This window comes from Psychrobacter pygoscelis (assembly GCF_004335015.1).
Classification (GTDB): Bacteria; Pseudomonadota; Gammaproteobacteria; order Pseudomonadales; family Moraxellaceae; genus Psychrobacter; species Psychrobacter pygoscelis.
This window is the reverse complement of record NZ_RQRU01000004.1, coordinates 57,672-115,342: the sequence shown is the minus strand read 5'-3', so window position 1 is coordinate 115,342 and position 57,671 is coordinate 57,672. Positions and strand designations below refer to the sequence as shown.

Below are 57,671 nucleotides of genomic sequence, written 5' to 3'. Positions count from 1 at the left end.
GTAGGGCATTAACAATGGTAAAATAAGCCAGTTCTTAATTATCTTTGATGCGCGTCATTACCCTTGAGGTATCTTATGGCCAGTATATTTCTTTTGATTCCGCTTAGCTTAATGCTATTTGTCATTGCTATCTGGGCAATTCGTTATGCTGTCAAATCCAATCAGTTTGAGGATTTGGACAATGCAGCGCAGCGTATAATCTTAGAGGATAGGCAAGAGCGTCGCCAAGTGATACGAGGAAGCACTGAAGCCAGCTCGAAGCGTGCTTCATCCCCTGAGCCAAAGCCAGAGACAAAGCTAAAAGATAAGACGCAGCCGTAACGTCATCATACTAGAGCTTCTACTATGTTTACAGCACTTAAGTCGACGTAACCGACGTTCTGTTAGTTTATATAAACGTAAGATCGTATTTAATTTACTTAGCTAAATTGGCCTGCTTCCAAGGAGCCGTACCTCATGACTTTTGCATTATTAACAGCCGCTTTATTAATGGGCTTTTTGGGTTCACCACATTGTTTAGGCATGTGTGGTGGTCTAGTCGCAGCCTTTGGTCTCTCGATGACGGATGTCAGTCCTGCTAAGCGCCGCGCCTTAATAGCCACTTACCACCTTGGTCGACTGACAAGCTATGCCTTACTTGGTCTCATTGCTGGCTCTATTGGGACTGCACTGCTCGCCCCTTTTATGACCAGTAATAATCTGCCACGCATTTTATTAGGGCTGGTGTTAGTATTTATCGGTGTTACCATGCTAGGAGCACCTTTTTTAAATAAGCTTGAGCGTGTAGGCATGCGCTTTTGGCAATGGCTCGCGCCACTTCGCAAAAAAGTATTCCCTCTGACCACCTTTCCACGTGCTCTAATGGCAGGTTTATTGTGGGGCTTTTTACCTTGTGGTTTGGTGTACGGGGCATTAATGATGGCGGTCGTCGGCCATAGCGTCACGACTGGTGCCTTACTGATGTTTGCCTTTGGTCTTGGCACTGTTCCTATGCTAGTGGCCACTCATGAGACTGTCAGCTGGATCCGTAATCATATCGGTCGATTGCGTTTGCGGCAGCTCAATGGTGCCGTCATGATGATATCAGGATTAGCAGTTATTGCTGTACCTATCATGATGAATACCATGCATGGTGGTCATAGCGGTCATGGTCATCACATGATGCCCTCCGATATGTCAGAGTCAGCAGAGATGAGTCATCATAGTATGGACCACTCTGGACACAGCCACTCTATGCCAGATGGACATATGGATCATAGTCAACATGACATGTCTCACATGTCACATGATGATCATCACTCACCTTAAAGAGATGACAAGCAAAGTCTAAATTATGCTTTGCCCCCTTCCTAAAATAAAAAAGCTTACCAGTTTTTTGGTAAGCTTTTTTTATGGGTTACAATGCCTTCGCTTAAGCTACCATTGAACCAAATCAAACTTGGTCCCTAAATGCTGCTCAAGTGCTGGAAGGTTGAAAGCATCATCCTCACTAACAAAGCTAATACTTATTCCTGTCTGACCAGCACGTCCTGTTCGACCAATTCGGTGCACATAATCATCTGGCTGGTCCGGCAAAGTATAATTGACGACATGGCTGACCTCATCGACATGAATACCACGACCAGCGACATCAGTAGCGACCAGTATTGTTGCCTTACCGTCTTTGAATTTTTGTAGATAGCGCTCACGTTTTTGTTGGACCACATCTCCAGATAGCATGACGACGGGATATCGCGAACGAAGCTTGTCATACAGGCGTTTAACTTGATCTTTTCGATTGGCAAATATAATAAGCTTCTCAACGTTATCGGCTTCTATAATCTGCTCCAAGGCCGTCAGCTTTTGCGCTTCTTCTAACAGGTAGAATCGCTGCTCAACCAGATCACTGGTCTTGTGTTCCGGTTCAATCTCGACAAACACCGGCTCATGCAACCAACGATAAGCAAGATTCATCACGTCCTGATTAAAGGTCGCCGAAAATAATAAGCTCTGGCGATCCGTATTAGGTGGCATGCGGCTAATTAGCCTTTTGATATCTGGGATGAACCCCATATCGAGCATTCTATCGGCTTCATCAAGTACCAAGACCTCTAGCCGATCTAAATAGACTAGATTACGATGAATTAGGTCAATAAGCCGTCCTGGCGTCGCAATCAATATATCAATATAACCGCGCTCTAGCTCATGCTGCTGGGACTCATAGTTCACCCCACCCATAACACAAGCACTATGAAGATCGGTATGTCTTATAAGCTCAGCACAGTCACTGAATATTTGCTGAGCCAGCTCACGCGTCGGCGCCATAATAAGAGCACGCGGCTCACCCAAAAATCGCTCTTCATCCTCAGTAAAAGGACGCTTCAATAAAGCTTCAATGATAGTGAGCAAAAAAGTCGCCGTCTTACCAGTACCCGTTTGCGCTTGACCAATTGCGTCTTGACCCGCCAAAGTATGCGGCAAGATCTGCGCCTGAATCGGGGTAAGTTCAGTAAACCCTAACTCATCGACACTTCTTTGCACAGGTTCGGATAATGAGAGCTGGGAAAAAGATACAAAATCACTCAATGATACTTCCTTTTAGAGGGGGACAAATAGACAGGATACCACGACCTAGAATTACAACATAGAATAATGCTAAATAATAGGCTGTTTAGCATTTGCCAGTAATCTCTCACAGACTCTTAAACGTATCCGTTTATTATGATTTATTACGATGATTTCTTAATCAGTCTATAAGGATTTAAATCAGCAAGATCTCGTCAATCAAATAAAATTATAGAAAAATTTTGATAAAAACCGGTCTCACCTTTAAGGCTTAAAGCTAATTTAGAATAAGCCTTAAAAGACTGTAAATGTAAAAGAACCCTCCAACCTCGCCATCAAATAATCTTATTTGAAGGGTAAATCATAGGGTTCTTTTAACTCGTCCATTGCAGACATGAGTTAGGCAGTAAATCGAGACGTAATGGTTCGTAAAAGTAGCAGAGAGCTAACTCCCTAACATACTCTAACTCTAAAAACCCTACTAATTCTGACCAGCACTAGTCATTCAAACAGTGTAAACAACAGCCACATTATTGAAGTCGTATATTATCAGCACCTAACTGCTATTAGGTGCTACGAAAAAAACTAGTATTTTATGACCATTAGCTATGAGTGCTCGCAATGATGAATTGCTCGCATTCATAGCCGAGTTATTATTAGACCTTAAAATCTAGTACTCATCAAAACCAGTTATTGCTGGCTAATAGTAGAGATAGTAGAAGACTACCCTTCTACTTTCGTCACTTCTTCAGCTTGAAGACCTTTTTGACCTTCAACCACATTAAACTCCACTTTTTCGCCATCTTTTAATGAGCGGTAGCCATCGCCTTGAATAGCACGGAAATGAACGAATATATCTTCGCCACTTTCACGCTGAATAAAGCCAAAGCCTTTAGAGTCATTAAACCACTTTACAATACCTTGTTCACGAGCTGACATAATCTTACTTCCTAAAAAAAATTACTTAAGTAGTGTCAATTTTAAGCTGCCAACATACGGTGATGGTAAGGCAGGTGACACTAAGGGTGAAATATGATAACTAAACTATCATCTATATTTGTACCACAATAGAGAACTAAATTCTATAAGTGTGTTAAAAATCCTAGTGGCTGACCAGTCCATGATCTGAGTTGGTCTGACAAAGCTAGCACCTTGCATCATAAAATTTGTTATACGCAGTTAATTGACCGTGATTTTTTTGCAATCTCAGCACGTATCTTTATAGTTATTCTCAAACATTAACTTTTAATCAGACCTCTTGCAGAAGTAACAAAGGCTTTTAACATAACGGGTATACTCATAACTCACTAAGAACCATGCCAAGCACAGGCAAGCCACTTAAACACAGTGTAGACCCAGTGCCCTTAGCTTAGAGGAATCAGACACTATTAGCGCTGAGCCATTGGCGTGAATACCGGACGCTCTACCATACAGGGATTGACTCTGGCATTCACAAATCTTCTGCTAGCCGAATTATTGGTAAAGTAGACGATATACTCAAAGCTCAAGTTATTGTGCACCGGCAAACAGGGCGAATACTTGATATTCAGACTTGTCGCAGCGCTGCTCACAACTTTAAGCTGTAGCAAGTCACTTGCCCTAATTGCTTGTCTGAAACCACCAAAGTTTTAGCCGATAGTGGTTATCAGGGAGTTGCTAATTTACATGACTATACTTTTACACCATTCAAGATGCCTCATATAGTAGTCAGTTATTAGAAACTTGCAAACCAGCCAAAAAAACTCATACCAGCTGCATGGCGCTGACGATTTAATTTATAATATAACCGGTCAATACACCTATAGTAGTATCACTATAAGGTTAACGATGTACTCAACTTGCTAACTCAACCTTGCTTCCCTATCGAGATAGATTATGGTCAATCCTTCATCGGCGAAAGAGCCAAATAACGATAACCAAAAACCCAACTCAAATCACAGTATCGCAGCATCTTCTCAATCTTCTTTATCGCGTAAGATCTTATTGGTTAATGGCCCCAATCTAAATTTATTGGGCAAACGTGAACCTGAAATATATGGCTGCACTACACTTTATGATATTGAACAAGCATTAATCAGACACGCCAGAGAGCATCAAGTAACCTTAATTGCGTTACAATCTAACCATGAAGGTGAGTTGATTGAAGCCATTCAACAGCATGGTCTTTTAGCCGAGCAGAATGATATTGTCGATGCCATTATTATCAATCCTGCGGCCTTTACCCACTCATCAGTTGCCATTCGTGATGCTATCCTAGCAACGAAAAAGCCTTTTATTGAAGTGCATTTATCTAATGTGCATCAGCGCGAAGCTTTTCGGCAACACTCTTATTTCAGCGATGTGGCGACCGGCGTTATTTGTGGTCTTGGGGCGCATGGCTACCACATGGCATTAGACTATTGGTTGGCAAATTTATACAATATTCCTGCAGCAACTTAAAGGTCGATAGTTAACTTACCGACTAATCGCTAATTATTTTAAAGGTTGATAAGTTTGAGCAAAATTTATACTCATTTTTTGTAAGTATTGCTTAATATTAGTTTAATACTATCTAACTTCTTATGTGGTTTTGGTTGTTGATTCAGTTGTATTGTCATTGAAATATCGTTAGCCAAATAATCCTTAACCCTTTTTTTCTTTTAACTTTGAATCTTGATTTTAAATATTAATTTTGAATGATTGTTCAGCTATATAGCGGTGGAGTGAATGAGCAACTCATCTGGGAAACGCTTTTTTAAGCTAGCGGGAATGACCGCCAGTATTGCCGGAAAAGCGGCAAAAAACTCACTGAAACATTTATCTAGTGATGAAAACAAGCGGATTCAAGCTCGCTCAGAGCTAATGCAAGATGTCGGCATTCAGATTGCTGATACCTTAGGAGAGATGAAAGGCGCGGTCATGAAGGTAGGCCAGATTGCGTCACAGTACAAAGATGTCTTTCCACCCGAGGTAGCAACTGCCTTAGAAAAACTGCAAAAAGATGCTCCGGCTATGCCCTACTCGCAGATTAAAGCTCAAGTCGAGCGGGAGCTTGATGCGCCTATTGAAACTCTATTTAAGCAGTTTGACGAGCAGCCTTTTGCCGCGGCCTCTATCGGTCAAGTCCATAAAGCAGTCCTTGCTAGTGGCGAGCCTGTCGTCGTCAAGGTTCAGTATCCAGATGTCGATAAGAACTGTGATAGTGACCTCAAGCAAGTGCGAATGGCGCTGCGAATAGCTGGTGTCCTGAATATGAGCCGTGAGCTACAGGAGCAATTATTCACTGAAATTCGTAGTAGCCTTCACGATGAGCTTGACTATATTAAAGAGGCCCATAATCTGCGAGTCTTTGCCGCATTTCATGCCGATGATAGTGGCCTTATTATTCCAAGAGTTATTAGCAGTCACTCCTCAAAACGCATCTTGACCTTATCTGAGGAGATGGGCGAACCCTTGTCTGTCGCAGCGACTTGGGATAATGACATTAAGCGCAAGATTGCCGAGCGTCTTTTTCATTTTAGTGCCGGACAGTTATTTGAGCTGTACCGGATGCACTGTGATCCACACCCTGGTAATTTTGCCTTCCGCCCTGATGGCAGTGTCATCGCCTACGATTTCGGTGGCATCCGCAGCTACAGCAATGCTGAGGTCGAGCTGTTCAAACGCTTTGCTATACATGCCATCAAAGGCGATGTCACTGCCCTTGAACAAGATTTAATGAGCCTAGGTATTCGCCGCGAAGACGATACGGATATTCCAGGGGAGTTTTATGCGTCATGGTTGGCGATTGGTCTTAAGCCATTGTCCATAGCCCCTCATCATTCAGGAGCATTTGATTTCGCCAGCAGTCAGGTCCATCATGAGGTCATGGCTAAAATGAAAACCTCCCTCAAGTATTTTTCTCAGTTTCAGCCATCTGCGACGACCATGATGCTAGACCGCACCGTATCTGGACAGTATTGGAACTTAGTCAATCTAGGCGTAAATATTGACTTGTCGCCCCTAGTGGCTGAATATTTGGATATCCCTGCTGAAAGCTTCTCATCGGCATTAGACGTGTAAATCATGACCACAGCGGTCGCAAAAGTTTGCCCCTCCAGCGTGACCGAATTTACCGCAGTTTGGACAAGTGATTGGGTGAAGCTGTGGCCGCATGTTTTTGGCAAGCTCCGAGGTAAAGATACCAGTTGGTACGGCAATAATAGAATAACCTGTAATCATCACCATGGTCGCAATGGCCTGACCAAGCGGCGTCTTTGGAGAGATATCGCCATAGCCTACTGTGGTTAGTGTAACGACCGCCCAATAGATAGACAGAGGAATACTGGTAAAGCCATTTTCAGGACCCTCTACCACATACAACACCGACCCGAAGATGGTCACCAATAGGACGAGCGATAAGAAAAACACAGTGATTTTTTGCTGGCTGGTCTTGAGCGCTGATGCCAAGAATCCAGCCTGCTGCATATAGGCTTTTAATTTTAAGACTCGAAATACCCGTAAGATTCGAAGGACTCGAACAACGAGTAGATATTGAACACCGCCAAAGAGTAAGCTTAGATAACTTGGCAATACTGATAGTAAATCTACTACCCCAAAAAAGCTAAACATATAGCGAAAGCGATTGGGAGCAGAAAATAGCCTGAGCAAATACTCTATCGTAAACAAAATAGTAAATAACCATTCTGCATAAAAGAATATCGTGCCAAACTGCAGGCGCATATATAGGACACTATCTAGCATTACCACAGCGACACTCGTCACAATGGCGATCAATAGTACAATATCAAAAAGCTTACCTAATCGGGTATCAGTCCCTTCGATTATAATATGAATGCGGTTGCGAAGGTGAGTGATGGCTTCTGAAGTGGGTCGTTTCATAAAAGTATCATTTGGGTCAAAGGCAAGTCACCATTTAAGTAGTCACAGTTAAGGCTATTATAGTGATAATTCACCGTTACTGTGGTCGCAGTTACCCGTAGAGTGACAACTTTAAGGTGACATAAAAGATGGCAGGATTACAATTTTTACCCAAAGCCAGATAATACGCCCCTTCCGCTTAGCCTATTATTATCTTACCCTTACACGTAAATGAGCATTGATAGCAGCATAATAAATGACCCGCTGATGTCAGCTAGGTTTGCTTACCCCTTGCTCAAAGCATATGTAAGTAGTTTATAATAGCGCGGATTGCATTAATAGGCGTAGCGGACAGTGTAGCAAAAATGCCGCCTTTGCAACATACGAATTATTCAAAGTGATCAGTAAATTGTCACAACTTAAAGTTAAAAATAAGGATTCACTATGGCAGGTCATTCCAAATGGGCAAATATTAAACATCGTAAGGCCAGACAAGATGCTGCAAAGGGCAAGATCTTTACACGTCTTATCCGCGAAATTGTATCCGCTGCTAAGCAAGGTGATCCTGATCCAGAAAAAAACCCACGACTACGCGCAGCAATTGAGAAAGCCCTATCTGCCAATATGACCAAAGATACCATTAAGCGTGCTGTAGATCGCGGTGCAGGTGGTGGCGATAATGATAATGTCGAAGAGATTACTTATGAGGGTTATGGTATCGGCGGCGTAGCTGTCCTAGTCGAGACCATGACAGACAATGTCAATCGCACCGTCAGTGAAGTTCGCCATGCTTTTACCAAATATGATGGCAACCTTGGTACTTCAGGTTCAGTCAGTTATCTATTTAGTAAGCGTGGTGAAATCGTCTTTGAAGACACCAGTCTAGAAGATGAGCTGCTGCTAGTCGCTTTAGAAGCTGGCGCGCTTGATATTGAAAATGATGGAGATAGTCTCGTGGTCATTACCGAGCCTGAGAATTTCGGTGCAGTCAAAGATGCCATTAACTCAGCCGGACTAGTATCAGACAACGCTGAGGTGACAATGTCGCCCTCTACTACCGCTGAGATAGACAATATTGACGACGCACAAAAAGTGATGAAGATGATTGAGATGCTTGAAGACTTAGACGATGTTCAAGAAGTCTATAGTAATGTCAACTTCCCTGACGACATTATGGCGCAGCTGGCAGAGTTGAACGACTAACGTCAATAACTTTATGACTGGGATAACGAGTAATTTGCACCTGATCAAAGTCACTGTTATGGGTCAGGGTTATGGATGCCTTGGAGGCCGTTAATATACTCTCAGGCTGATATTTATCGCAATGTACCAATAGCCAAAGCTCATCTAGCGGCCGGCGAGTATGATAGGCGGCAGCTTTATGGGCTTTTTTGGCCATGACTGCATCCACATCTTGTTGAGTAATAATAGACCGTGGCAGGCGATACAGTCGTTTATTAAAGTCATCGATAGGCATATATAGCGTGGTTACTGGCAAACGAAATCTTTGATAGCTCGCCTGCTTTTGCCGCCGCATGGCCATGACTCTTAAGCCTTGCCAATACCAGCGCTTAGCAATCAATGCTGCTTCACCCATTTGGTCGCGAAGTCTGGGTAGTGTTGTAAGCTCTACTCCCACGTAATAAAGCCGCGACTGTTGATAAAATACCAAAGTAAAGTCTGGCTCCCGGCCATCATCTTGACCAGAGATAATATGTAGCGGGTTTAGACCATTAATAGCAATATAATGGCTTAGATAAACCCATTCGCGCTGACGTTTGGTTTGATTTTGCCGGTTGCCATTACCCTGTCGACCAGACTTGCTCTGATTGTCAATTTTTTCTTCTGGCTGCTTTTTTAGTGGATTTTCTACTGTGGATGTAGCGGTATTAGTACTAGAAAGATTAGTGGGGTTAGCAGGCGTGATAGTAGCAGTATTTTGAAGGGATGTGGAGTTATCTTGTAGAGGTAATGCCGAGTCATCTGTTAGTTGCGCTGAGTGTTTAGTCGTCCAGTCTTTTGGTGAGGCGGCATCACAATGACGCTGGGACAACTGCTCATAAAGCGCCGCAAACTCCCACCAACGCCTCAATTTACGCAGCCTACCATCGACCTTCATAACAAAGATACGCCAGTCAAAATGCCTATGCTATCTTTATCACAGCTAACTTTATGACAAGATATTATCACTAAGCGGTCCTTATCAGGACTAGCCAAAGCAGTGTATAACTGACAGCTTATCCAGGTCATGACTTACTCCACTTTATTAACTCATCGCTATTAAGCTAGCAAACAATATAACTAACAAATAATATAACAAGCAATGAAGACTGTTCTATGACACTATTTAAGTTAACAGTTATTACGACTCAATTTCAAGCAAAAATTGTTTTTTATCTAGCCCGCCGGTATAGCCTCCAAGCGACCCATCACTCGCTATCACCCGATGACAAGGTACTACGATAGAGAATGGATTTCGCCCATTAGCATTAGCCACCGCTCGGTAAGCTGTTGGTTTACCTATTGTTTTAGCCAAGTCAGCATAACTAATCGTCTCACCATAAGGGATACTTTGCAGCGCTTGCCAAACTTGTTGCTGAAATGGTGTGCCGACAGTCATATCTAAAGATAGATCGAAGCTTTGCTGTTGACCAGCTGCATAGTCTTGTAGCTGTTTAATAGTAGATAAGAGCAGCGTCTGAATAGCATCAGACTCGCTTAGGCTATCTTGCTCGATAAATTGAATATTAGCAGGGGTGATTTGATAGTGTTTAGTTAGCTTATCTAGTGACTTTGCCTGGTACCAAGGCGCATCGTCCGCTATCCAGTTGATAAAGACAAGCTTAGGAAGACCATCAACTAAATGGCCTCCTAGCTGTACGCGAAAATCATTGAGAATCGTAGTAGTGACTATCATAGTAGCACCTCGATTATTGATAATGTCCCATCAACACAGCATAATTAAAGCTCATGATCTACTGTAGAGGCTATAGAGACATTGATCGACGCTTTATTCATCTGTCTCAAATAAAGCCGCGACGAACTGCTTCGGACTAAAGGCGCGAAGATCATCGATAGACTCGCCCACACCAATATAACGAATTGGAATATCAGTGGTTTCGGCAATGTTAAATACTACCCCACCTTTGGCAGTGCCATCTAGCTTGGTCACTGTAATACCAGTCAATGGAACGGCTTTATTAAATATTTCAACTTGATTGATAGCATTCTGACCAGTGCCAGCGTCAAGGACGATCATGCCTTCATGCGGCGCGTCAGGATCAGCTTTTCGCATCACACGAACCACCTTTTCAAGCTCCGCCATTAGATGCGTTTTGTTTTGCAGTCGACCTGCAGTATCCGCAATTAACACATCGATATTCTTGGCTTTGGCAGACTGCATGGCATCAAATACTACTGAGGCACTATCAGCCCCATGACCTTGAGCGACGACTGGAATATTATTACGCTCACCCCAGACTTGTAGCTGCTCGGTGGCAGCGGCGCGGAAGGTATCGCCAGCCGCCAACATAACGGACTTGCCTTCACTTTGCAGACGCTTCGCCAATTTACCAATTGTTGTGGTTTTTCCCACCCCATTGACGCCTACCATTAGAATAACAAATGGCTTTTTACTAGTATCGATGACTAATGGCGCTACCTTTGGCTCTAGAATATCAACCAGCTCTTGCTGCAGCGCTTTGTACAATGAGTGCGAGTAAATCAAATCTCCACGAGCTGTCTGCTCTGTGAGGCTCTTGATAATCCGATTGGTCGCATTGACACCTATATCTGCGACCAGCAGCTGATCTTCAACTTCTTCTAATAGCTCGTCATCGATCTCCTTGCCACCGATCAAAATATTGACCATGCCCTCAGCCAAATTCTTACGAGACTTTGACAAGCCAGACTTCATTCGATTAAACCAACTGCCTTTTGACTCTTTAGACTTCCTTTGACTTGTCGACTCGGCAGCGGCTCTATGATCTGAATTGCCCTCATCAATCACAGACGCCTGCTCAGGTAGATTAGGAACGATGGTTGTATTGCTGTCATTAGCTACGGTCGAGGTCGTATTAATAGGCTGAGTAGACGCAAATGATTTATCTAAATCAGCGGTTGAGGCAGACTCAACCTTGAAAGAGTGCTCGTCATTGACTTCGTGACTCTTCTCTTCAATCGCCACCGATTGCACAGGCATACTTGGCAGCGTAATATCGTCATCATCAAGCTCATCTAAACTACCATCAAGATCAATGACTACTCGAGTCGGATTATTCTGATTATTCATATTCCTTGCCTATCATAAATCATTTAATAAAAGTGGCTGAACAGCGCTCAAATAGGTCTATATTTGCTCATACTTTTGATACGCAGCTATATTGCTGGTAGTTTATCATATTTCCCTATTACCCATGCCTGAGTTGGTCATTTTAGCCTATGAGGCTCCCTGAACTAGTGTCTGAGTTAAGTGTCGTTGAGCATTACCAATATTCTCTATAGTCTACCGTTAATGTCTACTTGAAAGCGACTGTATCATTAGATGCCTATGCCTATTAACGATGTGATCTGATAAGGAGCAAAATTAGCTTAAGTTAGCTTTGTTTAAGAATTTCACACAAAAATATGACCAAACAATTGAGTTTTTTAGTTACAGTTCCTTGTGCGTTCTTTAACTTAATTTTCTTATCATGACAACATGAAGAAAAGATACTAAAAATAATAGGATATTGTAATGTCTTTACTGTCAATTAATACCGCAAATGCTAAAAGCAACTTAGCGCCGTACTCTAAGAAGGCGATGACGTTGGCTACGCTATTATTGAGTACTGCTATAGCCGCCACTACACTAAGTGGCTGCACGACCGCTCCTACTGTCAAGCCAACGGTTAGTGTAATGACAGGCGCTCATAAAACCCTGTAAGCGCTATTAATCAAAGCCAATGGCAAAGCCTAATAACCCTGATAATAATAAAATTTAATTATTTTAAGAGAGCATTATGTCGTCTTTTTTTAATACCGCAAAATCAATCAACCCTGTCTCATCCTTAACCAAGCTCGCTCTAGCTATCGGTATTAGTGGCATGTTATTAAGTGGCTGTCAGTCCCTACCCCATGCTACTGCTACCGACCCTGTATCGAAAATCCAATCTACCGATCAGTCTACAACTAAGCCCACTACTACCTCCTCTAATTTAACCATGGACTTATCTGGTCGTCACGAATATAAGCTAGACAATGGCCTAAAAGTTATCATTAAAGAAGACCACCGCGCCCCTGTTGTGATGACACAGCTTTGGTACAAGGTTGGCTCAAGTGATGAGCCTAGTGATAAAGGAGGTATCTCGCATTTACTTGAGCATATGATGTTTAAGGGTACTGAGCAGATATCAGGTACAGATTTTGAGCGATTGATCGCTAAGTACGGCGGCGTCAATAATGCGTTTACCAGCTACGACTATACAGGCTACTATGAGCTATTTCCTGCTAATCGCTTAAGCCTAGCACTAGAGCTGGAAGCCGACCGCATGACCAACTTACAATTTGACCCAGCCGCCTTTGCCAAAGAGCATCAAGTGGTCATGGAGGAGCGGCGCCAGCGCACTGATGACGATCCTATTGCCAAAGCCTATGAGACGTTCCGCCTTCAAGCGCTGCCTGATAGTCCAAAGGGCGAGTCGGTGATTGGGCCTATGGCTGAACTTGAGTCCATCACCTTACCAGATCTTAAGGCTTGGTATAAGCAGTGGTATGTCCCTAACAATGCTACCTTAGTTATAGTCGGCGATGTCAACCCAGATGCTGCCCTCACGCAAGTGAAGCGTTACTTTGCGGACATTCCCAAGAGAGTACTGCCCAAAAGAGCTTCGGTCAGACAGTCAGGATTTCGAGGTTATGAGCAGACGACGACTAAGCAAGCCGTCAAGGTACCTGTGCTAATAATGGCCTACAATGTGCCAAGCTTGTGGTCCACTATAGACAATGACGATCACCAAGCTACTCAATCGCATACTGTGAATAATAAGTCTCCCAAGACCCAATCGCTAGCCCAGCGAAAGGACACCTTTGCATTATCATTAGCTCAAGCTGTCTTAGATGGCGGTCTGTCCTCCAGACTTGAGCGCCGCCTTGTTCGCGAACAAGGCCTTCTTGCTTCAGTCGGCACGTCTTATGATTTACTTGAGCGCGGCGATGGGTTATTCCTGATTCAGGCGACGCCGCGAGAAGGGGTAAGTCTTGAGCAAGTACAGAACGCTATATTGACAGAGATTGAAAAGTTAAAGACCGACCCAATCGCTGCGGATGAGATTACCCGTGCTAAGACCAATACGATGACTGGGCTTATTTACGCTCAAGACAGTATGGAAGGTCAAGCGCAAATGATAGGCTCGCTTCAGTCGATAGGTATAGATGACACACTACTCGCCAAGCTACCAGCAGAACTCGATCAGGTCAGTGTTAGTGATATTCAAAAGGCTGCTAAAACATACTTGGTCAAGGATAACTTATCGGTTATGAATGTCGAACCAGAATAGTACTGTAAATAGAGTCTGTTGATTATGCCAAGCACTAAATCCAGTGTTTACTAGATTCAATGAGCACTGGGTCACGCCTGCGATCAATATTGGGTCATAATTGACTATAAGTAAGGCGTAAAATCACTGATATACAGGCTCTATTATGTATTCAATAGCCAGATGCTCGTAGATTCACAGGACTTAAACTATACTAACTTTGAGACAATATGATGCAAATTAATAACAACCTTGATATTAACCTCAATAATAACAACTTCGATAACACAGCAGATATCTATAACGCTTCCACCACGCTAGCGTACAGTGAAAAACATCAACACACAAAAACGATTCCCAAATGTCAGTCTACTCTTGCAAAATCCCGCTACGGTGTTGCCACCTTTTTAACAGGCTGTTCACTTTTTACAGCTGCATTAGCACTGCCCTCTATAGCACTGGCTGAGCAAGTTGATGACTATCAAAATGAGGATGCCTTAGCCGTACTTGAGGCAACTTCAAATGAGCCGCTGCCTGACTTAGAGAGCCTTGAGAACAGTCCAGAGCTTAAGCTAACCTTACCTGATATTCAGCATTTCCAAACCAAAGCGGGTGTTCCTGTCGCTTTTGTACACTCTAGCGCCTTACCTATTGTCGATGTAGATTTACGCTTTAATGCAGGCAGTGCTAGAGACAATGATATTCGTCCAGACGGTTTTGGTATAGCCGGAATGACCGCAACCATGCTTACCCAAGGCACCAAAACACTGTCCGAAGAGGACTTTACCCGCGCAGTTGAAACCCTAGGTGTAAGTCTTAGTAGTCATGCTTATAAGGACATGTTTACCGTCTCAATTCGCAGCTTATCAGATGAGCAGCACTTAGAGCCAGCTTTGGAGTTGGTCAAACAAATGCTTGCCGAGCCTCGATTTGACGACGACATCCTAGCGCGTAATAAAGCCCAGCTGATGGTGGGATTACAACAGCAGCAGCAAGACCCTAGTAGTGTCGCCAGTCTTGCATTTAATAAAGCTCTATTCGGTGACCACCCTTATGCCCACCCTAGTTCTGGTACCTTAGAGACAGTTCCTACCTTGAGCACTCAGGACTTGGCTGATTTCAAATCGCGCTTTTTAGTCGCAAGCAATGCAAGCTTAGCCATTACTGGAGACTTAACCTTAGATGAGGCCAAGACTTTAGCCGACTCACTGACTCAAGTCCTGCCTAAAGGTCAGCCTGCCCCGACTCTAGCAGACCCCAAACCACTAGACGCAGGAAGGCGAATTCATATTCCTTTTGATAGCACCCAGACTACAGTCATCATGGGACAGTTGGGAGATAAGCGTAGTAATAGCGCGGCCGAACTGCAAAGCCAAGCTAACTTTGCGGTCGGTAATGAAGTATTAGCAGGGGGTGACTTTAACGCAAGATTGATGACCGAGATCCGTAAAAACTTAGGCTATACTTATGGCATCTCCGGTCATATGGCACCAATGCTAGCTCGCGGCTCCTATCAGATTGGCTTTTCGACAAGAAATGATAAAGCAGATGCCGCTATCGATGCGACTTTAGCGACTATTAACTCTACGTTGCAAGATGGTATTAGCGATGAAGAGCTTCAGCTGACCAAAGACAACCTTAAAAACAGCTTTCCGATGAGCTTTGCTAGTAATGCTGGTATAAATGGCTTATTGAGTATGATGAACTTTTATAAGCTGCCAGACAGTTACCTAACAGACTACTTATCTCGAATCGATAAGGTAGACTTAAAAGCTGCCAACGACACTTTAAATCAGAAGATTGAACCTAATAAATTCTTAATAGTCACCGTAGGCAATGGTACTAAAGACGGCCTATCTCCCACCACCAACACGCTAGAAGCTGACCCAACTCCATCTTCAGACTAGCTTTTGTTAGTAAATTAATTTATTAGCTAAGTACACTATTACTAGGCAGACTAACCTGAGGCAAAGGCTAGTCTGCTTTAGTAAGCATTTGTGCTATGGATACCATGATTAGTGACGTTTTATGACATTCATGACTAAACTTAATCATATCGGCATTATTAGCCTTAATTATCAATGATTATTTCGACATCGTAGCTAATTTCTTTCGGTCTATGTGCTGCACCATCGTACTGGAGGCGAATGACATGTTTTTGTGCGCTGGTTACTAGATAGGCACCATTAGCAAAGTCATACAACTCTGGGGCAATCAGTAGTAACTCTAATTGATTATTGTTGCTAGTCACTTGAATGTTTTGACCGGGCTGCGGGTAGAGAAAATAGTCACAATAATTATCAATCATAATATCGTTAACACGTCTGATAACATTGGTGTCAAGCTCCCTTTGAACCAATTTTGGGCATATATCGGCTCGGTTAGCGGCTTTGCGCGCATAAGAGTTTCTTAGGCTCTCCTCTATAGCTTGAGCATCGTTTAAACTGTTGTGACTGCGCGCAATAGAAGCTTGAGCCTTAAGAATGGCCACACTCTGAACAGTATTGCTTTCGCGATCATCTGACTTATCTGTCGCTAACGCGTCAGCATCTGTATTAGCTTGATTTTGCTGACCGTCATCAACCTCGATAAACGTGGCATTAGCTGCTCCCTTGTCATCTTTCCAAGGCTGATTTGCTATATTAACAGCTTGGTCAGGTGTACAACCGACACAGATTAAGGCGCATAATCCTAAAATACTGCTAGTTTTCATAGCACTTCTTGTTTCGTTATTATCTTTGGAATCAGGTGCATTACTACAACCTTCACTCTTTGCCATAGGCCACGCGTCACTAGATAGCGAGAGATTGGTCTGATAGTTATCATCATATGTAAGGTATTTTTTTACAAGCTTAGAGGGCAATGGCAGTAGAGGTTTCAAAAGTAATGATATTATTTTTGGGTGCAATATAAATTGATCAATCGACTTCATAATATTCCTTTTACTCAGCATTATATCTATATTATTTTATAAAATTCACAAAAAAATATAATGTTATCAATTAGATACCTAACAACAATATTAGTTATTTAACTGAGCAAAATTATTAATGGCCATAAGACGCTAGCCGTTAAGTCTACGTTAGTACAATCCAAACAGTAAAATTTAGATCAGCTATTTATTATTTTAACATTTTTAAAAAAAGTTGCAGGATTCATCAAAACTAAAATTTTATCTAGATTTCAATGATTAAATTAACACATATCAACAGCATTAGTTATTAAAATCGACAAGATGAACGACTACTTGCATAGTTGCCTCCCCATTTACGATGCCCTTGAGTATCAATATGAATTGATCCTGTTGGATAAAGGCCTAGACCAAAGTTATAGGATACTCCCTGATATAGCCAAAACTCACAAAGACTGTCTTGCATCGTTTGAATTCGCCAAAGATCATTTTCAAATTCTGGAACCCAGATATCTATAGCACCATTACTCATATGCTTACTGCTGCTAGCTCCACCCGCACATTGATTAAGGTCGGGACTACGATACACTGACCGTATCACTGTACCTGAAGGTAATACACCTTGCTGCTTAAGGACAGAATATAGCTTAAGCGTCGGTACCATGTTTTGCCACAAATACTGCGGCGGTAGTTGATAAGGCTCATAGCCACACTCTTCCCAGCTACGGGCTGTAGTGAGAAGCTGCTCCATAGGCGGGACATTATACGCACCAACTTGAGCACTCAAATAACGCTGATAATTAGCGACCTGTTCAGCGCGGTATGGATTAGCATTGAGCCAGCGCTTAAAGTCTAGAGTATCGATAGTAATACCAGCACTATAAGGTGCTGCATAAGTGCTACGGCGACCTTGGGATCGCACTTGACTGCGCTCATCAATAGATAATTGAGACTGGCGACTTTGCTCGAATTCTCGCTGTTTTTGTTGGATTAACCCTTGCAGGGTATCGCCCGCTACTGTCCGAGAGGCAAAGACATACTCCGTCATATCATTTGCCAGATTATTATCGGCTGCTGCATAGTTGGTAGCTAATGGAGTGGTTACAGTGTTGCCATTCGCAGAGTTCGCTATTCGGCGAATCTGATACTCACTGCTATCTGATATTATAGCCGCATTGGCACTCATCGCTATTGACCATGTGCTAACGCCTAAGGCAGTCAGCAGAGTAACATATCGGAATTTACCGCTGAGGCAGTTATAATAGTTAGCCATGTGTTTGCCTTTACCTTTGTTATTATACTTACCAATCTGACTGTTGCTTTGTTGAAATGCTAAAGACAGCGCTAAGCATCTGACAGCAATATAGCGGCTAGGGTATTGCAGCAAGTATATAGTTAAGTTATAAAACTGGTGACACAATTCAATAAACTCTAAGCGCATATTGAGTCATCATTTTAGCTAAAAACATCTTGTTGATACTATCAAAAATTTGATTCGCAAGCTAAACTATTGACCTTCATTGTGTAACTACTGCGATATTTTAAGTGTTATCTTGCCACTGTCGTCTGCACTGTCTTGATTATTTATTAAGATTAAATATTGAAACCGTTACTCTTACACCACTCTGTTGGGCTAGCTATTAACACATAGCGATGTGGCAGTACTTCTTAATCCAATCTCTCTTTATTAATAATCGACCTTGAGCTTATGTCATCCAATCAGCAATACCGATTTTCACGTCAGAGCCATCATCTAGGACGTGATTTTACGCCCTCAATTTGGCAGCGCATTCATATAGATCCTTGGTTGACTTTACTATTGTTAACGATCTGCTTTATTGGCTTGACTATCTTGTATAGCGCCTCCACTCAAGACGTCAGCATGGTCATAAGGCAGATTGTGAGTTATGGTTTAGCTTTTGTCGTTATGTATGCCATGGCACAGATACCGCCTAGCTTTTACCGTACTCTGACTCCGATATTTTATTTATCAGGTGTCGTATTGCTGGTACTGGTGGATGTCATCGGTGAGGTGCGGATGGGCGCACAGCGTTGGATTCGTATTCCAGGATTTGGTAGTGTTCAGCCCTCAGAGTTTATGAAGCTGGGTATGCCGATGATGTGTGCCTGGTTCTTATCTAAGCGCGACTTACCTCCCAGTATCTCTAGTGTGGCTGCCACTTTGGCACTTATCGTCGTACCCGTATTGCTGATCGCTAAAGAGCCTGATCTTGGTACGTCGTTACTGGTCGCTGCTAGTGGGATATTTGTATTATTTTTAGCAGGACTACCTTGGTGGATGATCGGTAGCGCTATTGCAATGCTCATTCCATTGACGGCTTTTGCTTGGCAGTTTTTGCTGCATGACTATCAGCGTACTCGGGTATTGACCCTACTAAACCCTGAAGCTGACGCCCTAGGGGCAGGCTGGAATATTATGCAATCTAAGACAGCCATTGGCTCTGGTGGTCTCACTGGCAAAGGCTACTTAGAAGGTACTCAGTCGCACTTACACTTTTTGCCAGAAGGTCATACCGACTTCATTATTGCTGCATTCTCTGAGGAGTTCGGGCTACTTGGGGTAATGCTACTGATGTTCTTTTACGCTTGTTTACTTATTCGAGCGCTCTATATCGCCTATGTCAATCCAGATGCCTACTCAAGGTTATTAGCTGGGGCTATAGCCTTATCATTTTTTGTTTATGTCTTTGTCAATGTAGGCATGGTCGGTGGTATCTTACCTGTGGTTGGTGTGCCACTACCATTTATCAGCTATGGTGGTACGGCTATTGTCACCTTAATGGCTGGGTTTGGTTTACTCATGTCTATCCATACCCACCGTGGTCAATAGTCATTGATACATGAGGATATCGCATAGCCCTTTAGATAACTATTTATATAGATTTGGCACTCTTTTTTAGTGGCACGCTAGTCAGCCAAACTAATTTTTTACTTGTTATTTGTATTAATTTACGGTAGTCTTTTTGAGTATGCTTCTTAAACAAAAATCATACATTTAACTTTTATGACCTACATACGGTTAATTATTAGGTTATATTTTATTGTTACCCTACATGATTGAACACTCTTTTATGAAGGCAAGCTAAGGTTGATATTGCCTATTTAATCACTGTTAATACTCGCTAGCAAATATGATTACGCTTATCCGATCAGAGTGATGAGTCATCATATTTATAAGATAGTCACGATATAGAGTATTGCAATTGATTAAATACGCCCCTATATATTTGACCTTGGTTAACTCCCTTTTTGGCCCCTCTAATTAGTATCGCTGACAGTTTGCACAGTAATTTTAGACACAAGCTGTCCGATGAATAAGTGTCATAATAGAGGATGTGGCATAACGCTAGCTTAACAATTATCTAAGTTAATAGCGTTATGCCAGTAGTCAACACCATTATGAGGTACCTATGAACAAGCGTCTTTCTGGTCTTATTATGATGTCAGCGACTTTTTTTTGCGCTGGCACAGCAATGGCCTCAAGTGCTCGTGCTGTTGAAACGCCAACGGCACCGTTACTGTCTCAAGACTCTACTCCAAACATAGACCGCGTATTAAGCGAACTGACCAAGCAACACAACAATGCGTCAAGCCTAGTAAAGTCAGCGCGTCAGCCTACATCTTTAGCCTTGAATAGCCCACTTTTGACAGCGCAAAGTGACATCGTTACTAACGATGATGATGTGCTAGAGCGCTTAACTGCTGTCGCCTCTAATACGGTCAGCAAGTTCAAGCAAACGGGACTGGCTTCATGGTATGGTCGTAAATTTCATGGCCGTAAGACGGCAAGCGGCGATACCTTCGATATGAACGCCATGACCGCAGCTCATCGCTCCTTACCGCTAAACTGTTACGTTAAGGTTACTAATAAATCTAATGGTAAAAGTGTGGTCGTTAAAGTTAACGACCGTGGTCCTTTCCATGGTAACCGTGTTCTTGACTTATCGTATGGCGCTGCCAAAAAGCTCGGCATCACCAGTAAGGGTGTCGGTAATGTTTCAATCGAGCGCGTTTCTGGACCATAACTCTAGATCTTTATCTTTGCCCTTAGCGCTTCTATAATTTATTAAAGCCTCAATATCTATTGAGGCTTTTTGTATGGCAAGACTATGCTGTTAAGGACTTTCGTGGTTTTATCAAAATACTCTAGTCAATCTCAAAGGCACGCTCAAGGGCATCATCAAGCCTATCAACAGCGATCACCTCGATGCCCTTAAATTGTGTAGAGTTCTTAGTAGGGGCATTGGCCTTAGGCACTATCGCATAAGTAAAGCCGTGTTTCATCGCCTCTTTTAAACGCTCTTGACCATTAGGAACGGGGCGAATCTCCCCCGATAGTCCTACCTCACCGAATACCGCAAGCGAAGAAGGCAGAGGCTTTTCTTTAATACTAGAAGCACAGGCTAATAGTACAGCCAAGTCTGAGCCTGTCTCAATGACTTTAACGCCCCCCACTACGTTAACATAGACATCTTGACCACTAGTATGAATACCACCATGGCGATGCATAACCGCCAGTAGCATTGATAAGCGCTGAAAATCGAGACCTAATGCCATTCGTCTAGGTTGCCCTTGGGCATCATCCACGAGTGCCTGAACTTCGACCAATAGTGGGCGAGTCCCTTCTCGGCTGACCATGACCACAGACCCTGCTATCGGCTTATCATAACGACTCAAAAATATCGCCGATGGATTGGCCACTTCTTTCAAACCCAAATCGGTCATACCAAATATTCCCAGCTCATTGACCGCGCCAAAGCGGTTTTTAACGGCGCGAATCATTCGAAAACGCGAATCAGACTGACCTTCAAAGTACAGTACAGTATCGACCATATGCTCAAGAACTCTTGGCCCTGCTAATGAGCCTTCTTTGGTCACATGCCCCACTAAGAATAGTGCTGTGCCCGTCTGTTTGGCATAACGAGTCAGCATAGCGGCCGATTCACGAATTTGGCTAACCCCTCCTGGTGCAGAGCTGATAGCATCGGTATATAGCGTCTGAATGGAGTCGATAATAGCAATGGCTGGCTGCTCTTGTGTCAACGCTGAGCAAATTGTCTCAACATTAGTCTCAGCAAGGACTCGCAGCCTATCTGCGGGTAGCCCCAGACGCTGAGCGCGCATGGCCACTTGCGAGAGTGACTCTTCGCCTGTGATATAAAGGGCACTACCAGCAGGTGACTCTATCCGCGCCATATTGGTCGCAGTTTGCAACAAAATCGTAGATTTACCGATACCTGGAGGGCCACCTATTAGCACGACAGAGCCTGCGACCAATCCGCCGCCCAATACTCGATCAAACTCGCTAATCCCAGTAGGCAGCCGCGTATCAAAAGTTACATTGACGGCATTGAGTGGCATGACTGCGCTATGTGATCCAGAGTAGTTACCGCCCAGCGTTGACTTAGAGCCCGAGGCGGTTTTGGCTGAGGACTTTGCAACGTTTGCTTTATGATGGGGCATGCTAACGTTGGGTGCTTCAACCAAGCAGTTCCATTCTCCACAGTCACTACACTGACCTGACCACTTGCCAAAATGTGCCCCGCACTCTTGGCAAACGTAGCTGCTTTTATTTTTTGCCATTTGAATCCTTGATTATATTTACTCTCATCTTATAAAAGTACTTTCTAAGCTGTTGTTACAATTGGTTTTTAAGCAATGTAGTATCTTCCCCTACTGACATGCGGTTATCTCTCTACTCAAATGCAGTATGAATTTGATACGGTTACTAATTAACTTTTAATACTAAAATAACACTATAGAATATATTAACAATATTAAATACATAACTAAATATATAGCTCAATAATGAAAAATTTTACTGTTGTATTAACCGTTACTTATTTAGCACTCTATGTTGGTTACCCTGGATATTAAGATTATAAATATACGCAGCAAATGCGTGAGCAGGTACAAGCTGAACATGTAGATATCGCTGCGATAAAAGGATTGTCAATTGAAGGGCAGTTTGTGAGTAACTACCTTTTTTTAGAAATGAGATTTAAGCTAACCGGAATAGCAGTTGCCGATCTGCCGCTCTCTATCAAAAAAAAGATACGTCAGGGCATCAAAGTTATTGCCTGCCGAAACTTAAGCGCGCTTGAAGGCAAAAGCCGACTTTATATTAAAACTAAGGTATTAGAGGAGGATCGCGTCTCTATTAGAATCATCGCTAGGAAGCTGACAACCATATTACTGGGCGCACGCAGGTAATATCAAGATGCGCCAATTTTGAAGACTGTAGGTATCACGTCTCATATTTATTATTGGAATGCACTTTTTGCAGCCTTTGTTGGTACGTCCGCAACAAGCCAGAACAATTTATATCAGTACCGTAGCATAACTTAAAGATCTATTATACTTAGAGTCGACTGTAGCACTGCACAGCAAAGACCTCAGTGATTATACTGCTAACAACTACACTTGAAAGTCTTTGCCCAAATAGACTGACTTTACCAACTCGTCATTTAAGATGTCCTGAGGCGACCCTTCAGCGATTATAGAGCCTTCGGAGACAATGTAGGCTTTTTCACATATCGCTAAGGTTTCGCGGACATTATGATCGGTAATCAGTACACCAATACCACGCTTTTTGAGGGCAATAATAACGTCTTTAATATCACTAACAGAGATTGGATCGACTCCTGCAAACGGCTCATCCAATAAGATAAACTTAGGATTAGCGGCCAATGCCCTTGCTATCTCACAGCGGCGGCGCTCCCCTCCAGAGACACTCATACCCAATGAGTGACGAACGTGGGCCAAATGAAACTCACCGATTAACTTCTCAAGCTCATCCCTTTGCTGCTGCTTATCTAAGTCGCGCCGCGTCTGTAAGATCGATAAAATATTATCTTCAATTGTCAGCTTGCGAAAGATTGACGCTTCTTGTGGCAAGTAACCTATTCCTGCACGCGCGCGCTCATGCATAGCATATTTTGACAAATCTACATTACCAAGCGTCACGCGGCCCTTATCCATATTGACCAAACCGACTACCATATAAAAACTAGTCGTCTTTCCCGCCCCATTAGGGCCAAGTAATCCAACAACTTGACCCTGCTCTACCGAAAAGGAGACGTCTTTAACGACCCAGCGTTTCCCATAGCGCTTGCCCAAATGCTGCATAACCAATCTTGGCGTAGTCGCAATATTAGTGGCGATACTAGGGACAATATCAGTGGCAGCATCAGTAGCTATCTCTGTCTGTATACCCTCATAAGAAGCATTATCCTTATCCCTACCAGCATCAGTAGGCTTCGATGGGTTAGAGTTGATACGATCACTAATGGCCGATGAAGACTTCGAAGAGGGCGAGGCGCTACTAGAATTTAAATCACTCATAAATAACTCAACGACTGTTGGCTTGCCTGCTGACTTTTACTGCTCATCTTAAGAAGAGAAGACACAAGCTTAGATAATATTATATTGCCATCCCTACCCATCCATCAGGTATTGATAACTAGCAAGTAGACTAGCGCAAACTTTGCTGCGACGCATTGCTATTAGGGGGGAAGACTAGCTCGACTCGTTGGCTGCCGCCTGCAGTAGCTTCGACATCCCCAGCCTTAAGACTGTAGCGAATGACATTACCAGCAAAGCTTGCACCATTTTGCGTGAGTCTGGCATTGCCGGTTAGGGTGATAATTCCAGTGACAGCATTATAGTCAATCTTATTAGCCTGGCCTTTCGCAAGCCCTTTTTCTTTAGTGATGACTTGCTGCATCGTCGCAGGGCTACCAGTAGCAATCGCTGAATTGATACTACGGTTTGAGGAGAGGTTAACCGTAATATTATTCGCTGTCAGCTTTAACGTGCCTTGGGTAATGATGACGTTGCCTGAATAGCTGGTCACGCCTGTACGCTCGCTATAGGTGGCTTTGTCTGCTAATAAACGAATAGGTTCATTGGCATCAGATGGCAAGGCATGGGCAGAGAGGCTAACGCCTATCAAGCTTGATATTAATAATCCAGCCATTAGTCTGCTAGAAGTGGCAGTACCATTTGACAGAAGAGGAGTGCTGCTAGTAGAAATAGAGGTCATAGATAATACTCATTAATCATTAGATCACCCTGTTAAAGTAACACTGATGACAGTTTAATGGGGCCGAATTATAAATTTATGCTATCACAACCTTATAAATCTTCTCTAAAGTATCCTAACGCTTCAATGTTAACTGAAAAACTAACTTAAGCATAAATAGACAGACTGTGAAGGCATAAAATAAAGCTGAAGTAAGAAGATATAAGTGACACCATAAGTAGCGTACTATCGCTCATATCTACAAGCTTGTAATCATAGTCAAACGTAGCCTTTAAAATAGCTTAGCATCTTGTCGCTCAGGTGGCATAAAAGTAATGGCGATTTGGCCAAACTCGTACTCCCCTGCTTCTAAGTTTGCTTTCATGCTAGCTGCCTCAAAGCGATTATCCCCTTGAACGACTTTAACAGGGTCATTGCTATAGACAGCTCGCTCCTTAGTATTACCCATCAGTGTCTGACCTGTAATCGTTATCGGCGTGGCCGCTGACGAGCTATTACTAGAGTCTGGCAGTCCTTTACTGCTTAGTAAGAACCCACCAGAGAGCTTTAGCTCCCCTGTCTGCTGATTAATGGCTGCAGATCCGGCTTCTATACGATAACGCTGCTCAGTCCCTGGTGCCCAATTCATCGTAATACCAGACATCTCATCTTGGTTAGTCGTGGGATTGTGGGTCAATGAGTCGGCGTTAAGCTCATACTCAGTATCTCCCTCATCGTTGGTCTGTACTGCCTTAATATCTGTCGCCTCATAGTCTACTTCAGACGGTTCGATATTTATCTTAGGGGCAACTGACTCCTGCTTGTGAAAAAACCAAGCAGCTACTGCCGCGACAATCAACGCCACAAAGATGAGAACTTTAGCATTCACGAGCGATCAGTCCCATCGATATCGCTCTTTAAGACATAGCCTGCTATAAAGTCATCATAATGCCCATGACCTTTTAGTATTAAATCACAGACTTCGCGAACCGCGCCGCAACCGCCAGCATTGGTCGTTACCATATCGACTCGATTGATCACCTCTGAATGCGCATTAGGTACAGTGGCAGCAAAGCCAACAGACTGCAAGGCCTTAATATCTGGCAAGTCATCACCCATATAAGCGCAATCTTGGGCTGATATATTACTGCCGTCAGCTTGCAGATCTTTTAACAGCTCTTGTAGAGCCACCAGCTTGTCATCACGACCCTGAACCAGATGGTCAATACCGATCTCATTAGCACGCTTTTCTACCATTGGGCTAGTACGACCCGTGATAATGGCAGTTTTGATACCATACTTGCCTAAAGCCTTAGTACCAATACCATCTTGAACGGAAAAGGCCTTGGTCTCTACCCCATTAGCGTCATAAATAATCTTACCGTCTGATAATATCCCATCGACATCTAACACCAACATTTTTACTTTACTGGCTTTTTCTAGCAAATCTTTCATCGTAGTCTCTTATTAACAATCTGTTATTAGTAATGTGTTAATAGCAATCTATTATTAGCATCGACTTTAAGGTTGGTAGTCAGCTATATTAGCCAAATTAGGTTAAATAGTTCGTCATGATTCAGCGTTATTTAACCCCTGCTTGTAGCAGATCATGAACCGTAATAATACCTTCAAGCGACTGATCTTCATCTAAAATTAGCAGCTGATTAATACTCTTTTCGTTCATGACGCTAAGCGCATCCGAAGCACGCATATTTTTATTCACACTCTGCGGTGATTTAGTCATAACGTCACTGATAGTTGTCGCCAGATCGATACCTTTCTCAAGACCTCGGCGCAAATCACCATCGGTAAAGACGCCAACTACCTTATTACTGCTCCCTACGCTATTATCGCCCTCGACAATGACGGTCATGCCCAGTCTTCCACTAGTCATTGTAAATAACGCTTCATGCAGCGCCGCAGTAGACTGAACAATAGGTAATGACTCACTTAGGGGATGCATCAAATCCTCAACGCGCATCAGTAGCTGTCGACCCAAAGCACCTGCTGGATGTGACAACGCAAAATCTTCTGAGGTAAATCCGCGCGCATGCACCAATGCCACAGCTAAAGCATCGCCTAACGCTAAGGTTGCTGTGGTACTAGAGGTTGGTGCTAGTCCTAACGGACAGGCTTCGTCAGACTGCCCTAGCGTTAGCGCAATATCTGCCGACTTGGGTAAGATACCACGCTTATCCCGACTAATACTGATTAGCGGAATCTCTAACCGCTTAACGACTGGCAATAAGGTCTTGATCTCGTCAGACTCACCAGAGTTTGAAATGGCAATTAACACATCACCTTTTACCAACATACCTAGATCGCCATGACCTGCCTCACCAGGGTGCATAAAGAATGCAGGTGTCCCTGTCGAGGCAAAGGTAGCTGCCATTTTTCGGCCGATCAATCCCGACTTACCCATTCCGGTGACAACCACCCGGCCCTCGCACTGCAAAATTGTCTCACAAGCACGGGCAAATCTATTATCTAGCTGTTCAATCAATAAACTTAGTGCGGCTTGCTCAGTTTGAATAGCATTAACTGCTGTCTCAATGAATTGATCATCGCTCAAATTCGTCATGAAATCACTCTGCTTATCTAAACCACTAAAGTCTGCGAGTATAGATTAAATCGTAGACATTACCAAATATAGGGGCAAACCGCTTAGAGAATTATCAAGTCCCCAGCTAACAAGTACAATTCTAAGGAGTTTAACAATGGTAGCACCGCCAGACAACTTATCAAGCGATCTATAGAGTTCTCCTTAAAAAATGACCTACTTAATAGTAGGTCAATAGATAGCACATAGATTAGATAGCTACAGCTACTAGATTGGCCGATTAAGCCCCCCTTTGATAACTAGCTGTGATAATTAGCTGTTATTGCCAAAGTCATCTTTAGGCGCGTCGTCGAAATCGTCATGACCATTATCGCCTTTAGGCTCAAAGCTGCGCTCTTCAAAGCCGCGATCTTGGACAAAGCCGCCGCGCTCAAAGCCGCGATCTTGGGAGAATCCACGATCTTGAGGGAAGCCACGGTCTTGATTGAAGCCGCCACGGTTAAAGCCGCCTCGATTACCACCGAAACCACCGCCTTGATCAAAACCACCACGCTCAAAGCCTCCAACCATAGGACCTGCGCCTTGATAGCCACCTTGCATACCACCTGTTGTTGCTGGATTACTGCCTCGTGGGTTGCGCGCTGGCACTACGGTTGAAATAGCATGCTTATAGACCATTTGACTAACGGTATTTTTTAGCAAAACCACGTATTGATCAAATGACTCTATCTGGCCTTGTAGTTTTATACCATTAACCAAAAAGATAGAGACTGGAATTCTGTCTTTTCTAAGTGAGTTTAAGAAAGGATCTTGTAGGGTTTGTCCTTTAGACATGAGATAACTCCTGAAAATAGCGTAATAAATAAAAATAAATTAAGTATGATTATTCAAGATTCATAGAATCAAAAATTATAAATAATTTATAAAAGCAAGATAAATTTATATGTCCAATTGGAGGAGGACGCTATTTCGCCAAACATCATGTCGTAATCTGACTTATCTACAACAATATTTTCCATGGGCTGCTTATTAATAGATATAAAACATTAATAGATATAAAATTTATCAAACTTTACAAAGTTATTTTAAGTATGGTCTTACTTCTTTAATAGAGTCAAAAATATGCAATGATGGAGCAAGAACAATACGTTCAGATAAGCTATCCGATGAAGACAAATTACAGGAGAGCTTATTCAGTTTACGGAGCCATGTATACTGACGTTTTGCCAGTTGCCGTGTTGCATATAATGCCTTATTTCGCATCTCATAACAAGCGAGCTTCTGTACCTCAGTGTGGTGGTTTGGTAGAGAAACTGTAGCAGTTTGAACGCTATTTTTACTGGGCAAAAATGCCTTGTAAAATTGCTCACTATCGAGATGATCAAGCTCTAAAACTGGGTGTGAAATCCTTACTAAATATTCTAAAACCTGTCGATAGCCCACGCAGCGCATTGATGCCAAATCTGGAGACAATGCATAGTGTTTAAGTAGGCTAATAACTTCATTAACCAATCCTTGCTGCCACATAATATCCAACCGCTGTTCAATGCGCTCGTGAAGCCAAGTGCGATCAGGCATTATTGTTAATCCATACCACTGATGGCCGCTTTCTAGCGCTAAAGCTCGTTTAGGCTGGGCTTGCCACTCACTCATCGCTCGACCAGTCTGCTTGAACACTTCTACCGCGCGAGTAATGCGCTGCGTATCAGCGGGCTTCAATTTAGCATGGCTAACAGGATCTACGTTTGCCAAATACTGGTACAGGGTATCAATGCCCTCGGCTTGACGCCACTGCTCTACTTCGGCTCGAACCTGAGCATCACTATCCGGCACATTTGAGATGCCCTCAAACAGCGCCATATAGTACATCATTGTGCCGCCAACCAGTAACGGAATTTTACCTTTTTCGTGAATACTAGGGATAAGGCGCTCCACATCCCGAACAAACTCTGCCACACTGTAGCTTTGTGTCGGATCGATAATATCTACCAAATGATGGGGATAGCTCTTAAGCTCATCCGCCGTTGGTTTTGCCGTACCGATATTCATATCCCGATATACCAGCGCCGAATCTACAGAGATCAGCTCATAGCGTCCTGAATCATATAGCTCATATGCCAATGCAGTTTTGCCGCTAGCCGTTGGCGCCATGAGACAGACGACACTATTGTTGTCAATGTTAAGCTCATTCATCTTATTAACTGTCATTACGGTTACCGCTTGGTTCTATCAAATTGTTCAGCATAATTTGAAGTAACTGCTCTATACCTAATACCGCCATGGAGTAGTGATTTAGGCTATCGATCAGCTGACTTCTTGCGGCTTCGTCATTCGAGATTCCTGATAGACAGTCGTTATAGTGATGACGAATCGCTATAGCATCCTGACCACTATCGATTTCTACAACTTTCTTATCGTCCTCTTGTAGCAATAGTTTAAGAAGCTCTTGATAGCTTATTACAAAATGCTGGTCACGCCAGTAAAGTAATAGCAAAGGAGTATCGACACTATACTCAGTGAAATCATGGTCAACAGAGCCACTATTATCTGGCCGCTTAGTGATGACTTTTAGTAGTCTCGGTAAATCGTCTAATCCTTGAGAGTTTGACAACGCCGTTGGCAATGGTCTTGCACTTACTATCGCCTTATCTATATTGGCAAGATGGTCTTGCTCATGCCTTTGCACAAGGTTGTTCATACTGCCAAGATTGTTATTGAACGAAGTACTAGAGAAGTCATTGCTATCTGTTAACTGACCGTGAACCTGACTGGTATTAGATAGTGAATTTGCCGAACTTTTAGCCGTTCGATAAGCCTGAGTGCGTTCTTTAACCTGCCGCTGATCGCTTACTAATGGATTATCCGAATAACTGGTTGAAGAATTCGATTGTATTCTCTTGGAACTAAAAACCCCGAGCTTTGCTTTAATCGCATAGTCGAGATGCGCCATAATATTAGCCAGCGCATGAATCTTAATGCGCTGCTTACTCGGATGCACATTCACGTTAAGCCAATGCGTGGGCAGTTGGAAATACAGCGCATAACCACAGGCAGTCGTCGCCGCACTTTGAATGGTTTGGCGCAATTGGCTAGCAATGATCTGGTCTTTAATAAGGCGACCATTGACATAGATAAGCTTAGGAAGTGATGGCGGCGACTGATACTGCTGCGCAGTCCAAAGCCAGCCCTCAATTTGCGGATTGCCCAAAATTTGTGACTCACTACCGTAAGTAAGGCTGTCATCTACCGTCACTGGCGCTGAAGTACTTTCACGCTGCGACTCTAGCAAACCTGCCAAATCCACAATTAAAGGCACACTTTGCGCGGTTAATGACATACCAAGCGCTTGCTCTAATCGTGATAAAGGCAAACGACCAACTTTGTCACTATCCCCTAACAGATCAGCATTGAGCACTTCATTATCTGCTTGTGCTTCACTCGCCAGCAGAACTAAGCGCTTTTTTTGTTCGTGATATAAGGTTAAGCTAACATCGGCATAAGCCACAGCAACCTCACGAACCACAGATTCGATATGGGCGAACTCAGTAGCGACGGATTTTAGATTACCGCGACGCGCAGGTACATTAAAATACAGGTCTTTGACCAGAACCGTCGTACCTTGCGAGTGAACTATCGGCGCTAATATGGGCGACTCTTCTAAGATACCTGCGACACTTAACTGCCGACCAATGCCACTATCGTCATGACTGCTCGATAAGGTCAATCTCGATACCGCCGCTGTCGATGCCAATGCTTCACCGCGAAAACCTAAGGTGGTAATACCTTGAAGGTTAGCCACATCCGCGACTTTGCTGGTCGCATGCCGCGTGACCGCCATCACCATATCATCAGGATGAATCCCGCAGCCATTGTCACTGACTTCAATCATGCCCATGCCGCCCTGAGTGACTTTAATCTCAATTTGGGTAGCACCGGCGTCAATGGCATTCTCTAGCAGCTCTTTGACCACAGAGGCTGGCCGAGTGACAATCTCGCCTGCGGCCAATTGATTGATTAATAATGGCGGTAGTTTTTTGATCCGTGAATGACAGGAATTGTTGGAAGACATCATCGGTGGCATAGAAGGGAGACTTATATAGTTTGGATAGTCTATAAATAGGGTAAGTTGATTTATTTTTACTTAGGCTATTTTAAATAACAATAACGCAAGACATGACAGCTATCACACCATCACTTCTTAAGATTCAAAAGATTAAAAATTTAAAAGTTAGTAAAGTCAGTCAGCTCAATACCTGCTACCTTACCTTGCGTAGTGACAGTCAATTGAACTTGACGCCCCTCTTTACCATCATCGCTACTGTTGTCTGCTTGAGCGATATCTATTAGCAATACAGGCGGCGTGAGATAGTCTTCGGCACGACTGGCCCACTCAATAATTAATAGCGCGTTCGGGTCATCCTGATATTCATCAAAGCCAATAAACGACAGCTCTTCAGGGTCTTGTAAACGGTATAAATCAACGTGATATACCGGCTTACTCCTGCCCTTGCCACTCTCGCCTTGCAGCGCAATCTCATAGGGTTCAACCAAAGTATAGGTCGGACTTTTGACCGCACCGCTATGACCCAATGCATGTAGCCAATATCGCGTTAATGTAGTCTTGCCTGCACCCAAGTCACCAGATAACCAAACACTGCCTGCTAGATTCAGGTCTGCCAACTGTTCAGCCAGGCGCTGAGTATCGGCTTCAGAACTTAACGTCAGTGTCAGCGTTAAGGGCATAGAATTATTTAGTGCCTCAAGCATTGGTCACCTGTAACTTAACTTTCGGATTAATAAAGGGCTGACCTTTAATAAGCTTATGATACATCTCAGGGTCGCTCCATTCGGCTTTGATCTGATCACTAAACTCAAAGTCTGCAAGCTCAAGCTTGCCCATATGCTCATTGGTGACGTCCTCGCTAAAGCACTGCGCGTAGCCCGTAGCTGTCTCATGAGCGATGACCGAATAGACGCTGACGTCTGCTTCGCCGTTTTGCATTTGCGTTTGCTTTAAGATGCTATCTGCCCAAAAAAATATGACGCGCGAGAACTGCTCGGCCGATGGTGACACAGGCAAGCTAATCCAGCGCGCGCTAAACTTTTTGCACGCTTCAATATACTCAGGGTCGTCTTTATTCCAAAAACAAATGGCATGGTCAAAGCTATCGATAATATCTTTAATCGACGATTTGAGCAGACCAAAGTCATAGACCATCTGACCGTGGTCCAGACGCTGCGCCTCCAAGATTAGCTCAACCTGGTAGCTGTGCCCGTGAATTGAGCGCTTGCAGCGGTCTGAGCTACAATTGCGCACGATATGGGCGTTTTCGAATTTGAACAGTTTGCGAATGCGCATAAGTGAGATTAAGTCATTATTAGTTAAAGTGGCTTCATTATAGCAAAGCAGGCCTAGCCTAGATATTGATAATACAAAATCAAACTTTCGGTACTACTTATTGGGTTATTTATTGGAAAGTCATTAGCTTATTTCACTTTAGCTTTAAACTCACGTTATGTACTTCCATTAAAAGCTTGTAGCCCGCCTGTATGGATAAATAGTATCTTACTCGCTGATGCAAAGTCGCCTTGCTCTATCATAGCTAACAATCGATAAAACGCCTTTCCCGTATAGATAGGCTCAAGAGGCAGAGCATAGCGGGCTTTTATATCGGCAATAAAGGTCAGTAGCTCATCGTTAAATTTGCCGTAGCCGCCGAACTTATCTTCCGAATATAGCGTCCAGTTTTGCTTATCACCCTCTGTCCACTGCTGGATATCATTAATCAAAAAGTCGCCTTTTAAGGCGGAAAAGCCAAGTAATCTCTGATTACGATGACTCGCGTTTATTAGTCCAGCAAATGTACCGCCCGTCCCTACTGCGCAGACGATAGCATCAAAACCTTGGCAATCTTGTTCACTTAAAATCTCCTCGCAGCCTTTTACCGCAAGCGTATTGGTCCCGCCTTCAGGAATGATATAAGCGTTGGGATAACGGGCTTGCAATTCAGTTAAAAACTCAGGGGTATGCTTACGGCGATAATCGGTACGGCTGACAAACTCTAACCGCATACCCAAACTTTGCGCCGTCGTGAGGGTTGAGTTCAATGGTTTATCTGCTAACTCTGCCCCACGAATGATACCAATACTGTCAAAGCCGAATGACGTAGCCGCATGAGCCAAGGCGTGAATATGATTGGAATACGCCCCGCCAAAGCTAAGCAATTGCGAATATCCTAGCCGCTTGGCCTCAATCAGATTGTATTTGAGCTTGAACCATTTATTGCCCGAGATGGTCGGATGCACTTGGTCGATGCGTTTGACGGTGATGGTAATGTCATCGAGTAATTGGATGGTCTGATAGGGAATGGGCATGTTGCAGGTTAACATAGGTTGCGCGGTTTATTAAACAGTTAGAGACTACAGCGAAAATGAAACGTATTAATTAAAAAATGGCTTGTGCAATCGCTAACCCACCTGACATAACTTAGCTCAGCTATTAATAATAAATAACATTTTCTAACTTATCGTCTGCATAAGCATCGGAATTGGTAAGGTGACCGTCGTAAGGACCTACTTTAGTGACGACTAGACCTTGCTTAAAGACAATTTGCAGGCCGTGCTCTGGCTCCCAGTCGCAACCGCACTCTAAGGAGATATAAACTTCTTTATCTCCATAAGCACGCCGACTGACTACAGGCATAGCGCCAAGCTCAATATGTTGCCAAATACCTTGTGGATCTACAGCCCCGATATAACCATCTTCCTCTGGTGTCACATAATCGGCCACGTCTTTGTAATATTGATAAATATGGCTTTGGGCTTGCTTCAAGACCGACTCATCAATAGTTAAAAAGTTAGCGATGGCTTGATGAAAATCCTCTTTGGCCTCATCTTCTGCATAACCTTCTAAAATGAACTCAACCTTTTTGCCACCAAAGACGTCTACAGCAATAGGCTTACTTTTTAGCCAATTATCGAACTCATATCGTTGGACTTCACCGAGAATTGGCACTTCAATCATGGTTGATATCCTTTAAAGATTTGACTAACCGCTTATAGTCTGCCCACAATAAACTGGTTACGGTGTTATCCTCACTAGCCCTATGCTGTTAACTGTATAGTTTGCGCTCGGCTTCCTTGTAGCAATATTATTGTGGATTGACTATAGTTTATAAATCTAAGAAATAGTTAAAGTACTCTGTGTCCATAACGTAGCCTACGGACTCATAAAGCTGCTGCGCATTGGTGTTGTCACGGGCCGTCTGCAAACTGATGCCTTTAGCCTTGGTACTCACCGCATGGTCACGCGCGGCGTTTAGTAACTGTCTACCGATGCCTTGACCGCGATATTCTTCAAGGACATACAAGTCATTCAATACCCAAGTGCGCGCAGCGGATACCGATGAAAAGCTAGGATACAGCTGGGTGAAGCCAATTGGCTTATCATCGTCGTCCTTTGCAAGTAAAATGACGGACTCTGCATTTGCCAGTCGCGCTGATAAAAATGACCGTGCTAAGTCTAAATCACTGGGCTGACCATAAAACACTCGGTAATTATCAAAAAGAGGGACGACTGACGCTAGTTCTGAGGCGGTAACTTGGATGATTGTCATATTTAAGTTTCGTTATTTTAGCTATATAAAATATCAATGAAATTATACTTTATAGGACACATGCTGCCTATAGAGCATTAAATGAAAATTTATATCAATTTTTCGCTATCAATTTGATTATAAATAAAGGTAGATCCCCCTATCGAAAACCTACCTTCTACTTACAAGACTATAGGTTACTTACAAGATCATAGATTAATTATCAAATTTAATAGTCTCAAGCGTGGTCTCACCACGACTGTTTTTGACAAATCTCTCCAATATAACGAGGCATTTACTGCCAAACATACCCGTCAAGCGATAATTGCTATTTGCTTTGGGGGTAAAGGTGCCGGTGACACTACAGGCATTAAAAGCATCATTGCCTCTAAAATATACTGAAAATGGCTGGTCAGGTGTAATATAGCGTTCTGTCACTGTGACATCTACCGTGCTGCCAACTGCTGACTGATAAAGCCGCTGCTCTCTATCAGTGGGTTTGGGCAGGTTTAAATCATTATCAAATATTAACCGCATTTCTTTATCGTTAAAGCCCTGAATAGGAAGTCGGGTAGATTTTGAACTACCATGCATAGATAGCACGCCTGTCCCGAGTTTGGTCGAGCTACGATATCTATCAGAGTTTGGTGTCGCATTGAAGGAGCCACCCCACCCGGTCACAACTTGCAGCTTGGTTGAGGTTTTCTCAGGTAATTGGGCGACATACATGTTATCGGTAAGAAGATTTAAAGAACTTTTTGCCACTTGGCAGCCTTGCAGACCTAAAGTAGCCATCCCTAGTATTGCTATATTAGTGAATATCTTGTTCATCTGTTTCTCTTAAAATTGGAAGCTTAGTGTCGGATTAGTAACTATAGCGTGTGGTTAGCGATAGCCTAACTCACAGAATAGTATCGATAATTATAACCACGATAGATATTTAAAAGATAGCTGATATTACCGCTAGCCCCGACTGCAGCGGTATCCTGCTAGATTGAGCGGGCTGTGGGCGCTTGCCTGAAGGTGGTATCGAGAATACAGGAACACCATCAGGCTCTAGCGCCCGTCCCGCTCAGACTAGCAGATACAAGCAAAAGGCGGGATTAGCTCCCCCACCTTTATCTAAAGTACTTAGAGCTTATCAAACCTGCGCCCATAAAAAAGCCCGCCTAATGAGTGACGGGCTTTTTCATGTCAGACGACTTAAATCATCAATAACTTAACGAGCAAACTACTCGCTAAACGCTAAAGGTCGGTCGCCGTCCGCATCTTGGATACGGGTTGGTAGGCCGATTTTATTGAGTAAGTTAATGAAGGGCTTGGCGTCCAATTCTTCGACGTTGACCATCTTGCCTGCGTTCCACTCGCCAGTGGCAACGAGCATGGCAGCAGCGACAGGGGGCACGCCTGCGGTGTAGGAGATACCTTGGCTGCCGACTTCGTTATAGGCGTCTTTGTGGTCAGCGACGTTATAGATGAAGATCTCGCTATCTGTGCCATTAATCTTGCCTTTCACCTTGTCACCGATGCAGGTCTTGCCCGTATAGTTTGGCGCGAGTGAGCTTGGGTCTGGCAGGACGGCTTTCACAACTTTCAGTGGTACAACCTCTAAGCCTTCAGCAGTAGTGACCGGTTGCTCAGAGAGTAGGCCGAGGTTTTGCAGTACGGTGAAGACGTTGATGTAGTGCTCGCCAAAGCCCATCCAAAAGCGGATGTTGGGCACGTCTAAGTTGGCGGACAATGAGTGAATCTCGTCGTGACCAGACAGGTAGCTGTTTTGCTCGCCAACGACAGGCAAGTCGTCAGTACGTTTGACCTCAAACATTTTATTAGATTGCCACTGGCTGTTCTGCCAAGAGTAGACGGTGCCAGTGAACTCGCGGAAGTTAATCTCGGGGTCGAAGTTGGTGGCGAAGTATTTGCCATGGCTACCCGCGTTGATATCGATGATGTCGATATCAGTGACGCTACCCTTGTCCATCATGTCGTAGCCTAGGCGCGCGTAAGCGTTGACGACGCCGGGGTCGAATCCTGCGCCTAAGATAGCGGTGATGTTGTTATCGGCGCAGCGCTGTTTGCGTTTCCACTCGTAGTTGCCGTACCAAGGCGGTGTTTCGCAAATCTTGCGTGGGTCTTCGTGGATGGCGGTGTCGATATAAGCAGCACCCGTGTCGATACAGGCCTCTAACACGGTCATATTAACGAACGCTGAACCGACGTTGATGACGATTTGCACGCCAGTATCGCGAATAAGCTGGGCCACCGCTTCGCTGTCCATGGCATCAACTTCGTGGGTTTTTAGTATGGCTTCTTGCTTAAAGCTGCCCTTCTCCACGATGCTAGCGGCGATAGCATCGCATTTGGCTTTGGTGCGTGAAGCGATGTGAATCTCGCCGAGTACGTCATTGTTCATAGCACACTTATGCGCGACGACTTGGGCGACGCCGCCTGCACCGATGATAAGTACGTTACGTTTTGGAGCTGAGCTAGCTGGACTGGTTGTGGTCAACGGATGAATCCTCCTTTGAGTGCCATATTGATGAGTGGTTGGCACAGGTTAATGATGTACGTGAATTAAAAAGGAAGACCAGAGGAAAACCCACGTACCCGAATTGCTAATTAAACACCCTCATAGTGCCTCTTTTATTAAAGGAAAACGTGCTGCCCTTTTTGTAAAAGCTAGGCGGCAAGCACTGATCATGAAGGTAGATTTCTTTTTAACACTTAAGAGAATATACGGCTTAAATGACTCGCCTCTCCAATTTATATTGGGCAAAAAACTAACCATTACAAATGGTAAAACTCTAAATTAACCAGAACGATGTTTTCGCAATTTACGACAGACTGGCTTTAAAGTCCTCATAACCGAAGGTTTTTTGCACGGTTAACTTGCCCTCATCATCGCGGATAACGATAGACGGCATGGCGACACCATTAAACCAGTTTTTCTTGACCATGGTGTAGCCAGCCGCATTGCCAAACGCGACTCTATCGCCAATCTGTAAAGGCTGCGCTAGCTGGTATTCACCAAAAATGTCGCCAGCCAGACACGACTTGCCATAGATAATGGTCGATGTAGCAGACTCAGTTGCTATGAGCTGACAAGCTTCAGCGTTTATCTCAACCACAGGTGCAGTCTCACGGTAGATAAGTAGGTCGAGCATGTGCGCCTCAATAGACGAGTCCACTACTGCGAGTGCCTTGCCATTATGAAGCGTATCAAGCACCGTGGTGACCAGTTTAGCCGCGCCGTGGATACAGGCTTCACCTGGCTCAAGATACACCTGAACGCCGTGGGTTTCGCTAAATTGCTTAAGCCGCTCGGCCAGCTTCTCTAAAGGATAATCCGGCGCAATAAAGTGAATACCGCCGCCTAGGCTCACCCAATCAAGCTGCTTGAATAGGTGGCCAAACTTAGCTTCGATATCATCAAGGCTGGCGCTAAAGGCGTCAAAGCTATCATTCTCGCAGTTGTTATGAATCATCACTCCGCTAATGTCGCTTACCACACCCTCAATTTTATTAATATCATGCTCACCTAGACGGCTAAAGGGCCGCGCAGGGTCAGCGATAATAAACGACGAGTTACTGGTCTGCGGATTGAGGCGCAGTCCTACAGGGATGCCTTGCGCTTGCGCCTTGTCTTTAAAAGCTGCCAGCTGGTTAAAGGAATTAAAGATGATTTTGTCAGCGTACTCAAGTACCTCATCTATCTCATTTTCAGCATAGGCGACGCTATAGGCATGCGTTTCGCCTGCAAAGGCCTCTTTACCCAAGCGTACTTCATTGAGTGATGACGAGGTCGTGCCGTGCAAATACGGACTCATGACATCGAACACACCCCAAGTCGCGAAGCATTTAAGCGCCAGTAAGGCCTTAGCGCCTGACAGCTCGCAAAGACGCTGAACGATACTTAGATTACGCCGTAATGCGGGCACATCAATTTCATAATAGGGCGTGGTTAAAGATACAGTCGTCATCGTTGAAGCCTTTGGCAGGTCATAGTCTATAGTAAACAAAAGGGGCAAAAATTGGGCAATTATAATAGGTAATGGCTAAGAACCCAATAGGGAATCATGCTCAACGGTGCAATTAAGAATAGACGTCAACCTATAGACTATCATAACAGGCGTTAGCAATAGACCGTCATAGTAACGATGGTTAGGTGAATTTAAAACTCTAATCTTCTAAGGCTCGCTTAACCGGAGCAAAGCTACGCCGATGCGCTGGCAAAACACCATGCTCAGCGATAGCAGCCAGATGGGCTTGAGTCGGATAGCCCTTATGCTGCTCAATAGCAAACTCTGGGTGCTGCTTGGCCAACTCATACATGCCTAGATCTCGGCTAACCTTAGCCAACACACTTGCAGCAGCTATACTGGTATGGCGACCATCGCCTTTGACCCACGCTTGCAAGTCGATTTGCTCACGATTGATACCGAGAGTGGCCAACTTAGTAAAATCAAACTCTGGGCAACGATTGCCATCGAATAATAGCTCAACGCTTAACGTTGACCTATCAAAATTCTGAATAGCGGTATCTTGCTCCTCACCCTCTCTGGCTTCAGGTAGGCTTTCGACGATAGCTTGCAATAATTGCTCAGTACATAACTGCATGCCTAGCATCGTCGCTTGCAAGATATTGACCTGGTCAATGACTGCCGCGGGCACATCCGCTACGACATAACCTAACGCCTGCTGTTGAATAAGGGGATAGAGTAAATCACGCTTTTTTTCACTTAGCTTCTTAGAGTCCGTCAATATTGCTAGTGGTGTACCCTGCAACGGCTGCGCCTCAATCTCACCTGACCATGCCGTCGGCAGTATGGCCGCCGCAACCACCACATCACCGAGTAATGGCCCCCGCCCTGCTTCATCGACGCCAATTTGTAGTCGCAGCTCAGTAGACTCTACCCTACTATCCTTCGCACCTTTCATATCCTTCAGTAGCGCTAGTGAATTAAGCGACCCTGATAACCGGATAGGCGCTTCTAAACTGATATATTGACCCTTAACAGCGACTTGCTGAATCTGCTGCTGAATGGCTGCTTTAGATAACGATGGTGACACAGATGGTATGGCATTCATAAATATGGCTTTTAGTAAATGGCAAAAAGGCTTTTGATCAACACAGTTAATCTGATTTAAAACTGATACGTAAAAGAGTAGCTAGTATAAATTTACTGGCTAAAAGTCATCAGATGGCTGAGGCGGACGTAAGCTTATACTAGCAACTTTGTGACCAATATAAAATGGATTGACTATAAAAGGGACAGTAATGAGCGCAACAAAGGCTGTAAAAAATAGCAGGCTTAACTTACTATGCAAAACAGCTATGAAAAAACAACTATTAAACACAGCTTGCTTACTGCGTTCAAGATTTCTGCTGCTCAAGCCAATGCTCAACAACAGCATGCGCCGGCTGTTGGTTGCTTTGGTTTTTTAAAGCTTCTTTGGTCTGAATCAACGCTTGTTGCTGCACCTTGTAAGCACGATCTAGCATGAGCTGAGTCACGCTGCGACAGATGCTCATAGCGGTGGCTTTTTCTTGAATCAGCTCAGGGACGATTTGCTCGTCTGCCAATATATTAGGTAAGGACACAAAGGGTACTTTGACGAGACGCTTCGCAATCTGATAAGTAAGGTTATTTAATTGATAAATAACGACCATCGGCCGCTCAAGCAGCATCGCCTCTAGGGTAGCTGTTCCAGAAGCCAGTAACACGATATCAGAAGCCGCCATCGCTTGCTGACTGAAGTTAGGCTGCGACTGATCGTAGACCACCGTTATCGCCTCACGAAGTTGCGCTGAGTGCTTATCGATTAAGTCTTGGACGATATATTGATGGTTCTGATCGACTGTAGGCACGATAAAGCACAGCTTAGGATCGACCAGTAGTAGCTTTTGGATACCGTCTAACATCAGTGGTAGTATCGCATTAATCTCACTGCGCCGTGAGCCTGGCATCACACAAATTAGCTGACTGACGTCCTGATAACGCTCCTTAAAATACTGCTGCAAGCCATCATTGTGCCAAACTAATGTGCTGCGTAGCTCAGCGGTCGGCGTTTTGACGAGATATTCTGGAATAGTGTGCAGCAGCGGATGACCTACACACACAGCAGGGTGATGATGACGCTTATATACAGCTAGCTCAAAAGGAAACAGGCAGAGCACCAAATGCGTTGCTGCCTTAATCCCGTGTATTCGTGACTCGCGCCATGCCCAAACCGAAGGACTAACGTACTGCACACAAAATACGCCTCTTGGTTTGAGCTTTTTGGCGACCCGAAGGTTAAAGTCTGGTGCGTCAATACCAATAAACCAATCTATATTGGCCTGCTTAAAAGCGGCTAATAGCTCTTGCCGAGCTTTTAGCAAATCAGGTAACTGCGACAACACCTCGACCAAGCCCATGACAGCAAGGCGCTCTAATTCAAAAATAGGCGTTAACCCCTGCGCAATCATGCGAGCGCCGCCCACACCAACCCAAGTAATACCGTCAAAAAGATTGTTCATCTGCGCCATAAAATCAGCACCTAGCGCATCTCCAGACGCCTCTCCTGCGACAATACCTATCACCATCTGAGGTTCTGCGCGGCCACTATGAGTCTTGACTTGTTGGGAAATAGTCTCATTGTGATTAGATCGCGATATCATAAGACTCTCATATATAAAATTTTGGAATAAGCTAGTGACGACTTCATAGTATTATCAAAAGTATAACAAATTTTTCGTTTTTACATTCCAGTAATCAGTCAATTAACTCTACCTATACTCTTGTCATCTGATAATTTAGACCGCATAATGAAAAGCTCAACCCTATAGCTAGTAGAAAGAAAATCATGATGACACCAGCCACTCATAATGTAGATATTGATGACGTGAATATTGAAGAATTTATCCCCTTAGTAACTCCAGCTGAATTAAAGGCGGAGCTGCCTTTATCCGACGTCGCCCATCATACCGTATTGCATGGTAGACAGACCATTCAGAATATATTGGATGGTCATGACAAACGCTTGTTTGTCGTTATTGGGCCATGCTCTATTCACGATATAGCAGCTGCTCACGAATATGCTGACCGCTTAGCAGCACTCGCCAAAGAGATTGAAGACACGATCTTTATTGTTATGCGCGTTTATTTTGAAAAACCTCGCACCACGGTCGGTTGGAAAGGTCTCATTAATGACCCTGATATGAATGACAGCTTTGATATTCAAAAAGGACTACGCCTAGCTCGCAAGCTACTGCTTGATCTCAATGAAAAGGGCTTACCTTGTGCGACTGAAGCGCTAGACCCCAATACGCCGCAGTACATTCAAGACTTGATTAGCTGGTCAGCTATTGGCGCGCGCACGACTGAAAGCCAGACCCACCGCGAGATGAGCTCTGGTCTCTCCTGCCCAGTCGGCTTCAAAAATGGCACCGATGGCAGCATGACAGTGGCTGTCAACGCCATGCAAGCGGTACAAGTCGGTCATAGCTTTTTGGGACTGTCCTCTGATGGTAAAGTCTCTATTATTAAGTCTAAAGGCAATCCATACGCACACGTTGTACTCCGCGGCGGCGCAGCAGGGCCTAACTATGACGAGACAGCGGTCGCTCAAGCTGAAAATGAGCTGGCTAAAGGTAAAACTAGCGGCAAGATTATGATTGACTCTAGTCATGCCAACTCTGGTAAAGACCCTTATCTTCAACCGATGGTCATCAAAAACGTCGCTGAGCAAATCAAAAATGGTAATAAATCTATCATTGGTCTGATGATCGAAAGTCATTTAAAAGGTGGTAACCAGAAGCTCACTAGCAATCTCGAAGATTTAGAGTATGGCAAGTCTATTACCGATGGCTGTCTTGACTGGGAAAGTAGTGTCGCTGCCCTCCGTAACCTGCGCGATGAGGTAAAAGACGTCCTCCCTAATCGTTAATGGTATTAAGCCGTTAAGCGGCCCTCTGTTTTATATAATAAAAAGCCCATCAAATCGATGGGCTTTTTACGTTAGAGCCTTAGATGACGGTAAACACTTGAACTTATGACTCAGCGTTCAATACACTACCTAAACTTTCGAGGACATGCTTAGATGACACACGATCGCGCAGCTTGAGCAGCTGATCATGAGCGACTGATTTACGCGCATCAACTAAGGTGTACCAACGTGCGAGTACTTGCAGCAAGCGTGAGGCCAATACTGGATTTAGCTCATCAAGCTTGGCGATGACCTCAGTATAGACCTCTAGTCCTACTTGCGTCCAAAGCACATCCGGCTGCGCGGCAAAGGCACTTATTACCGCACGCACCCGGTTCGGCGTACCCCAATCAAAGTCATCTCGTGCCATCAGCTTGGTAATGTCATCGGCACTGACATGGTCTGAAGCCGCCTGAACGCTAAACCACAAGTCGATGACTAAGGCTTCATCATTGAAGCGCTCATAGAAGTTCGTTAGATATTTCTCAGTGTCTGATAATTGATGATTGACTATTGCTTTTAGTGCACCCAAGCGCTCTGTCATACAGCTGGCTGACTCGTACTGCTGCACTGCCCAATCAGCTGCACCATCAACCTTAGCGGTCAGTGCCAAATCCAATAGGACATTTCTTAAGGCACGCTTGCCACGAGCTGTTGGTGTATCTTCAAAGGTAACGATTGGCAGCGACTGATACCACTGTTTAAGCTTTGGCTTTAAATGAGTCGCGACCTGATTGTATAAAGCTTCACGTTTTTGTTTCATTACGGCTGGATCATAGTTTTGACTCATCGCCGTAGCCAGCTCACGCTGTGAGGGGATATCAAACAGTCTCGCGGCTAGCATAGCGTCTTCATCGATTAGCGACGGCATAGTAGCTGATAAGGCTTCTAAATATCTGGACGCAGGTTTATCTTGCAGCAATATTTTATTAACCAGTATCTGCGTCGCCTGCCAGCGATTAAAGCCATTGGTCTCATGGGTCATGAGAAAGGCTAAATCATCATCCGAATAATCAAAATTCAATTGTACCGGGGCACTAAAGTCGCGCAGCAAGGAGATGACGGGCATCTTAGCGATATTATTAAAGGTATAAGACTGCTCTTGTTGATCTAAAAGTAGCAACCGCTCCTCTAAGATAGCGCCTGAATCTCTATCGAATAAGGCAGTGGCTACCGGAATCGGTAATGGTTTTGGCGCATCAAATCCTGATACTTGCCGTGTCTGCTGCGATAAGGTAATCGTCAAAGTTTGCGACTCAGCATCAAAGTTATGCTGTCCTGAGAGCGTTGGCGTGCCCGGCTGACGGTACCAATCTAAGAATGGCTCTACACTGGTGTCAGTCACACTCATAGCAGATAAGAAGTCCTCGACCGTCACAGCTTGACCATCATAACGACGGAAGTATTCATCAGTCCCTTTTCGGAACTTATCTGGCCCTAATGTGTTATAAATCATGCGCACAATTTCTGCGCCTTTCTCATAGACCGTGGTGGTATAAAAGTTATTAATCTCGGCAAAACTCTCAGGGCGCACAGGATGTGCAAGCGGCCCAGCATCTTCACTGAATTGATGCGCGCGCAGCATCGACACGTCATCGATACGTTGCACCGCAGCTGACTGCTGATCGGCAGAGAAGGACTGGTCACGAAATACCGTGAAACCCTCTTTTAGACATAACTGGAACCAATCACGGCAGGTAATGCGGTTACCCGTCCAGTTATGAAAATACTCATGAGCGATGACAGCCTTAACATTGAAGCTGCGCTCGTCTGTTGTCGTCTCAGGACTTGATAATACACATGAGGTGTTAAAGATATTAAGGCCTTTATTCTCCATCGCGCCCATATTGAACTGACTCACCGCCACGATCATATAGCGATCTAGATCATAGGCCCTGCCATAGTTGTCTTCATCCCACTTCATGGCATCTTTAAGCGCTTGCATGCCCACGTGGCACTTATCAATGTCTGAGCTTTTGGCATACAGCTCTAACAATACTTCACGGCCCTCAGAAGTCGTATAGTGATCGGTCAAGACATCAAGGTCAGCAAAGACGCAAGCGAATAAATAGCTGGGCTTATTAGTCGGGTCTTCCCAAATTGCATAGTGACGCTCAGATTGACCATCAACTTCACCCTGCTCGACTAAATTACCATTGGCTAGCAAGGTCGGAAAACGCTTGTCTGCTTCAAGGCGCGTAGTAAATCTCGCTAGTACATCAGGGCGGTCAGGATAGAAAGTAATCTTGCGAAAGCCTTCAGGCTCACACTGAGTCACAAACATGGTCTCAGCGCCTTCACCGGCCATATACAAGCCCTCAAGCGCCGTATTAGTCTGCGGGCAGATGCGCACTTGTGTCTGCAAGGTGGCTTGATCTGGCGCATCTTCGATAACCAATCGCTCAGCGTCTAACGTATAGTCACTAGCCGCTAACGCCTTACCGTTCATGGTAATTGATTTAAGCTCAAGGTCTTGACCAAATAGTGTCAGCGCACCTTCAGCTTGTCTGACCATTTTAAGCGTCGCATCGACCAGCGCATGATCAGCAAATAGCTTGATGTCTAAGTCGATAGTCTCGACATCAAAGCTTGGTAGCTTATAGTCCTTAAGGAATATCTTTGTCGGCGGCTCAGTAGGATTGACGGGGGGCACATCAGGCATATTAGGATTGATAGTTTGGACGTCGTTATTGGCCTCTGACATAGTTTTTATCCTTAATTAGGGAAGCTAAGCTCATTTGCGCTTAGCCAAAATTTTATCTAAAGCGGGGCTAAATTCCCCTGTGTTATAGTAATAACGAGTGTATACACGCATAATATGCTTATCGTTAATACTAAAAAAACTCATATAAGTTACTAGCAATCAGTTATTAGCAGTAACTGCCTAAACTAGATTAATGTATTAACAGGCAGTATTATTGAGCCTACTTTATATGTATTCATAGTTGGCATATATTCTAAAATTTCAAGGGTTAGTGATAATTATTCGCTTAAGGAGTGCTAATAGTAGCCACCCTATTTGATACTGTTATCTTTCTTCTCTCAGTACTGCTCCTCTAAACTTAAGAAGCCTTTGTATTTTTACCCACACTCTTTATCCCGATCTGGAAGCTCTTGCACTATGCCTAAGTCATCACCTGCGCCTACTGATATGATTAAAGATAAGCCGTCGCCCAGTTTATTGCAGCAATTTGCCCACTATACTCAAGAGCTATTATCCAGTACTCAAGCGCCATCGACCACCAGTCAAACTGAGTCATCGCTTCATTCAACGCCTAATCCGCATGATAAGGTTTTATGGGCTATAGAAAATTCATATTATAAGCTGGCTATTGCGCAGCTAGATACCGAGGTGGTTGAGGTTATCGATATAGAGACTTTAGTCCAAACACAAACATTGCAGCGGTATGAGCTAATCTGCTTTTGGCTGCCCTCAATCAGTAGCGACGCCTTCAAACACTATTTACCCACGCTGATACGTAGTCGAGACCTAGATGCCGAGCATACTATTGTGGTCTTAAGCGGCGATATTAATTTACGGCCTTATGGCTTCGTCAGTTTACGCGATTCACCGATAAGTGTGGCTGATTACGAATTAAGTAGTCCTAACATACAAAACACTGTCCCAAACAACTCTTCGTTAAATTCTGCATCAAATAGTGCTCACAGGCTTCAGGCTTGGCAATTTAATCTTTTTGACTATAAGCCAAGACCTCATTGGCTCAATGCAGACTACTGGGCCAATCCAGAAAATTGGGACAAGTACCGCTGGTAAGGATTTATACTATTTATTTATAGGTGCACTAAATAGGCACTCTAATTAAAAAATCTATCAAAACTGTCGGTTCATCTTTATCCCACATATTTTTAGCAGTCAATCTTTAAATCGATAAGTTTTTTATTAGGTTAATCGGCTAGTGTCAGTCGAAATATCTTGTAAAAGTGTCTTAACTTTGCCATTATTTACAGTAATGCTACTTACATAACGTAACATTGAATTTATGATGTGATTCAATGCAACACGGCGATAATAATGAATTTAAGTCGTGATTGTTTTATTACTATTGTCATTATAACTGCCCCTCATTGAGGAAGTTTAGGAGCTTTTTATGTTATCTGCTTTGTCATCTCTTCACCAGAATACTAAACTCGTTACTAAAGTCACTGCCCTTGCAGTTTTAGCTGGCTCTGTCGCCTTCACCACGGGTTGTGCGACTAAGCGTGCTGGTACTTCTGAGGTAGTCGTTGCCCCGCTTGGTATCCCTGGTGGTAGCAGCGTTTATAATGGTGGCGCGCTCGTAAACAACGCAGATGCTATCGTTAATGCGGCGCAGAATATTCAAGCAACGGTTTACTTTGCCTTCGATCGTAGTGACATCACTGCTGAAGCAGCCGCTATCCTTGATCAGCATGCTGCTCTACTAGCCAGCAACCCTTCAGCTGCTGTACTGGTCGCAGGTCACACCGATGAGCGTGGCAGTCGTGAGTACAATATGGCCCTAGGTGAGCGCCGCGCCCAAGCAGTTCGTAGCTACCTAGCTTCTAAAGGCGTATCAGCGGGCAACGTGAAAGTCATCAGCTATGGTGAAGAGCGTCCAGCAGTTACTGGCAACTCTGAGCAAGCCTATGCCCAGAATCGCCGCGCTGAACTGTCTTACTAGTTAGGTTTGCCCGTGGCTACTGATGACTACTGACAGATGATGTGTTAATAGCCTAATATAGCCTCATAAAAATTAAACCCCAGCTACTTTATTCATTAGCTGGGGTTTTTTCTACTTGCCGCTATACTTATAGCTATCCAGATTTCTTATAATCCTTTTAAACTAAAGACTCCCCTAATGATCCATTTGCCTCAATTTTTTAAATTGGACGATGGGTGCTGGTGTGCAACAGCGCAGATAGCATTTAACACCCAACAATCAGCAGATTCTAATCTAGGTGATTCACAACGACACCAACCCACTAATCACACACTCAATATTCAACGATTGGCCGTGCGAGCCTTGTGCCAAGCGCTAATGAGTCATCTGAATATTACTGATGACATTGATGAGCGTAGCTTTCCATATCGCTTATCACAAGCAGGCCATTACCTTTGTTTTAGCCACTCGCAAAGCCAAGTTGCTGTTATTTTGAATACTCAGCGTCCCTCAGGAGTAGATATTGAGGCTCGAGAGGTCAGCTGGCGTCTAGCCCAGCGCTTTTATCACGATGATGAAATTACTCAGCTACAGAATATCGAACCGCCACTATGCGCGCAGTTATGTCGCCATTTGTGGCAGATCAAAGAATGTCTGGTTAAGATTGAACAGACGACTTTGATTGCTACCTTAGGCCAATCCTGCGCGCAACTGATCCCCGAGATCATTAATGCGGCTCGTATTAACGAGCTTACCTCTACTCATTATCCCTGCCAATCTGCACAACAAGATAATAGTCAACAGCTTATAGTATTGTCTGAAACCCTTCTTGTTAATCAAGACAGCTACCGTATCGGGCTGATACTTGCCGAGCAGCTTGTAGTTATATTTTAGTTATCGCATTAGGATATATTGTCAAACATAAAATAGCAGGCATAAAAAAACGACCCGAAGGCCGTTTTTTTAGTACCAACTAATAATAGCTATTTATTAGAAGCGGTAAGTAGCACCTAGCTTAACGATAGGTAACCATTCCATGTATTTTTCGCTTTCAATTTCTTGCTGGATACGCGCTTCAGCTTCATCGCCGTTAGCACCGTTAGCAACAACATTAGCATCAACTTTACCCATGTAAGCAGCACCTAGCTCACCGAATACGCCCCAGTTATTGTTAATATTTGGACGGAAGCCGATAGTAGCATATGGAGCAAGTTTGTTGCGATGCTCTAAGTCAGCTTTAACACTACCAACGTTAGTCAAGTCACCTTCTTCAAGCTCAACACCATTAGGCTGACCAACGTAGAATTTTTTACCGTCTACTGGGTAGTAACCATTAGGGCCTGCATCTTTAGCTTGAGCAGTTGCAGTAATTTCGTTATCAGGAACGATGATACCAGCACCAACTGTGAACCAGTTAGCTGCAGGACGTAATTGAACGCCTAGGTATGGGTTGCTGAAATCAGTTTCGATATCATAAGTAACATCATTAGCGTCAAAATCACCGCCAGCTAGTTTACCAATATCGCCACCAGCCCAACCAGCTTGTAGTTCAGTAGTTTCGTTAAGACCCCAAGCAACGTTAGCACCATAACCTAGTGTACCAACTTCAGCGCTAACTGCTGCTGGATGAGTAACGGTGTCAAACAAAGTACGAGTAGTACCAACAACTGCACCAGTAGTATTACGGATAATACCAGCGTCTGAGTTATACTGGTAAGCAGGAGCTACTTGGTCAGCAACAGGAGCAGCTGGCTCAACAGCCATAGCAGCAGTAGAACCTAAAACGGCAGCAGCAATAGCAGTAAGTTTAACGAATTTCATAAATCTCTCCTAAAAAAAATAAGCCCTAAAATGATGACGCCCCTCTTAGATGACGATAAAGAAACGAAGCATCAATCATTCTGTTGGGCAGATTAAAACAATTTTTGTGCTAAATGTCACCCCTCAAAACCTAATATTTATTTGCCATTATGTAACCATTGCATATATCTTGTAATAAAACGGCAATAGCAGCGTAAAATGTAACTTCATGTTACAAATTCTATTGTTAGTAACATTTAACACTACAAATACTATGGGGGCGACTAGCACTAAATCAAAGCTAATGACTCGATGACTCATCGCTAAATAGCCTACCACGATTCAACAAAGGTTTTGATAACTATTTTTAGTTGCAACTTACACCTAGGTAGGTATTTAGTATGCGTTTCTATCGCCACACGCCAAATAACTTGAGCCTAAATAACTTAAATCCAAATAACTTAAACCCACTTCAAGTAAGTTGGCTTGATTCCCACCTCATTTAGTCTCACTACAATCTGTAACTTTATTCAATTTAATTCAAGACCGTGTTAGAGATTGAGGTCTTTTAAAAAGAAGGCTAAGACTCAGATAATCAATCCTCCTATAGAAAGTAAGTCATAGCGGCGATCTAGACTAAATTGTAGCAATATCTAGACCACCATGTAGTACCAAAGCAATCAGTAGCAAAGCAATATATAATGTAATATCGTTTGACAGTGACCCTCTGCCATAGCGCAGAAGGTTATCACTACCGTTAGATTGCAAATTATCAAGTTATGAGTCGTAACCATGCCAAAAGTGTCTTCTATTACCCGAGTCTTACAAATTATTGAAGCTGTGTCGTACGCGCCAAAGCCTCTTACACCACTGGAGTTAGCCCAAGAGCTAGACATTCCAAAGCCTACTATTCATAGACTTATCCAGCAGCTGGTGGATGAAGGGTTTGTCGCTGTCGACATCACTGGCGGCATTATTCCAGGTAAGCGCGTACGCAACTTGAGTGTCGAGCTATGGCAGCAGCGGCAATTTTTTAGTGAGCGTCAAGTTATTTTGCAAAGACTGGTTCACGATGTCAAAGAGACATGCGGCATTGGCGTACCGCATAACATGGATATGGTCTATACTAATCGCGCACAGACCGACTTACCCCTGCAGATATACCTTCCTATCGGTGCCAAGTCGCCCATGTGGTGTACCGCTACCGGTAAGCTGTACCTGAGCCAATTGTCACCGCGTAGTCGTAGCAAAATGCTTAATAGCCTACCATTGGATAGGTTTACCAAAAACACTATTGTCAATATCGATGAGCTAAATGCTGAGCTTAATCGGATTGCAAAGACTGGAATTGGTATAGATAATGAAGAGTTTATCTCAGAGATGGTCGCCGTTTCTGTACCGATACTGGACAAAAAGGATCGCTATTTGGCGTCATTATATGTCCACGGTCCCACCGTTCGCGTCTCGCTTGAGGACTTATTAGCATTAGTGCCTAGACTTCAGCAAGCCGCCAAAGATATTCAGGCTTTGGTGTACGAGCTACAAAGCTAAAGTCATTCTTGGCCAATCATATTCAACCAACCTTACTGCATCGAGCTTGCTCAGCCAACTCTTAGTGAGCGATGATCGGGTTAAGAATAATTGGCTTAAGAAAGCACAGAAGGCTCGTATATTCCCATAATACTCGAGAAGTCTTGCTGGGAATAGCTTTTGATATGTGCGTCATAGAGCTCGGTAGCTTGACGTCCCATCGGCACCTCCACACCTGTGTCATTCGCCGTTTGTAGCGCTAAGTGCAAGTCTTTGTGCATATGCGCGCTCATAAAGCCACCAGTGTAGCCTCTACTTGCTGGCACATTGTCCATGACATTAGGGTATGGGTTATATACCTCTAAAGTCCAGTTGCGACCTGAGCTTTGCAGCATAATATCGGATAGCACCGCAGCATCTAAACCATTTTTGATGCCTAAGTTGAGCGCTTCAGCCGTTCCACTCATGAGGATACCTAATAGCATATTATTGCAAATTTTAGCCACTTGCCCCGCGCCATGATCGCCTGCGTGAAAGATATTTTTACCCATCGCCGTCAATATTGGCTTGGCCTGCTCAAATGCAGCCTTATCTCCACCGACAATAAAGGTCAGCGTCCCCGCAGTTGCACCAGCCGTACCGCCAGACACTGGCGCGTCTAAAAACACCAGACCATAGTGTTCGGCAACTTTTGCTACTGCCCTAGCATCGGCTGCGGCAATGGTACTACTGTCAATCACTATCGTCCCAGGCGCGAGCGACGCCAATAAACCATCGGCGAATTGGTTGTTGCGAATAGCATCCTCGATATCTTGAACTTCATCAATATTATCGCCCAAATAAACGCTTTTGACATGCTTACCTGCTGGTAGCATCGTAATAACGACGTCTGCGCCAGCGGCAGCTTGCTTAGGGGAGTCAGCAGTTTTGGCCCCTGTTTGGCTTAGCGACGCCTTTGCTTCAGCGGCTAAGTCAAACACAGTCACGTCAAATCCATTACTAACTAAGTTTTTAGCCATCGGCGCACCCATATTACCAAGACCAATAAAGGCAATTCGGCTAGTCTCTGTAGCACTGCTGGTCATATCATCACTCCTTGATGTGTTATTTGTTAGTCAAAGCGCTCTTTGATTGTACTGACTGACTATAATATTTATATAAAGGTAGGTTTTATAAAAGGGTTCAAAAATTATTTACCTCACTGCACCAACGCCATACGCTCTATCTGTCAACCATCCTTTGAAAAGGTGCTCACCTGATGGATAAGGGTTGGCAAAATGGCTATCGATATAAGCCAAGCCCTCTGGTGTTAGACAATCAGCAAGGGTCCTCGACCACTGCGGATTTTTGTCTTTATCAATCAGTAGTGCTCGCACGCCTTCTCTAAAGTCTGGATTATTGGCACAGTTCACCGCGACATTGGTCTCCAAGTAGAGAATTTGCTCAAGTGAGAGCGCACCGACTCTCTGGTATAGCTCATAGGTCAGCATGGCGGTGACGGGACAGCCCTTTCGATAAGTCGCTACTGCTTTTTGAGTCCAACTGTCAGTGGCGAAATCAGAATCCAAAGCAGCTAGCTTATCGTCATCTTGTAAAATGACATCGATATCTTCAATACCGCCAATAGTCATGAGCGTATGAATGGGCTGCCAATATTCAACCAGCTTACTTGGCTTTAAGGTTAGACTGTCTGTATTTGCCATTGAGATTTCCGCTAGTACGCGGCTGGTAATACTGTGGCTATGGCGTAAGGGAGCATCACCATCTGACGTTTGAGCAGCAGGCTGGGCGGTTGAGGTTTCATCTGCTTGTCGGTCTGCCGTTTGACCATTAGCGCTTTTACTATTGTTACTATTGTCGCTCCAATTAGTCTGCGTTAAGGCATCAATGAGCTGACTGTAGGCACTACTTGGTAGCGCATATTCAGCGAGATTGGCTAGCATCGCATCCTTTGCATTACATTGTGCGCCGGTAAGCCCTAAAAACAGTCCAACTTTGGCGGGCATTCGCTGTAAAAACCAACTGCCTGTCGCATCAGGGAATAAGCCAATGGTAATCTCTGGCATGGCGAAGCGCGTGGTGTCAGTGACGATTCGGTGGCTACAAGCGGCCATTAGTCCCATACCGCCGCCCATGATAATGCCACTACCCCATAGAATTATTGGCTTAGTATAAAAGTGCATTTGACGGTACAAGTCGTACTCGCTACCAAAGAACTCAGTGGCATAGGGATTGGCCGTCTGACTCGCCTCTCCAGATAGCTCGGTATGCTCAACCATACTGTCATATAACTTTCGAATATTGCCCCCTGCGCAGAATGCTTTATCGCCTGCTCCGCGCAGTAACACGGCAACGACAGCATCATCTTGCTGCCACTCAAGCAGTTGAACGCTTATGCGCTGGCACATATCGACACTTAACGCATTTAATGCCTTTGGATCGTTCAGTGTTATCTCAGCAATAAGATGGCCACATGAGGTGGGATACGTTTGAAATAAAGCGGACGCCTCTGAAGGGTCAACCTTAGCAGGACTTGAGGCTAATACATCATTATTATTCAAGTTGTTTGAATTATTAGGATTATTTTGCATAATTAAAGTGCCGTTAAGTTATAGATTAAATAGCTAAATCGAATGGTTCTATGCCGCTATTACTACATAGAACTTCACGTTTAAATACTTATTGTATTAGACCCATCACTACTGGTTCTACTGCTATTAAAACAGTCACTAGCGATTTAGTGGCAATTTAATAACTGTGGTCTCGTAAAATATTATTTATTTTGCCAAACTGGTTTGCGTTTTTCTAAGAAAGCTTGAACGCCCTCTGTTTGGTCAGCCGTATCAAATAGCTTAACAAAGGCTTCACGCTCTTTGATAAGGTTGTGAGCCGGCGGCGCATGTCTTGCCGATTGAATAAGATCTTTACAATAGCTGACCGCGACAGGCGATTGCTTAGCGACCTTTTGCGCCAGCTCTTGAGCGGCAGCTAAGCCTTGACCTTGGTTGGTGACCTCCTCAACGAGACCTATTCGCAGCGCCGTCTCGGCATCCACACGCTCGCCGCACAGTATCATACGCTTGGCCCAGCCTTCTCCAACGAGCCAAGGCAGGTTTTGTGTCCCGCCAGCACAAGGCAATAGCCCAACGCTAGCTTCAGGCAACGCCATGACCGCATGTGACTCTGCTATTCTAATATCGCAAGCTAGCGCACATTCGAGGCCGCCGCCCATGGCATACCCATTAATGACCGCGATACTCACGCCGCGATAACTGGTCAAGGCTTCAAAAGCCTCAGCAAAAGCAATGGCCATACTAATGGCATTGCCTTTATCACCATCAGCAAAGCTATTCAGGTCTGCACCTGCTGAAAAGAATTTGTCTCCTGACCCGTGAATGACAAGCGCATAGACCGACTCATTATTATTAAGGTCGTTCACAAGCGTGGTTAGCGAGTTAAGACCGTCCTTGGTCCAAGTATGGGCAGGTGGGTTATCTAAAGTCAGCGTAGCAATATGACCTTTGATAGTTAATGACATATTGGTATAGTTTGGCATCCTTGCTCCTATTATTTATTCGAGTTCTTTTAGTTTAATTCTCTATTAAGTTTAGAGCTTAACGAGCTAGCGCAGTGACAACAGCGCATCATCTTGCATCATACTTTTAGAGATAATGACACGCATAATCTCATTAGTGCCCTCAAGTATCTGATGCACGCGTAGGTCTCTGACGTGACGCTCAAGAGGATATTCGTTGAGATAACCATAACCACCGTGCAGCTGGAGCGCTTGGTTAGCGACTTCAAAACTCAAGTCTGTCGACATTCTCTTCGCCATAGCGCAGTAAGCGGTCGCTTGCGGGTGGCCTTGGTCAAGCTTGCTGGCAGCCAAATAAATCATTTGCCGTGCGGCAATCGTCTGCGTGAGCATATCAGCCAGCTTAAATTGCACAGATTGCAGGCCACCGATAGCGCTGCCAAACTGCTTTCGCTCCTGCACATAGGCGCTTGCGGTCTCTAGAGCGGCTTGCGCTGTACCGACAGCACAAATACCGATATTGATGCGGCCGCCATCTAGACCTTTCATAGCAAAGCGAAAGCCCTGCCCTTCCTCGCCCAGTAAGTTAGCCGCGGGTACTTTTACGTCTTTAAAATGCAGGCTACGCGTTGGCTGAGCTTTCCAGCCCATTTTGATTTCATTCTTGCCAAGGCTAATGCCTTCACTGTGCGCATCGACCACCAAGGCTGAGACCCCTTTGGGGCCAGGTCCACCAGTCCGTGCCATGACGACCAAGACATCGGTCTCGCCTGCACCTGAAATAAATGCCTTCTCGCCATTTAATAGGTAATAGCTGTCTGCGCCGCTGCCTTGCTTAACCGCTTTGGTCGTCAAAGAAGCCGCATCCGACCCTGCGTTCGGCTCAGTTAGACAATAGCTCGCTAGCCACTCTCCAGTCATCATTTTGGGTAAAAAGCGCTGACAGACATCGTCACTACCAAACTCGCCAATCATCCATGACACCATGTTATGGATACTAATATAGGACGCTACTGAGGTATCGCCCCACGCCAGCTCTTCAAAGACCAAGGCTGAATCCAACCGTGGTAGGCCTAAACCATCATAATCAGGATTGGTATATAGCCCTAAAAAGCCAAGCTCTCCTGTTCGCTTAATCACATCGACAGGAAAATGGCTCTGACGGTCCCACTCCGCCGCGTTGGGCTTAAGCTCATTCAAGGCAAACTGACGGGCGGCCTGCTGAAAAGCCTGCTGGTCTTCGTTTAAACTAAAATCCATGTGTCGTCCTTAACTTTAACTTTGTCTTTGATAGAAATCTCATTCTAACCTAATTGACCAAACTCTACGTTGATCGATTGGTAGCGGCTGCAATTAGTAATAGACAGTACTAACACCTATAAATTGATGGCTGCTCTCCTATTGATACAGTGGTAGAGCTTTAGTCATAAATACGTGTTCTATTGCTATTATTTCATTGAAAAGCACTTTATTGAAAAGCACTTCATTGAAAACTGTTACATTGAAATCGTGGTATTGACCTTACCGCGGCTAGCGTCATCATCAAACCAGCGCGCCGTGACCGTCTTGGCCTGGGTATAGAACTGCACCGCTTGCTTGCCATAAGGGCCTAAGTCGCCAAGCTTACTGGCTCGCGAGCCTGAGAAAGAGAACATCGGTAAGGGCACAGGAATCGGTAAATTGATACCCACTTGACCGACATCGATATTTTGCTGGAATTTATGCGCGGCGGCGCCTGACTGGGTAAAGATAGCCGTGCCATTGCCATTCGGATTGGCATTGATGATCTCGATGGCCTCATCAAGCGTATCCGCGCGCATGATACAAAGTACAGGGCCGAATATCTCTTGCGAGTAAATCTGCATATCAGTAGTGACATGGTCAAAGATGGTTGGTCCGACAAAGTTGCCCTTCTCATAACCTTCTACAGTGATGCCGCGACCGTCTAAGATTAGACTAGCCCCTTCATCAACGCCGGATTGAATCAAGCGCTCCACCCGCTCTTTGGCAGCAGGACTAATAAGCGGGCCCAAGTCTTTGTCATGCTTACCGGCAGCGACCACCAAACTTTCAGCCTTGGCCTTAATGTCGTTGACCCACTCGCCCGCTTGCCCTACTAATACCACGACCGATAGCGCCATACAGCGCTGACCTGCCGCACCGAAGGCAGCGCCAGCTAATTGATTCAAAGTTTGCTCTTTATTAGCATCCGGTAGGATAACCGCGTGGTTTTTGGCGCCCATCATACATTGGACGCGCTTGCCTGCTTGACCTGCGCGCTCATAAACGTGACGGCCAACGTTGGTAGAGCCGACGAATGATACCGCCTTGATATCGGGGTGGTCACAAATAGCATCGACGGTGGCTTTACCGCCGTGCACGACGTTAAGCACGCCTTCTGGGATACCAGCCTCAACCGCCAACTCGACCAGCCGCATTGTGACCATCGGGTCTTGTTCAGAGGGTTTTAGGATAAAGGTGTTGCCCGTGGCGATAGCCATAGGGAACATCCACAATGGGATCATCGCGGGGAAGTTAAATGGGGTGATGCCTGCGCACACGCCCAGCGGCTGCCAAATGCTATAGGTATCGACGCCAGTACCGACATTCTCGACGAAGTCGCCAATCTGTAAATTGGTAATACTCGCGGCATGCTCAACGACTTCCAAACCTCGGAACACATCACCTCGGGCATCAGCAATCGTCTTGCCCTGCTCTGCTGTTAGTGTCTCGGCCAGCTCGTCCATGTGCTCACGGATTAAGGCTTGGTACTTTAAAAAAACGCGCGCTCTGGTGCTAATTGGCGTCTTTCGCCATGTCTGAAAGGCAGCTTTAGCGGCAGCAACGGCTTGATTGATTTCATCGTCTGTGGTCTGTGGGACTTTGGCGATGACCTCTTGGGTGGCAGGGTCAGTCAGGTCAATCCATTCTGAGGTATTAGAATCTACAAACTGACCGTTGATGAGTTGTTTGACTGATTGAGAATTCTGATGCATGTGATGTCCTTATCTATTTGTTTTGAAGGCTATAAGCCGGCATAGGCAATCAATAATAGCAGCATAAATCCGTTTTACGCTGATAAATCATAATATTAGTCGAGCATTGTATCTTTAAATAATGAGCTTATAACAGTAAGTTCAAAGCTTTTTTATTCTTTAAAATGATAAAACATGTATCGTTATTATTGACT

50 protein-coding genes and 1 pseudogene are annotated in these 57,671 nt (G+C 44.3%); 17 read left to right on the top strand and 34 right to left on the bottom strand.

Annotated elements, in window-relative coordinates; translation table 11 throughout:
* Positions 1-75 precede the first annotated feature (75 nt).
* Together ccoS and EGV92_RS10275 are read left to right on the top strand one after the other, a co-directional pair.
* Complete coding sequence (gene ccoS, locus EGV92_RS10280) at positions 76-321, top strand: cbb3-type cytochrome oxidase assembly protein CcoS (protein WP_131669185.1); 246 nt, start codon at positions 76-78, stop codon at positions 319-321.
* 135 nt (positions 322-456) lie between these two features.
* A complete protein-coding gene (locus EGV92_RS10275) occupies positions 457-1,308 on the top strand; it encodes a sulfite exporter TauE/SafE family protein (RefSeq protein WP_131669184.1) in 852 nt (283 codons plus the stop codon).
* A 108-nt stretch (positions 1,309-1,416) separates the two neighbouring features.
* Here the strand turns inward: EGV92_RS10275 and EGV92_RS10270 are convergent, their stop codons facing one another.
* The gene (locus EGV92_RS10270; protein WP_131669183.1) at positions 1,417-2,565 is read right to left on the bottom strand and encodes a DEAD/DEAH box helicase; all 1,149 of its coding nucleotides are present in this window, start codon (positions 2,563-2,565) and stop codon (positions 1,417-1,419) included.
* Positions 2,566-3,267: 702 nt separating this feature from the next.
* Complete coding sequence (locus EGV92_RS10265; RefSeq protein WP_131669181.1) at positions 3,268-3,483, bottom strand: cold shock domain-containing protein; 216 nt, start codon at positions 3,481-3,483, stop codon at positions 3,268-3,270.
* Between the two features lie 449 nt (positions 3,484-3,932).
* Between EGV92_RS10265 and EGV92_RS14355 the strand changes: the two are divergent.
* The 3 genes and pseudogenes from EGV92_RS14355 to EGV92_RS10250 all read left to right on the top strand — a co-directional run.
* Positions 3,933-4,130: pseudogene (locus EGV92_RS14355) on the top strand (transposase family protein); the annotation flags it as partial.
* 289 nt (positions 4,131-4,419) lie between these two features.
* Positions 4,420-4,983, top strand: a complete 564-nt coding sequence (gene aroQ / locus EGV92_RS10255) for a type II 3-dehydroquinate dehydratase (protein WP_131669179.1) — start codon at positions 4,420-4,422, stop codon at positions 4,981-4,983.
* Between the two features lie 267 nt (positions 4,984-5,250).
* Entirely contained in the window at positions 5,251-6,585 is a 1,335-nt protein-coding gene (locus EGV92_RS10250) for an ABC1 kinase family protein (RefSeq protein WP_131669178.1), read from the top strand.
* On the opposite strand, the gene EGV92_RS10245 is transcribed toward EGV92_RS10250, so the two are convergent.
* Positions 6,574-7,404 (bottom strand): ion transporter, encoded by an 831-nt coding sequence (locus EGV92_RS10245; protein WP_131669176.1) that lies wholly within the window; start codon positions 7,402-7,404, stop codon positions 6,574-6,576. The genes EGV92_RS10250 and EGV92_RS10245 overlap by 12 nt on opposite strands.
* 423 nt (positions 7,405-7,827) lie before the next feature.
* Here EGV92_RS10245 and EGV92_RS10240 point away from each other — a divergent pair, with 423 nt between their 5' ends.
* Positions 7,828-8,586, top strand: a complete 759-nt coding sequence (locus tag EGV92_RS10240) for a YebC/PmpR family DNA-binding transcriptional regulator (protein WP_131669175.1) — start codon at positions 7,828-7,830, stop codon at positions 8,584-8,586.
* On the opposite strand, the gene EGV92_RS10235 is transcribed toward EGV92_RS10240, so the two are convergent.
* The 3 genes from EGV92_RS10235 to ftsY all read right to left on the bottom strand — a co-directional run bounded on the left by EGV92_RS10235 (position 8,555) and on the right by ftsY (position 11,674).
* Positions 8,555-9,502: a hypothetical protein gene (locus tag EGV92_RS10235; RefSeq protein ID WP_131669173.1), complete on the bottom strand. Its 948-nt coding sequence runs from the start codon at positions 9,500-9,502 to the stop codon at positions 8,555-8,557. The two genes, EGV92_RS10240 and EGV92_RS10235, sit on opposite strands and share 32 nt — an antisense overlap.
* A gap of 243 nt (positions 9,503-9,745) precedes the next feature.
* Positions 9,746-10,300 carry a methylated-DNA--[protein]-cysteine S-methyltransferase gene (locus tag EGV92_RS10230; RefSeq protein WP_131669172.1) on the bottom strand — a complete coding sequence of 185 codons (555 nt, stop codon included), beginning with the start codon at positions 10,298-10,300 and terminating at the stop codon, positions 9,746-9,748.
* Between the two features lie 93 nt (positions 10,301-10,393).
* A complete protein-coding gene (ftsY, locus tag EGV92_RS10225; protein WP_131669171.1) occupies positions 10,394-11,674 on the bottom strand; it encodes a signal recognition particle-docking protein FtsY in 1,281 nt (426 codons plus the stop codon).
* 444 nt (positions 11,675-12,118) lie between these two features.
* Between ftsY and EGV92_RS10220 the strand changes: the two genes are divergently transcribed.
* From EGV92_RS10220 to EGV92_RS10210, 3 genes are all read left to right on the top strand, one after another.
* Positions 12,119-12,307, top strand: a complete 189-nt coding sequence (locus EGV92_RS10220) for a hypothetical protein (protein WP_131669170.1) — start codon at positions 12,119-12,121, stop codon at positions 12,305-12,307.
* A 76-nt stretch (positions 12,308-12,383) separates the two neighbouring features.
* Positions 12,384-13,919 carry a M16 family metallopeptidase gene (locus EGV92_RS10215; RefSeq protein WP_207401780.1) on the top strand — a complete coding sequence of 512 codons (1,536 nt, stop codon included), beginning with the start codon at positions 12,384-12,386 and terminating at the stop codon, positions 13,917-13,919.
* A 209-nt stretch (positions 13,920-14,128) separates the two neighbouring features.
* Positions 14,129-15,805: a M16 family metallopeptidase gene (locus tag EGV92_RS10210; RefSeq protein WP_242678693.1), complete on the top strand. Its 1,677-nt coding sequence runs from the start codon at positions 14,129-14,131 to the stop codon at positions 15,803-15,805.
* Between the two features lie 164 nt (positions 15,806-15,969).
* Here the strand turns inward: EGV92_RS10210 and EGV92_RS10205 are convergent, their stop codons facing one another.
* Positions 15,970-16,677 carry a hypothetical protein gene (locus tag EGV92_RS10205; RefSeq protein WP_131669169.1) on the bottom strand — a complete coding sequence of 236 codons (708 nt, stop codon included), beginning with the start codon at positions 16,675-16,677 and terminating at the stop codon, positions 15,970-15,972.
* Between the two features lie 442 nt (positions 16,678-17,119).
* Complete coding sequence (locus EGV92_RS10200; RefSeq protein ID WP_242678692.1) at positions 17,120-18,082, bottom strand: D-Ala-D-Ala carboxypeptidase family metallohydrolase; 963 nt, start codon at positions 18,080-18,082, stop codon at positions 17,120-17,122.
* A 435-nt stretch (positions 18,083-18,517) separates the two neighbouring features.
* Here EGV92_RS10200 and rodA point away from each other — a divergent pair, with 435 nt between their 5' ends.
* Positions 18,518-19,660: a rod shape-determining protein RodA gene (gene rodA / locus EGV92_RS10195; protein WP_131669168.1), complete on the top strand. Its 1,143-nt coding sequence runs from the start codon at positions 18,518-18,520 to the stop codon at positions 19,658-19,660.
* A 580-nt stretch (positions 19,661-20,240) separates the two neighbouring features.
* Positions 20,241-20,855, top strand: a complete 615-nt coding sequence (locus EGV92_RS10190) for a septal ring lytic transglycosylase RlpA family protein (RefSeq protein ID WP_131669166.1) — start codon at positions 20,241-20,243, stop codon at positions 20,853-20,855.
* A 121-nt stretch (positions 20,856-20,976) separates the two neighbouring features.
* Here the strand turns inward: EGV92_RS10190 and radA are convergent, their stop codons facing one another.
* Positions 20,977-22,413 carry a DNA repair protein RadA gene (gene radA, locus EGV92_RS10185; RefSeq protein ID WP_131669164.1) on the bottom strand — a complete coding sequence of 479 codons (1,437 nt, stop codon included), beginning with the start codon at positions 22,411-22,413 and terminating at the stop codon, positions 20,977-20,979.
* A 315-nt stretch (positions 22,414-22,728) separates the two neighbouring features.
* Here radA and EGV92_RS10180 point away from each other — a divergent pair, with 315 nt between their 5' ends.
* Positions 22,729-23,043: a hypothetical protein gene (locus EGV92_RS10180; RefSeq protein ID WP_131669163.1), complete on the top strand. Its 315-nt coding sequence runs from the start codon at positions 22,729-22,731 to the stop codon at positions 23,041-23,043.
* Positions 23,044-23,247: 204 nt separating this feature from the next.
* On the opposite strand, the gene lptB is transcribed toward EGV92_RS10180, so the two are convergent.
* From lptB to lpxB, 18 genes are all read right to left on the bottom strand, one after another.
* Positions 23,248-23,958: an LPS export ABC transporter ATP-binding protein gene (lptB, locus tag EGV92_RS10175; RefSeq protein WP_131669289.1), complete on the bottom strand. Its 711-nt coding sequence runs from the start codon at positions 23,956-23,958 to the stop codon at positions 23,248-23,250.
* Positions 23,959-24,304: 346 nt separating this feature from the next.
* Complete coding sequence (gene lptA / locus EGV92_RS10170; RefSeq protein WP_207401784.1) at positions 24,305-24,808, bottom strand: lipopolysaccharide transport periplasmic protein LptA; 504 nt, start codon at positions 24,806-24,808, stop codon at positions 24,305-24,307.
* A 337-nt stretch (positions 24,809-25,145) separates the two neighbouring features.
* Entirely contained in the window at positions 25,146-25,742 is a 597-nt protein-coding gene (gene lptC, locus EGV92_RS10165) for an LPS export ABC transporter periplasmic protein LptC (protein WP_131669161.1), read from the bottom strand.
* Positions 25,739-26,308: a KdsC family phosphatase gene (locus tag EGV92_RS10160; protein WP_131669160.1), complete on the bottom strand. Its 570-nt coding sequence runs from the start codon at positions 26,306-26,308 to the stop codon at positions 25,739-25,741. The genes lptC and EGV92_RS10160 overlap by 4 nt, the downstream gene beginning before the upstream one ends.
* Before the next feature lie 127 nt (positions 26,309-26,435).
* Complete coding sequence (locus tag EGV92_RS10155; RefSeq protein ID WP_131669158.1) at positions 26,436-27,434, bottom strand: KpsF/GutQ family sugar-phosphate isomerase; 999 nt, start codon at positions 27,432-27,434, stop codon at positions 26,436-26,438.
* A 291-nt stretch (positions 27,435-27,725) separates the two neighbouring features.
* The gene (hfq, locus tag EGV92_RS10150) at positions 27,726-28,247 is read right to left on the bottom strand and encodes an RNA chaperone Hfq (protein ID WP_131669156.1); all 522 of its coding nucleotides are present in this window, start codon (positions 28,245-28,247) and stop codon (positions 27,726-27,728) included.
* Between the two features lie 246 nt (positions 28,248-28,493).
* A complete protein-coding gene (miaA, locus tag EGV92_RS10145) occupies positions 28,494-29,621 on the bottom strand; it encodes a tRNA (adenosine(37)-N6)-dimethylallyltransferase MiaA (RefSeq protein WP_131669155.1) in 1,128 nt (375 codons plus the stop codon).
* Positions 29,611-31,482, bottom strand: a complete 1,872-nt coding sequence (gene mutL / locus EGV92_RS10140; protein ID WP_242678691.1) for a DNA mismatch repair endonuclease MutL — start codon at positions 31,480-31,482, stop codon at positions 29,611-29,613. The genes miaA and mutL overlap by 11 nt, the downstream gene beginning before the upstream one ends.
* 152 nt (positions 31,483-31,634) lie before the next feature.
* Positions 31,635-32,180 carry a tRNA (adenosine(37)-N6)-threonylcarbamoyltransferase complex ATPase subunit type 1 TsaE gene (tsaE, locus tag EGV92_RS10135; RefSeq protein WP_341352813.1) on the bottom strand — a complete coding sequence of 182 codons (546 nt, stop codon included), beginning with the start codon at positions 32,178-32,180 and terminating at the stop codon, positions 31,635-31,637.
* A complete protein-coding gene (locus EGV92_RS10130) occupies positions 32,173-32,772 on the bottom strand; it encodes a 6-pyruvoyl trahydropterin synthase family protein (protein WP_131669151.1) in 600 nt (199 codons plus the stop codon). The genes tsaE and EGV92_RS10130 overlap by 8 nt, the downstream gene beginning before the upstream one ends.
* A gap of 155 nt (positions 32,773-32,927) precedes the next feature.
* Positions 32,928-33,803: a 1-aminocyclopropane-1-carboxylate deaminase/D-cysteine desulfhydrase gene (locus EGV92_RS10125; protein ID WP_131669149.1), complete on the bottom strand. Its 876-nt coding sequence runs from the start codon at positions 33,801-33,803 to the stop codon at positions 32,928-32,930.
* Between the two features lie 109 nt (positions 33,804-33,912).
* The gene (locus EGV92_RS10120) at positions 33,913-34,437 is read right to left on the bottom strand and encodes a DUF6985 domain-containing protein (RefSeq protein ID WP_131669148.1); all 525 of its coding nucleotides are present in this window, start codon (positions 34,435-34,437) and stop codon (positions 33,913-33,915) included.
* A 148-nt stretch (positions 34,438-34,585) separates the two neighbouring features.
* Positions 34,586-35,029, bottom strand: a complete 444-nt coding sequence (locus EGV92_RS10115) for a GNAT family N-acetyltransferase (protein WP_131669147.1) — start codon at positions 35,027-35,029, stop codon at positions 34,586-34,588.
* A gap of 195 nt (positions 35,030-35,224) precedes the next feature.
* Complete coding sequence (locus EGV92_RS10110; protein ID WP_131669146.1) at positions 35,225-35,839, bottom strand: hypothetical protein; 615 nt, start codon at positions 35,837-35,839, stop codon at positions 35,225-35,227.
* Between the two features lie 400 nt (positions 35,840-36,239).
* Positions 36,240-37,517: a saccharopine dehydrogenase family protein gene (locus EGV92_RS10105; RefSeq protein WP_131669145.1), complete on the bottom strand. Its 1,278-nt coding sequence runs from the start codon at positions 37,515-37,517 to the stop codon at positions 36,240-36,242.
* Positions 37,518-37,842: 325 nt separating this feature from the next.
* Positions 37,843-38,988 carry a carboxynorspermidine decarboxylase gene (gene nspC, locus EGV92_RS10100; RefSeq protein ID WP_131669144.1) on the bottom strand — a complete coding sequence of 382 codons (1,146 nt, stop codon included), beginning with the start codon at positions 38,986-38,988 and terminating at the stop codon, positions 37,843-37,845.
* Positions 38,989-39,187: 199 nt separating this feature from the next.
* Positions 39,188-40,096, bottom strand: coding sequence for a ribonuclease HII (locus EGV92_RS10095; RefSeq protein WP_131669143.1), 909 nt, complete (start codon positions 40,094-40,096; stop codon positions 39,188-39,190).
* Positions 40,097-40,382: 286 nt separating this feature from the next.
* Positions 40,383-41,594 carry a lipid-A-disaccharide synthase gene (gene lpxB, locus EGV92_RS10090; RefSeq protein WP_242678703.1) on the bottom strand — a complete coding sequence of 404 codons (1,212 nt, stop codon included), beginning with the start codon at positions 41,592-41,594 and terminating at the stop codon, positions 40,383-40,385.
* Positions 41,595-41,854: 260 nt separating this feature from the next.
* Between lpxB and EGV92_RS10085 the strand changes: the two genes are divergently transcribed.
* Positions 41,855-42,937, top strand: a complete 1,083-nt coding sequence (locus tag EGV92_RS10085; protein WP_131669141.1) for a 3-deoxy-7-phosphoheptulonate synthase — start codon at positions 41,855-41,857, stop codon at positions 42,935-42,937.
* Between the two features lie 103 nt (positions 42,938-43,040).
* On the opposite strand, the gene pepN is transcribed toward EGV92_RS10085, so the two are convergent.
* Positions 43,041-45,680, bottom strand: a complete 2,640-nt coding sequence (pepN, locus tag EGV92_RS10080; protein ID WP_131669140.1) for an aminopeptidase N — start codon at positions 45,678-45,680, stop codon at positions 43,041-43,043.
* A gap of 417 nt (positions 45,681-46,097) precedes the next feature.
* Between pepN and EGV92_RS10075 the strand changes: the two genes are divergently transcribed.
* From EGV92_RS10075 to EGV92_RS10065, 3 genes are all read left to right on the top strand, one after another.
* Positions 46,098-46,751 (top strand): DUF6231 family protein, encoded by a 654-nt coding sequence (locus EGV92_RS10075; protein ID WP_131669139.1) that lies wholly within the window; start codon positions 46,098-46,100, stop codon positions 46,749-46,751.
* 334 nt (positions 46,752-47,085) lie between these two features.
* The gene (gene pal, locus EGV92_RS10070; protein ID WP_131669138.1) at positions 47,086-47,637 is read left to right on the top strand and encodes a peptidoglycan-associated lipoprotein Pal; all 552 of its coding nucleotides are present in this window, start codon (positions 47,086-47,088) and stop codon (positions 47,635-47,637) included.
* Between the two features lie 177 nt (positions 47,638-47,814).
* The gene (locus EGV92_RS10065) at positions 47,815-48,510 is read left to right on the top strand and encodes a 4'-phosphopantetheinyl transferase family protein (protein ID WP_131669137.1); all 696 of its coding nucleotides are present in this window, start codon (positions 47,815-47,817) and stop codon (positions 48,508-48,510) included.
* Between the two features lie 96 nt (positions 48,511-48,606).
* Here the strand turns inward: EGV92_RS10065 and EGV92_RS10060 are convergent, their stop codons facing one another.
* A complete protein-coding gene (locus EGV92_RS10060) occupies positions 48,607-49,437 on the bottom strand; it encodes a hypothetical protein (protein WP_131669136.1) in 831 nt (276 codons plus the stop codon).
* Positions 49,438-50,208: 771 nt separating this feature from the next.
* Between EGV92_RS10060 and EGV92_RS10055 the strand changes: the two genes are divergently transcribed.
* Positions 50,209-50,967 (top strand): IclR family transcriptional regulator, encoded by a 759-nt coding sequence (locus EGV92_RS10055; RefSeq protein WP_131669135.1) that lies wholly within the window; start codon positions 50,209-50,211, stop codon positions 50,965-50,967.
* Positions 50,968-51,062: 95 nt separating this feature from the next.
* On the opposite strand, the gene mmsB is transcribed toward EGV92_RS10055, so the two are convergent.
* The 5 genes from mmsB to EGV92_RS10030 all read right to left on the bottom strand — a co-directional run bounded on the left by mmsB (position 51,063) and on the right by EGV92_RS10030 (position 57,477).
* Positions 51,063-52,031: a 3-hydroxyisobutyrate dehydrogenase gene (gene mmsB, locus EGV92_RS10050; protein WP_131669134.1), complete on the bottom strand. Its 969-nt coding sequence runs from the start codon at positions 52,029-52,031 to the stop codon at positions 51,063-51,065.
* A gap of 108 nt (positions 52,032-52,139) precedes the next feature.
* Entirely contained in the window at positions 52,140-53,537 is a 1,398-nt protein-coding gene (locus EGV92_RS10045; protein WP_131669133.1) for an enoyl-CoA hydratase/isomerase family protein, read from the bottom strand.
* 182 nt (positions 53,538-53,719) lie between these two features.
* Entirely contained in the window at positions 53,720-54,502 is a 783-nt protein-coding gene (locus EGV92_RS10040) for an enoyl-CoA hydratase (RefSeq protein ID WP_131669132.1), read from the bottom strand.
* 66 nt (positions 54,503-54,568) lie between these two features.
* Positions 54,569-55,741 carry an acyl-CoA dehydrogenase family protein gene (locus EGV92_RS10035; protein ID WP_131669131.1) on the bottom strand — a complete coding sequence of 391 codons (1,173 nt, stop codon included), beginning with the start codon at positions 55,739-55,741 and terminating at the stop codon, positions 54,569-54,571.
* A 236-nt stretch (positions 55,742-55,977) separates the two neighbouring features.
* Entirely contained in the window at positions 55,978-57,477 is a 1,500-nt protein-coding gene (locus tag EGV92_RS10030) for a CoA-acylating methylmalonate-semialdehyde dehydrogenase (protein WP_131669130.1), read from the bottom strand.
* Positions 57,478-57,671: the final 194 nt, after the last annotated feature.

What these genes read in the sequence shown, in the direction of transcription:
- EGV92_RS10230 (WP_131669172.1), bottom strand. Translation starts at nt 10,300, where the DNA reads ATGATAGTCACTACTACGATTCTCAATGATTTTCGCGTACAGCTAGGA.
- EGV92_RS10115 (WP_131669147.1), bottom strand. Translation starts at nt 35,029, where the DNA reads ATGACAATCATCCAAGTTACCGCCTCAGAACTAGCGTCAGTCGTCCCT.
- hfq (WP_131669156.1), bottom strand. Translation starts at nt 28,247, where the DNA reads ATGTCTAAAGGACAAACCCTACAAGATCCTTTCTTAAACTCACTTAGA.
- mutL (WP_242678691.1), bottom strand. Translation starts at nt 31,482, where the DNA reads ATGTCTTCCAACAATTCCTGTCATTCACGGATCAAAAAACTACCGCCA.
- EGV92_RS10265 (WP_131669181.1), bottom strand. Translation starts at nt 3,483, where the DNA reads ATGTCAGCTCGTGAACAAGGTATTGTAAAGTGGTTTAATGACTCTAAA.
- EGV92_RS10245 (WP_131669176.1), bottom strand. Translation starts at nt 7,404, where the DNA reads ATGAAACGACCCACTTCAGAAGCCATCACTCACCTTCGCAACCGCATT.
- EGV92_RS10055 (WP_131669135.1), top strand. Translation starts at nt 50,209, where the DNA reads ATGCCAAAAGTGTCTTCTATTACCCGAGTCTTACAAATTATTGAAGCT.
- EGV92_RS10215 (WP_207401780.1), top strand. Translation starts at nt 12,384, where the DNA reads ATGTCGTCTTTTTTTAATACCGCAAAATCAATCAACCCTGTCTCATCC.
- EGV92_RS10155 (WP_131669158.1), bottom strand. Translation starts at nt 27,434, where the DNA reads ATGACGAATTTGAGCGATGATCAATTCATTGAGACAGCAGTTAATGCT.
- EGV92_RS10235 (WP_131669173.1), bottom strand. Translation starts at nt 9,502, where the DNA reads ATGAAGGTCGATGGTAGGCTGCGTAAATTGAGGCGTTGGTGGGAGTTT.
- EGV92_RS10085 (WP_131669141.1), top strand. Translation starts at nt 41,855, where the DNA reads ATGATGACACCAGCCACTCATAATGTAGATATTGATGACGTGAATATT.
- EGV92_RS10110 (WP_131669146.1), bottom strand. Translation starts at nt 35,839, where the DNA reads ATGAACAAGATATTCACTAATATAGCAATACTAGGGATGGCTACTTTA.
- EGV92_RS10130 (WP_131669151.1), bottom strand. Translation starts at nt 32,772, where the DNA reads ATGCGCATTCGCAAACTGTTCAAATTCGAAAACGCCCATATCGTGCGC.
- EGV92_RS10035 (WP_131669131.1), bottom strand. Translation starts at nt 55,741, where the DNA reads ATGGATTTTAGTTTAAACGAAGACCAGCAGGCTTTTCAGCAGGCCGCC.
- mmsB (WP_131669134.1), bottom strand. Translation starts at nt 52,031, where the DNA reads ATGACCAGCAGTGCTACAGAGACTAGCCGAATTGCCTTTATTGGTCTT.
- lptB (WP_131669289.1), bottom strand. Translation starts at nt 23,958, where the DNA reads ATGCAGCATTTGGGCAAGCGCTATGGGAAACGCTGGGTCGTTAAAGAC.
- radA (WP_131669164.1), bottom strand. Translation starts at nt 22,413, where the DNA reads ATGGCAAAAAATAAAAGCAGCTACGTTTGCCAAGAGTGCGGGGCACAT.
- EGV92_RS10250 (WP_131669178.1), top strand. Translation starts at nt 5,251, where the DNA reads ATGAGCAACTCATCTGGGAAACGCTTTTTTAAGCTAGCGGGAATGACC.
- EGV92_RS10190 (WP_131669166.1), top strand. Translation starts at nt 20,241, where the DNA reads ATGAACAAGCGTCTTTCTGGTCTTATTATGATGTCAGCGACTTTTTTT.
- EGV92_RS10065 (WP_131669137.1), top strand. Translation starts at nt 47,815, where the DNA reads ATGATCCATTTGCCTCAATTTTTTAAATTGGACGATGGGTGCTGGTGT.
- EGV92_RS10125 (WP_131669149.1), bottom strand. Translation starts at nt 33,803, where the DNA reads ATGTTAACCTGCAACATGCCCATTCCCTATCAGACCATCCAATTACTC.
- lptA (WP_207401784.1), bottom strand. Translation starts at nt 24,808, where the DNA reads ATGGCTGGATTATTAATATCAAGCTTGATAGGCGTTAGCCTCTCTGCC.
- EGV92_RS10275 (WP_131669184.1), top strand. Translation starts at nt 457, where the DNA reads ATGACTTTTGCATTATTAACAGCCGCTTTATTAATGGGCTTTTTGGGT.
- EGV92_RS10040 (WP_131669132.1), bottom strand. Translation starts at nt 54,502, where the DNA reads ATGCCAAACTATACCAATATGTCATTAACTATCAAAGGTCATATTGCT.
- EGV92_RS10030 (WP_131669130.1), bottom strand. Translation starts at nt 57,477, where the DNA reads ATGCATCAGAATTCTCAATCAGTCAAACAACTCATCAACGGTCAGTTT.
- EGV92_RS10200 (WP_242678692.1), bottom strand. Translation starts at nt 18,082, where the DNA reads ATGGCTAACTATTATAACTGCCTCAGCGGTAAATTCCGATATGTTACT.
- tsaE (WP_341352813.1), bottom strand. Translation starts at nt 32,180, where the DNA reads ATGCTTGAGGCACTAAATAATTCTATGCCCTTAACGCTGACACTGACG.
- EGV92_RS10075 (WP_131669139.1), top strand. Translation starts at nt 46,098, where the DNA reads ATGCCTAAGTCATCACCTGCGCCTACTGATATGATTAAAGATAAGCCG.
- lpxB (WP_242678703.1), bottom strand. Translation starts at nt 41,594, where the DNA reads ATGGTGATAGGTATTGTCGCAGGAGAGGCGTCTGGAGATGCGCTAGGT.
- miaA (WP_131669155.1), bottom strand. Translation starts at nt 29,621, where the DNA reads ATGACAGTTAATAAGATGAATGAGCTTAACATTGACAACAATAGTGTC.
- EGV92_RS10045 (WP_131669133.1), bottom strand. Translation starts at nt 53,537, where the DNA reads ATGCAAAATAATCCTAATAATTCAAACAACTTGAATAATAATGATGTA.
- EGV92_RS10205 (WP_131669169.1), bottom strand. Translation starts at nt 16,677, where the DNA reads ATGGCAAAGAGTGAAGGTTGTAGTAATGCACCTGATTCCAAAGATAAT.
- ftsY (WP_131669171.1), bottom strand. Translation starts at nt 11,674, where the DNA reads ATGAATAATCAGAATAATCCGACTCGAGTAGTCATTGATCTTGATGGT.
- EGV92_RS10220 (WP_131669170.1), top strand. Translation starts at nt 12,119, where the DNA reads ATGTCTTTACTGTCAATTAATACCGCAAATGCTAAAAGCAACTTAGCG.
- nspC (WP_131669144.1), bottom strand. Translation starts at nt 38,988, where the DNA reads ATGACGACTGTATCTTTAACCACGCCCTATTATGAAATTGATGTGCCC.
- EGV92_RS10240 (WP_131669175.1), top strand. Translation starts at nt 7,828, where the DNA reads ATGGCAGGTCATTCCAAATGGGCAAATATTAAACATCGTAAGGCCAGA.
- pal (WP_131669138.1), top strand. Translation starts at nt 47,086, where the DNA reads ATGTTATCTGCTTTGTCATCTCTTCACCAGAATACTAAACTCGTTACT.
- ccoS (WP_131669185.1), top strand. Translation starts at nt 76, where the DNA reads ATGGCCAGTATATTTCTTTTGATTCCGCTTAGCTTAATGCTATTTGTC.
- EGV92_RS10160 (WP_131669160.1), bottom strand. Translation starts at nt 26,308, where the DNA reads ATGAAAGATTTGCTAGAAAAAGCCAGTAAAGTAAAAATGTTGGTGTTA.
- pepN (WP_131669140.1), bottom strand. Translation starts at nt 45,680, where the DNA reads ATGTCAGAGGCCAATAACGACGTCCAAACTATCAATCCTAATATGCCT.
- aroQ (WP_131669179.1), top strand. Translation starts at nt 4,420, where the DNA reads ATGGTCAATCCTTCATCGGCGAAAGAGCCAAATAACGATAACCAAAAA.
- EGV92_RS10120 (WP_131669148.1), bottom strand. Translation starts at nt 34,437, where the DNA reads ATGATTGAAGTGCCAATTCTCGGTGAAGTCCAACGATATGAGTTCGAT.
- EGV92_RS10210 (WP_242678693.1), top strand. Translation starts at nt 14,129, where the DNA reads ATGATGCAAATTAATAACAACCTTGATATTAACCTCAATAATAACAAC.
- EGV92_RS10180 (WP_131669163.1), top strand. Translation starts at nt 22,729, where the DNA reads ATGCGTGAGCAGGTACAAGCTGAACATGTAGATATCGCTGCGATAAAA.
- EGV92_RS10060 (WP_131669136.1), bottom strand. Translation starts at nt 49,437, where the DNA reads ATGAAATTCGTTAAACTTACTGCTATTGCTGCTGCCGTTTTAGGTTCT.
- EGV92_RS10095 (WP_131669143.1), bottom strand. Translation starts at nt 40,096, where the DNA reads ATGAATGCCATACCATCTGTGTCACCATCGTTATCTAAAGCAGCCATT.
- rodA (WP_131669168.1), top strand. Translation starts at nt 18,518, where the DNA reads ATGTCATCCAATCAGCAATACCGATTTTCACGTCAGAGCCATCATCTA.